We start from the raw sequence: 54988 nt of genomic DNA on the forward strand, positions 1-54988 counted from the left end.
CCGCTTTATGAATTCAAAACCCCTTTCAACAGTCATACCTGCTTTAAGCGCTCTTATATCTGCTAGTTGAACTGTAGGCCCGTCAGCAACAGGGTCGCTGAATGGGAAACCGATTTCAAGCGCATCAGCGCCGTTTTCTACAAAAACTTTTACAATTTCAAGGGATGTTTCAAAATCAGGGTCGCCTGCAACTACAAATGGAATAAATGCGCCTTCTTTTTTGGCCTTGGCCTGCTGGAATGCCTCGTCGTAACTTTTTATTTTCATAATTTTACCCCCATGTAGTCTGCGATTATATTAACATCTTTATCTCCCCTTCCTGAGAGGTTTATAACTATTGTTTTTCCTTGATTCTCTTTAGCGTACTTTTCAGCCATTGCAACAGCATGTGAACTTTCAAGGGCAGGAATGATACCTTCATATTTTGACAGCAGCTTAAATGCTCTAAATGCTTCTTCATCAGTAATAGGGCCGTACTGCGCACGTCCAGTGACTTTCAAATATGAATGTTCTGGCCCAACACCAGGATAATCCAGCCCTGCAGATATGGAGTGGGCTTCAGAGATCTGTCCATAGTCGTCCTGAAGGACAAAGGATAAAGACCCATGTAGAACTCCTTCAGTACCTGCACTGAGCGTTGCACCGTGTTTTCCTTCTAAACCGTCTCCCCCACCTTCAGCGCCTACAAGTTCTACCTCTTTATGGTCTATAAATTCTGAAAATATTCCCAGGGAGTTACTTCCACCACCAACACATGCTATTACAGCGTCTGGGAGTTCACCTTCTTTTTCAAGGATATCTCTTTTTGTTTCCTTTCCAATAACTGTCTGGAAGTGTTTTACCATTGTTGGGTATGGGTGAGGCCCTGCAGTGGAACCCAGCAGGTAATGGGTATTTTCAACATTTGTTATCCAGTCCCTCATAGCTTCGTTCATAGCATCCTTTAAAGTTTTAGCTCCACTTTCTACAGGGATAACTTTAGCCCCTGATATTTCCATTCTAAATACATTTAACTTCTGACGTGCCACATCTACGCTGCCCATATAGATATCTGCAGGCATCCCAAACAGGGCACCTACAGTTGCAGTTGCAATACCATGTTGTCCAGCTCCAGTTTCTGCTATTAACCTTTCTTTACCCATATATTTTGCAAGAAGTCCTTGTCCAAGGGTGTTATTTATTTTGTGGGCACCTGTATGGAGCAGATCTTCCCGCTTAAGGTAAATTTTACACCCAAGTTTTCCCGAAAGATTTTCTGCGTAGTAAAGGGGGGTGGGCCTGCCTGCAAATTCCCTTAAATAATATTCAAGTTCGGCGTTGAATTCTTTATCATCTTTGTACTTTAAAAATGCCTTCTCAAGCTCTTCAAGGGCAGGAATTAGAAGTTCTGGAACAAATATCCCGCCGTATTTACCGAATTTACCATCTGAGATCATTAAATCACCTTACAATTTTCAACAAATTCTGCTATTTTATCTCTATTTTTAATTCCAGGACTATCTTCAACGCCTGAATTAACATCTACATAATCAAAAATATCTTTAATTAAATTTCCTTTATTTTTCATCTTTTGTGCACTAATTCCACCTGCAAGAAACAGTTTTATATCTTTATTACTTTCTTTTGCAATTTTTGCTGCTTCAGCTGCAATTTCCAGTGGAATTTGCTTTCCAGTACCGCCACTTTTACCTTGAATCATAGAATCAAATATTAGATATTTGCAAACTTTTGCAAATGATTTTATCTCTTCTTTTTTAGATTCATCGATTTTCTCAGGAATTCCAATGGCTTTAATTACATTAATTTCTTTTAGTTTATCTATATCCTCTGCCTGTAATGAATGCAGCTGTATATTTTTAACGCCGCTTTTTTCTATAGAATCCATGGCTTCTTCAACAGTTTCAGGCTCAAGTACAAGCACTGCTTTTTCTTTATTTTTCATGGAGTCCACAAGTTCTCTTATTTTTTCTATATCCTGAAATCTTTTGGACCGCTTTATGTTTATAAACCCGATAAAAGCAGGGCCTTCATTTTCACACACTCTAATGTCTTCAAGTCTTGTAATCCCGCAAATTTTGAATTCCATTTAACTCACCTTTGCGTTTTTACCTGTTTTAACCAGTTCCTGTACTGTTTCAAGTATGTTGTTTGATTCCATGATGGTTGAACCTATTAAGACTGCATCTGCGCCGTAGCTTCCAAGAAGTTTAACATCTTTAGAATTTTTAACCCCGCTTTCTGATACAAGAACCTTATTTTCAGGTATGTATTTTGAAAGCTTTTCAGTCCGTTTAAAATCAATACTGAAGTCACTGAAATCCCGGTTGTTAATCCCGATTATTTCTGCACCTGCCTTTACGGCCATTTCTATTTCTTCCCTGTTTTTACATTCTACAAGGGCGTCCATTTCAAGGTAATGGCAGAGGTCAATTCCAAATCTAAGATCTTTATAAACGCCTGCTATTAAAAGCACGGCACTGGCCCCGCAGGACCTGGCTTCATAGATCTGGTATTCATCCATTACAAAGTCCTTTCTAAGAAGCGGCAGCTTGCTTACTTTAGATGCAATACGCAGATTTTTAATGCTGCTTTTAAAGAATGTCTGTTCTGTAAGTACTGAGATGGCACTTGCCCCTCCTTTATCATAGAAAGGAACAACATCTTCCACCAGACTGTTGGAAATGTCACCTTTAGATGGAGACGCTGGTTTGTATTCGCAGATTACAGAAACATCATCTTTATTAAGTAGTGCCTTTTTAAAATCGGCTCTTATTTTTGTCCCGCGGATATTTTCCTTTAATTCGCTTAAAGGCCGATATTTCATGTCTCTTTTAAGTACTTTTTCCCTTTCAGTTATTATCTGTGAGAAATTGATCATGTACAGTCCTCCAGAAACCTTGTTTTTGGGGTTCTGGAACTGCAGGTTCCTTCAACCTCCAGGAAGTTTTTAATTATCTTTACTCCGCTGGCTGTTCCTATAGATTCTGGATGGAACTGGAGGCCAAAAACAGGACAATCTAAATGTTTTATGGCCATTATAGTTCCGTCTTCTGTTTTTGCAATGATTTCTATACAATCTGGGGTGCTGTCTTCATCACAGATAAGTGAATGGTATCTTGTTGCAACGAGGGTGTTTTCAACGTCCTTAAAGATCCCTTCGTTACTATGGGAAATTTCACTTAATTTACCGTGTATAGGCTCTGCTCTTTTAATTTTTCCACCAAATGTTGCGAAAATACCCTGATGACCTAAACATACTCCTAAAATTGGAATTTCACCTTTAAACTCTTTAATGACATCGCTACAAACCCCAAAATCTTTTTTATTGGTTGGGTTTCCAGGTCCTGGAGAAATTATTATGCTGTCTGGCTGAAGCTCTCTTATTTCATCAATGGTTATTTTATCATTTCTTTTAACCACTATGTTTTTTTCAAGCTGTCCAACTAACTGATAGAGATTATATGTAAATGAATCATAATTATCCAGTATCAGTATCATTTCAGTTCCCCCTTCCGCTTGCAACTTCAAGAGCCTTTATAACTGCCTGTGCTTTGTTTTCGCATTCAAAATATTCATTTTCTGGGACGGAATCATGTACAATTCCGGCACCTGCCTGTATTTTAGCTTTATTTCCATTGCAGACCAGCGTCCTTATAACAATCGCAAAGTCTGCATTTCCATTTAATGAGAAGTAGCCTAAAGCACCGCCGTAAGGCCCCCTTGGAAGTCCTTCCAGTTCGTTTATTATTTCCATGGCTCTGATTTTTGGAGCCCCGCTTAATGTCCCTGCAGGGAAAATGGAGCTGAATGCTTCAACTGCTGTCATATCCTCTCTCAATTTTCCTGTTACATGGGAAACGATATGCTGTACATGTGAAAATTTCTTAACAGTCATGTATTCTGGAACTCGTACTGAATCGAACTTGCTTACTTTTCCCACATCATTCCTTGCAAGGTCCACAAGCATTAAATGTTCTGCAAGTTCTTTTTCGTCATTCATCAGTTCTATTTCCAGTTTTTCATCTTCAGCACCTGTTTTACCGCGTTCCCTGGTCCCTGCAATTGGATATGTTTCCACATCGCTTCCCTCAACTCTGGCGAGCATTTCAGGACTTGAACCAATTATCTCGCGGTTTCCAAGTTTTAAATGATACATATATGGCGAGGGATTCATTTCACGAAGTGCCTTATAAATTGAAAGCTTATCGCCAGTGATTTCATATTCACGGGCATTTGATATAACACTCTGGAAGATTTCACCCGCTTTTATTTTTTCCTTAGCTTCTCTAACCATGCTTTCATATTTTTCCCTTGAAAAATAGTGCTTCTTAAACTTGAAATCAATACTGCCGATATCATGTGACTCCTTTGCAATCTGGTTTATTTCTTCGATTCTATTTTCACCAAGGGTCACATATTCACATTTGTTCTGCAACCGATCAAACGTAATAGTATCTAAGAATAAACCAAACTCAAAATCAGGATACTCTGAATCTTGAACATCAATATTTTCAAAATGTCGAACTGATTCATAGGATATATAACCTACGAGTCCCCCTCTAAATCCTTTTTTCCCATTACTTTTAGATGTTAATTTTTTAAGTTCTTCAAATGGGTTTTCAGTCTCAATTTCTTCTTGAACTCCATCTTTTTCTATCTGTAAAACATTTCCATAAGCTCGTAGAACTGCAGCCGGCTTGAAGCCTAAAACTGAGAGCCTTGCAAGTCCGCTGTCACTTTCCATGGATTCAAGTAGAAATGCACTGTCGTAGTTTCTATAAATATTTTTAAACAAGTCAAATGGGGAATCGAAATCAAGTTCGATACTAACTGGCTCATTTAATTTAAGATCGCCAAAAACATTCACTGCCTTTCATATTTAATCACCTATTAACGTATTTCTTACAGTATCCTATATACTATATAGTCCTATTTAAAGCTTTATAGTACATATGTGTACATTGATATTTAATATGCTTACTTTTAAAAAATAATTAAAAAAATAAACTCTTATTTTCACATAAATTCACAGATATATCCTTTTATCTGGCGAATCTCTCTAAAGAACCAATTAATTTCCGGAGTATTCCTGCAGCCGGTCCGAATTTACCTGCAAATCTGTACATAACTGCAATATCATCTTTTCTTAGCCCACCAACCACTGCAATGAATAATGCATAAAGTAAAGGCGCCAATATAATTGACATTAAGAACCCTTCTATGGTTTTAGGGAGCAGCATTAAGATAACTCCCATTAAAAAGGAAGCCATTGTTATTCTGGTAAAATCTGCCACAGGAATATTCACTTTGGAGAGTTTAAAGGTTCCATAAAGAGTTATTATCATTATAATAAATGCCGCTACTGTTGTACCTGTTGCAGCACCTTCTATTCCAATACTTGGAATCAACAGCACACTGAGAATCAATTCTACAGTTGTTCCTACAATAAGTGCAAGCATTGGAATAAATGGCCTTCCAAGGCCCTGACATATACTTGATGAGATATTATAAATTGTAAAGAATACCATCCCTGTTACAAATATTTGAAGTGCCCCTGCTCCAGGGGTATACGCATCACCAAAGAGTAAGGCAAGTATGGGGGCTGCAAAAATAATTGTAACTGTACACATGGGCACTACAAAGAATCCAACATATCTGTAGGATTGGGAAATATAGGTCTGAAGTAATGGGCCGTCTCTGAGACTAAGGGCTTCAGAAGTGGCGGGAAGTGCTGATGTAGCTACTGCTGTTGATATTATAAGTGGAAGCCTTGCAATTGCGCTGGCATTGGTGTAGTACCCTGCATACTGGCTTGCCAGGTATACTCCTATAAATATAGTACCGATGTCGTAAAGACACATTTCAGCGAGCCCGGTTATAACTACGGGTACTGAAAATTTAATGAGCATTTTGGCTATTCCCAGTTCTTCTCGAAGCGTGAATACTTTATCTCTATTTGGTTTAAGGCTGTGGGGGTCATGTCTGCGGTTTAACCTGCCCCATATCTGTTTTCTAAAGAGATATACTGAAACTACTGCAGAGGCCATGAAACCTATGGCAGTACCTACAACAGCCCCTGCAACGTACCAACCAATTATAACCAGGGCTATGGCAAATACGATTGTAAATACCTGTTCAAATGCACGGGTGATCAGGATATTGGTCATCTTATAGTATCCCTGGAAAACACCTCTAAAAACCCCTACAATAACGCTGAACGGTGCCATAACGGCCACGATCTGGAGAGGAAGGAGTGCTTCAGGTTTATGCCACCAGTCTATTGCAATAATTCCTGCAAGAATGTACATTAAAATAGCGCCGATGGTCCCGGTCACGGCCACGATCTTTAAGGCAGTAATTATAATCTGCCGCACCATATCATCCTGTTCCACGGCTGAATACTGTGCCACATACTTTGCAATAGCTGGAGGGAGCCCCCCGTTGGCAGTTATGGTAAGAAGATTCTGGAAAGGTAATGTAAGGCCTAAGATACCGTATCCTGCAGTATCCAGTAACCGGCTCATTATAAATCTATAGATGAATCCGCCTATACGAAATACGAATGACCCTATGAGGATTACAATACTTCCGCTTGCTATTTTTGATTTTTTTGAACTCATGGTATAGCCGTTATGGTGTGTGTAGCAGGATAAATTGATTGAATCTAATTATACTAAAAAACCATTAAAAAAAATCATTCCAAATACTGATTTTTGTTAAATGATCAATTACTTTTTCATTTAATTAATAGTTGCATAATTAATACTTCAAATGGCTCTTTTATTACAGAAAGCCTTTTTCCAACATCCAATTATTAATGTTTTAGATATTTAAACATGTAATTTTCAAATTGTGAACGTGTGTTTGGATGCATCTAATTTTAAGAATAGAATGATTTGTATGTAGATTCAGGTACAGATATGTACATTACACGTAAGATGGGGGATTTTTATAGGTATATTGAAATTTAAAAGATTAAGGACTGTATAATTGATTATTGGGCAAATTAAACGGTATAACTTATGTGTTTGAGTTTAAAATTGATGTTTAGTATATGAGCTTAGACATTACCATGAGTTAGGTATATCTGGATTTTTTTGGTCACAGTAGGTTTATCTATTATTTGTTTTTTTTTTTGAATTGTCGAAAAATTTTTATATTTTATTTAGAAATGAGTTATTATGGTAATCCCTGTTATATTTTATTTAATAATTTCTTTAATAATGGGCATTTTTTTATAATTGTAGGTTGTTCAGCTGTAAATGATTATATAAGGAATCTTGGAAAAAAGTGTCTTTTATATCTATTATATTTCCATTTATTTTAGGGATTATTGGTATTATGGGTGTTATCTATGGTTTCATTAGCTTTTTGTTATTAATAGCTTTTATAGTTTATATTATAGGTTATAGTTACTTCAAATATACTTCAAATAAACACCCTGAAATAAAGAAAAATCGAGAGGAATATCTGGAGAAATTGGAGAAACATCGTGAAATGTATAAAAAAGCATCCTTTTACAAGTTTATGAGAATTTCTAGCTATATAATGCTCGGTTGCATTGTCTTTTTAGGTGCATTTATCATAATAGTTGTAGTATTTGATATAACTTTTTAGCTTCGATAAACCTGTAAAAAATGAATTTGAACATAAATTCTGCCAAAATTGTTATTATTTTGAAAGTCGGAAAAATTTATATGCTTAATTTTATACACTAAAGATTGATTTTATACAAAAATGCACTAAACAAAGGCAATGTTATTTATCCCATTTCGTGGCTAATAACGGTATATTATCCAAATAATGTTTTTCAGTAAAAAAGGAAAAGTAAAGTCTGGCGGATCTTTATGTGGGAGAAAATAAAGCATAAATTCGAAAAATTCCCGGCACGTATGAGCGTTGCAAGGAAAATAGTTGAGCACGGTTTGCGTGTTGGAGAAAATGGTAGAATATACTGCGGCAATATTGAAATAAGTGATGTGGCACTTGCAAGGGCGGTAAATGTGGACAGGAGGAGTATCAAAACCACGGTAGATGTTATACTTTCCGATGAACAGCTTGCAAAGATATTCCAGAATATTACTCCTGCAGGTACGCTGGTTAAGGGCGTAGCAAAAGAATTGGGATTTGGGGTTGTAGAAATAGAGGCTGAAGCTCAAAATCCAGGGATAATTGCCAGAGCTACAGAACTGATATCACTTAAAGGTATAAGTATAAGGCAGGTGCATGCTGGAGACCCTGAAATTGAAGAGTACCCTCTGCTTACAATTATAACAGAAAAACCAATTGAGGGAAATTTAATCAATGATTTTTTAAAAATTGAAGGCGTAAAAAGGGTTTCTATTTATTAACAACAAACTTTATGTAAAAATAAGCTTGAATTACTATGTGATAGGTTGCATAAGATGGTTTTAAATTATTTTATGGTATAACTAATTGGTTGTAGTAGCCATATAACTTATATATAATTAAATAAGCTTGAATTACTATGTGATAGGTTGCATAAGATGGTTTTAAATTATTTTAGGGATATAACTAATTGGTTGTAGTAGCCATATAACTTATATATAATTAAAATAAGCTCGAATTACTATGTGGTAATTGCATAAAATGGTTTCAAATTATTATGGATATGATTAAATTTATATATTTTAGGTTGTATTAGTCATATAACTTTATATAATTAAAAATAACATGTAATATGTAACTATAATTTAAAATCAATAGTGTTTATAACTAATTATTAATTATTAAATAGTTATACACAAAGGTTATATTGGTTAAAATTTAATGTTTAAAAAGATAAAAAATTGGTAAGGTGTTAAATATGGATCAGGCAATTTTAGTTCTTTCAGTCATCATAGCAGGATTTATAGTTGTGTCTCTTGTTACTCATGTATTAAATTTAAATGCGGAATAATTTATCTATAAATCTTTTTACTATTTTTAGTTTTTTTATATTATTTTAGCAAATTCATTTTTTTAAATTAAGCGTAAATTTTGTTCCATTTTCTTTTTCGAGTTTTATTTCTCCGTTGAGCTGGTTTACAAGTGTATTTACCAGTTGTAGGCCTAATGATTCCGTGTTTTTAAAATTGACATTTTCTGGAAATCCTATTCCGTTATCTCCAACGATCAGTTTCAGCATGTCTTCCTTTTGCGAAAGTAAAATATTTATTTCGGATGTAATTCCTCCAGAAGGGGCAAATTGTATGTTTGATAAATTATTGATTTCAACTGCATGATCTGTAAATGTGAAATTTTTAGAATTTGGAATATTATGTGGAAATGCATGTTTCAAGCTGTTAGAAATCAATTCATTGAGAATTAAGCCCAATGGGATGGCAGTATCTATATCCAACAGGATATTATCCAGATTAATTTTTGTTTTAATTATATCTTTATCTATTCCGTAGGAACTGAAAAGCCCTGATATCAAATTGTGTACATATTCTTCAAAGTTAATTCTGGCCAAATTATCGCTTTTGTAGAGGCCTTCATGGATCATGGCCATAGATTTAACTCTATTTTGACCTTCCTTGAAAACTGCCAGGTAATTTTCATCTTTGATGTATCTGGACTGGAGGCTTAATAAACTGGAAATTATCTGCATATTGTTTTTTACCCTGTGGTGGATCTCTTTCAACAGTACTTCTTTTTCTTCAAGTGAGGTTTTAATTTGCTCCTCAGCGATTTTCCGATAATTTATATTTCTACTTCCGCATACAAACCCTTTAAAGTTATTTCCGTCAAATATGGGGGTGCCTGCTGTTTCAATCCAGATATAATCTCCAGAAGGTGTTTTATGGCGATATTCAACTTCATTAGGGGCATGAGTATATACTGCTTTTTGAGCTGATGATTTTAGCTTCTCTAGATCATCGGGATGCACTAAATCTAAAATATTGTTTTCCAGCATATTTTCGGGTGTATAACCTAAAACTTTAGGTGCAGATGGGCTAACATATCGATATTTTCCATTGGCATCGATTCTTGTTATTAAATCCATCATATTGTCAGTTATTAAACTTAAGTGCTTTTCCCGTTTTTCTAATATTTCCTGGTTTGTTTGCAGTAATTTCCGTGCCTCGTTACTTTCTTTTAAGTCCAAAATCTGACGGGCAAACACCATCGTTAGAATAATCACTGCTCCCCAAACAAGAATATTCAAATTAGCATCTGTTAACTGCGTATAAATCCAGTATAACAGCATGTATATAAAAGCAAGCCATAGTACAGGTAAATAAGAACTCCTGCTGACTTTCAGGAATGGAGTTTTATATTTTAAACTTTTAAATGATGATTGGGATTTATCAGTTATATAGGAAATACCGGCCAGTGCTGTTAGAAAATATGAGCTTAACCATCCTAGATCTAAAAAGTTACCGGGTATGTATACGCCGTATAAAAATTGACCGATGTAAATAGCATTGGTAACAACCAGAACTGTCACACTTAAGGCGAGTAACAATAAAGGCATCTTTTTTACCTGTCCAAACCAGTCAAATAACAGGTAGAGTAGTATAAACAGTATAAAAATGTCCATAAGCAGGTAGGATAAATATATGAACATGCTAAATACGTTTGAATTATGAACTTCAATTATTGGTATTAAAACTGCCCAGAACACCAGGCCTGCCGATAAAATCATAATTCCAGTATCTAAAAGAATTTGATACTTTTTTGTTTCCTGAATTCTAGCAACTGGTAAAAACAAAATACCCAGTATAAGTAAAGGGTAATAGGATAGATAAAGTATATCGGCTATTGATGGAAAAGGGGACTTATTAAGTTCTGCATACATAAGGGTCCATAACACATTGCCTAAAATGGTAACTAACTGTGATAATGCTATTAAAGTCCAGCTTACAAATGCTCTTCTACCATATTTAAATGATTTTTTTGCTACACAGAATAGGGTGGTTATAACAATCAGATTTAGTATAAAAAAGGCTAAATTTCCAAATGTATTATTAGTGGGATCAATATTTTCGTTAATTAAGATTATGGCTGTAATTATCAAGCTAGCAGCAAAGAAGATTGACATCCCTCGAAAAAGAGTGAACTTATTCTTATTTATTGTGAAATTCATGGGTTCATCAACCTGACTTTACGTTGGAATGATTAATATCTATAATATAACCTTTATATCATTAATAAATAAATGTGTTAATATAATAGGCGTTTAATTTATTAAAAGTAAGTTTAAACGTATATTAATAATTAATATGGCGCTAAAAGGGATTTAAATGGAAAATATAAAAATTTTAGTTGTAGAGGACGAAAATATAGTTGCTTTAGATATCGAAAATAGATTAAAAGGTTTAGGATTTACTGTACTTCCTGTAATTTCTTCTGGAGAGGAAGCAGTTGAAAAAGCATATGAATACAAACCAGATCTGGTTTTAATGGATATTCTGCTTAAGGGAAAAATAAATGGAATAGATGCAGCTAAAAAAATCGTTGGAAATCTAAAGATACCTATTATATACCTCACAGCCAGCACCAATCGGGAAGTGTTAGAGCGGGCCAGGAAGATAGGGCGTTGCAGTTACATAACCAAGCCCTAACTAAAATGTAACAGTTATATACCCATAAAACCCAATGATCAAACCATGCAAAGAGCAAACCTCAAACCCACCAAAGACAAAATACAAAAAGAAAAAGTAATACAAGACTGGCTCGACGGACTACGCCCAGCAACCATAGACAACTACCTCAAAGCCCTAGCCCTATTCACACAATTAACGGGCAAATCTCCCACAGAATTATTAGAGATAACCTGGAAAGAACAAGAAGAAAGAACACCCCCATGGCAACAATCAATAGAAAAATGGTACACACTACTAAAAGAATATGACCAAAAAACCAACGCCAGTAAAACCACATCAAACGTAAGAAAAGCAAACATATCAGCATTCTTCCATTTCTACCGTATAATGACCCCTAAAACATATTTAAAACGTAAAAAAGACAATCTAATAATTAAAAATGAACGTGAAGGATTAACCAAACAAGACATAAAAGACGCATTACACGGTGCAAATTCATTCAAAATAAAAGCATTAATCCTAACACAAGCAACATCAGGAATAGCAATACAAGATGTATTACAACTTAATATTGAACAATTCTATGATGGATTAATTGATTTAAAAGAAGGATACCAAATATGTAAAATTCATCATAAAAGAACTAAAAGCAGTCGTGAACATTACACATTCATATCATTTGAAGCTGTTGCATTAATTAAAAAGTATATAAAATTGGAACGTTTGGGGCATAGTAAAGGGCCTCTTTTCACCTCTAGAGACAATGTTGATACAAGATATAGCTACAGAACATATGCAATAATGATATATCGACTCAATAAAAAATTAGGATGGTATAAAGGTAATTACAGATATGGTAAATTAACAACTCATATGTTCCGTAAATTCTTTGAAACACAATTAACTAATGCAGGGATAATTAACGATCATTTAGTTCACCTTATGGGCTGGAAGCATAAAGACCCCCTAAAAGCTACATATTACCTTGCGAATCCAGATGAATTACAAAAGAGTTATATTAAGCATTTAGATTATTTGACTTTAGAGAATGTTGAAACTATAACACTTAACAGTCCCGAAGTTAAACAGTTGCAAGATCAGATAGACTCACAGCAAAAACTTATAGACCAAATATTACGTGAATCTAAGATAGAAGAAGAATATGATAAATTACGTAAAAAATAATTTTAATCACTATGATTAGTTATAAATTCGTCGAGGGCTTGTAACCACATAGTTTTATGACGCTCTTTCGGATCTTTAATATGCCCAAATTCTTCAATTTCTATTTTATTCAGTTTTGCAATGCGTTTAGGATCCATATGTTTCACAGCTACCCACATTTCTAATGCTTCCATTGCTGATAATTGCACGTACTTATTGCTAAATTCTATTTGTTCCTCAACAGATCGCCAAAACATTTGGTCTATTGCAGCTTTTTTGAAATCAATGTAAAGCGATACAGGTATTGATACGTTAAATCGGACTGTTTTTTCTTTTGCCATTATGGATCACAAATGCTAAACTGGTTGTATTACTTGGATTGGTTGAAATAACTTGTGCATCTATTATAAATCACGAGTATATAAATTTACGCTGTGCAATTGTGAAATTGGGTTCCGTGTCACTCTTTATATATTAGATTAATACATTATTATTTGAAAGGGGAATACTTACCATGCGCTCTCTCGCAATGAGTATTTAATTAGATTGAACATAACTACGATGTAGGTTTAATAGAAGAGTGAGGTATTCCAAACAGACTCAAAATGAGGTTAAATTTAAAAATAGAGGAGTATACGAAACATTTATATGTATCAAAAATCAATACGCTAATATGACAAGATACAATTGTTCTTGTCTGGAATAACTGGAAAAAATGACCTCAGGGTCATGTGAGAATAACCAGTAGATACGGTTCACTTGTTTTGCCGACAACCCCGTATCTACTGTGTACCAATGTGATACTAATGAGAATATGTCAAGACCAAGTATATAAAATTATGCCCAAATCTATTGGACACGAACTATTTTTTGTTTTAAATACACTTAGCCGGATTCAATTTAACACGTTATTTTCCAGGGGGTCACTCGTATGAACGCCGACCTGCTGAAACGGTATAATGATGAAGCTGAGTCCTGCTTATCTAAATTTAAAGAACTAGTTAATATTGATCCTGATAAAGCTGATAAATATTATTTAAAAGCAGGTGTTTGGATTGGTAAGGCTAAGCAGTTAATTAGATCCACGTGAGCGTGGTAAAATGAGTATTGTTTTTAATCAATATAATAGTGTTAGCGTATGCTATCATTGTGAAATGAGTATAAAAAGTAATTATAATTCATCAAGTACTTTTTTAATTAAATCATTACGTTCTCTCATCTTTTCAGTTAATTCAGGTTTTCTATCTGCAATAACACGGTCTATACCTTCAAGGACTAATGCACTGATTGATGTATCTTCTAATTTTTTAATTTCTTCAAGGACTTCATATTTGCTTTCAGGTACTCGGATGGATGTTTGGATGTTCCTTTCTTTTGCCATGTGTATCGTTTCCATAATTTCTGATTTTGCTTTCATTATTATCACTCCTTGTTTTATAACTTCAGATTTAAATATATTTCTTTTATTATTTAAAGTTTGTTGTGTTTGTATGATATTGTCAAGCAGTAAAGCAATAAAGCAAAGTTTATATATTAGAAGCAACAAAGCAAGATACAACGAAAGTATAGGGGGATAAAAAATGAGCGAAATTGAAAATGATTTTGAAAGAGATTTTGTGGATTCTCCACACTATGGAAAATATTTAAAAGCAATGGCAGAAGAACAAACCAGATTAGATCCGGATAATATGGAAACAAGAATAACAGAACTTGAAAAACTTGTTAAAACATTAACTAACCGTGTTGAAGAATTAGAAACTCCAGAAGAACCAGTACATGCAAGTGCGTTATGCGAAGCTGAAACATGCACTAATTGTGGGGCTTGTGATGATTACCTTCAAAATGGAGGACGAATTTAATTAAATTTTTTCAGGTGAGAAAATATGGTAAATGAAACTGGACTAACTAAAGAAGAAATAAACTACTGGCTTTTTGAATTAACCGAAGACCAGATGGCAGAAGACATTATTGGAGAAGCAAACAGCAATTATTACGCTGATTGTATAAAAAGGTGAGAAAATATGGAAGCAATAAACAAAATGGGACAGGCGGATGTTAAAATGCAGGACGTATGTTTGTACGATATTGATGGGGAAATTATTGAATACTGGACAAAGATGCATGATGAAATAGTAGGGACTGGCTGTTTACAGGCTTTAATGGGGATGGAAGAATGAGATGCAAACATGGTTTTTATGGATTTCCTTGTCAAAAAATAATGGAAAGATATGATTTAAAAGGGAATTGTATATTTGAAGATCCAAGAGCATGTCCTGATTATGAAGAATACAAGGAGGAATCTGAATGAAATGTCCTAGATGCGGTAAACATAACGCTACAGCATATGGATTTCACAAAAACAACCAGACTAACGCTTTTAAATATTGTAGTGATTGTGGATTTGTAGGGGAGGCAAAACAATGAATCCAATAACATTTTTAGTATTAAACCTGTTAGAATCTTTGCATAATCTAGTTGAAGATTTACACGACGGACTATTACGTAACGAACAGAATAGTAACCGCAGAATGTTAAAATAGGAATGATTTCAATGTCTAAAACGATAGACAGGATATGTGAAACATTAGGACAACCTAAACCAGTTGTAATTAAACAATACAAATCCAACTGCAAACAAGTTAAAAAAGGTTATGGTTACGATAATCACGATAAAATGATCGTACACCACCTAATTCCAAAATCAATTCATCCTTATGGATATTTAGACATTGAAAACATGCTACCTTTAACAATGGACATCGAAAAACCATTGCATAAATTTTATTCCAGATATGAATTAGCGATGGATCCACTCATGCCTATTATTAAAACAATTGAATTTGAGTTACTGGCTTCAAAATAAATTATCACATGTCTAGAACTGGGTTTAAATCCCATTCCAGACTTTTGTTTGAATTCGGCGGGCAGTCCGATAACTGCCATATAAAACTTTAAAAATGGTGTATAAAATGGATAAAGACATTAAAAAACTCTTAGAATTGAACGAAGAATTAACTGAAATAAATACAGAATGGTTAAACTTAAAACAAAACTCAAAAGAACTGGACATTGAATTAATGGAATTTGGAACTGAAAAATGGGAAGAATATTTAAACAGAAGCATAACAGGGATTACTACTGATGAAATTAACCGGTTGGTCTCTCAAGATTCTACTTTTATACACATCAAAAAAGCAAAACTCGAACGTGAAATATTAAAATTAGAATTTGAATCCAATACCAAATTTAGAGAACTTAGATCACAGGAAGCGATTGTTAATCGTAAAACAGCTTTGATTCAAAGTTAATTTATTTTTTAGTAGATATGGGGGTATCAAACTATGAAAGCAAAACAAAGTAACTTCTACGGAAGCATGGCAGACGACCTGAACAACATAAACAGTTTAAGCACACTCGGAAGGTCTGTAATGAAAGAAGTCAGTAGGATATGTCTTAAAAATAAATTTGATGACACACGATTAATTAAAGAATTGAAAATGTATGGAATTAACTTAGAAGTTATGCAAAGGTGATAAAATGGCATTATTTAGTACATTAGTAAAAGAAACACAAGAAATAGAAGGAAACAGACCGGATACAAGCGAATATGAAGAATTTAAACTAAATGATTTAGACGATGGAAGTTCATTTGTAGGAAATCCATTTCTGACTAAAATATATGAAAATGAATTTGATGAATACAACAAACAAGGCGAATTAACAGGTAACAAAGTTAAAAAATATAGTGCAAACCTATATATTACAAATAACGAAAATGAAGAGGTTTTAAAAGCTAAAGTAAACTTCAAAAGTGATAATGATTCAATTAAAGTCTTTAAAAACAGCGTAGCTTATGACATCATTGACAGTATAGAAGAACTTAACGATCCTGAAAAAGAAGAAGATAAAAATGTTTACTCAATGAGCTTTAAAGAGCTTCAAGATTACATTAATGACTTAGATTCGATTACTGTTGATATTATTGAACATGAAGGTAATTTCACATACAACACATTACGAATAACTCAAATTGGGGAATAAACATGGAAGATGGAAGTACTTCAATAGAGAATGTCGCTGTAACTCAAGACATTGTAGGGATAAATCTTGTAAAAGCATTATGCAAAGTACAAGAAGAAATTACAAACCCCATTGCAGAAGCTACCAATCCTTTTTTTAAAAGCAAATATGCAACTCTTTCAAGCATATTAAACCTCGTAAGACCATTACTTTCAAAAAATGGTTTATACCTATATCAGAATGCGGGAAATGATGAAAATTACGTATATATTGAAACTAAGTTGATACATACTAGCGGGGAATATTTACAGTCTTCTCGTTTGTATTTGAAACCAGATAAGAAAACACCACAAGGGATAGGTTCTACTATAACTTATGGTCGCCGTTACCAATTAGCAGCAGTATTGGGAATATGTGACCAAGACGATGACGATGGAAATGCAGCAGAATCTGGAGAATCTCAACAAAAACAAGCTCCAAAAAAACCTAAATCTACTCCTAAAACATCAGGAACCCCTAAATCATCTACTTTAAATAATGGCCAAATTTTAAATGATTCAGTAATTCAGAAACTTAAAAGTAAAAATAAATATTTAGATGAAGCAATAAGCACATTGTCATCTGGAGATAAGGCTATTACTAAAACTAATGTTCTTAAAGAACTTGTTGAAATGCGTGACGCTAATGAATTCAGTACTGAAAGTAAAGAAAATTTAGAACTGTTTACTACTGCTAAAAAAGATTTGGGGTTTAAATCTTAATTTTATTTTGTGGAGACCGATAACATGGAATATGAAACAAATATTGGAACTTACTTTTGGTCATACATCTTTGGGAATGCCTTATTATTTATTGTGATTGGGGTGTGTTTAGGGTATCTGATTTGGGGGCTTTAGAATGGAAGTAGATAAATTAAAAAAGAAAATTGAAATGAAAAACATTTTAGAAGACGAAATCGAAGAACAACTGAAAGAATTAGCTGAAAAAGCTAAATCAATACTGATTGAAAATGATGAAATTTTTAACAGTGGAACAATTGAACCTCAAATATTCAAGAAATCTATCAATTTTAAATTGTGTTGCGATGTTGATTTTAAAGTGTTAAATGAGTTGCAAAGTGAATTAAATCCAAATAAAATTATATTGAATGGTGGAGGATACCAGGGTGTGTTTTCAGGACAGGCTAATACCGGATATGTTGTTATTAGGTTAATGTTTGGTGATTAAAAATGCCATGTTCAATATGCAAACAAAAAATCGAACCAGCCGAAGACAACCTCAAATGGCTTGATAAAAGCCACGAATGGGTACATCGGGAATGTTTAGAAGGAGAATCTTAAATGCGTGAAATAAAATTCAGAGCATGGAATAAACATGAAAACAAGACGTATCCAGTTCACATCATAGAATTTGACCATAAAGAAATAATTGTAGATGTATGTGAAAGAAAGGATAATGGTTTAAATTGTTGGACTTATCCGGATCAAGTTGAATTAATGCAGTTCACAGGTTTAAAAGATAAGAATGGCGTTGAAATCTACGAAGGAGATATTGTTAAACATTCTCAAACAAGTTGTATTTTTAAAATAGAATATTCAGAAGGCCATGCAGGATTTAGGGTAAGTGGATGTTATTCTAATAAATATTTGGGAGAAGCTTGGACATTTGTAGAAAAATTAGAAATTATAGGTAATATTTATGAAAATCCCGACTTACTGGAGACAACACAATGAGTTATATGTATCGTTGTAATAATTGTAGAGACACCACAGAAGATGAATCAAAACCCTCTGAACTCAGCGAATCAGATAAGCTTTGCAGTAACTGTTACTGTGGCTACTATCAACTTGTGGGAACTGTGGGTAGAAGGAGTAAACTGTTAGGCAACACAGCAATATTACATATTATTTAATATTTTTATCATAACTTTTTAAGGCATAATAAAGGAGGTGACAACTTGAAAGAATTCATCGCAGAAATCATGGCAGGAACCTACCTAAGAATAGAACACGATCACGGAAAAAATACAGGATACGTACATATAAGTAAAGAGGGTAAATTAGGGGCATTTGTAGCCAAAAAGAAGATAACAAAAAGAATAGACTCACTCACATTCAACTCAGAAGACATACGATTCCTATACAACAAAGCACATTCCAGCGAATATGCACTTCAAATATACGATAAAAAAACAACCAAACCCAAATTTATTGAAGCAATTGAAAGCGTTCAAGACCAATATTACCAATTCATAGACGGACTTTCAGAATACAAAGAGCAGGAAAGACAGCAAGAAATAGAAGAACGTATGGAAGAATTAGAAGAAAAATCAAGCGAATTCAAAACCTTAATTGATACACTTAAAATGAGCTTAATGGAATACATATTTTACGCTGGAGAATGGCTCGTCGCTGATGAATCAACAAATATTGCAGCTGCATTCACCGCATTCATGGCAACAGTTTTAGGTTTAGATCCAATATGGGTAACTATTTTCGGAAGTCCTGGAAGTGGAAAAACCACAATCGAAGAGGCAGCATTAAGTTTGATTCCAGATTCAAATAAAGTTCCAGGTATAATGACTTATCCTGTTATGTTTGATTTAACAGCACAATTTGGTGAAGATTATTTCGATAGAAAAGTAGCAGTACTCGGCGATCTTGGAGGGCAAAAGGATTTTGAACGTAATGAAGAAGTTATCAATGTTTTCAAAGAATTAGGTACTGATGAAAAACCCGCACAACGTACAAAGAATGTTAAAGACCCAGTTACTGGAGAAATGACTCCAAGAACAATGTCAATACGTGGAAAGTCTGCTTTATCTCTTACTAGTGTGAAAGAGATGAGAGATGAGCAGATGATAAGTAGAAGCCTTATGCTTAACCCTCGAAGTACTGACGATATGTTCTTGAAGTTCATGGAAAAACTCACTGTTAAGAACAAACCTACCAAAAAAAGGTCGAACATTAAAGATAATGAATTGCCTTTGTTACGTGCATATCTTGAGCTATTTGCATATAACTTTGATGGTTCGTTAGAAGTGATTAATCCATATTACTTATGTCTCGTAGACTGGTTTAAAGGTAGTGAAAATTTAAGGCGTGTTGCCGGGCAAATCCCAAACTTGGTGAAAGTGGTTACATTGCTGCATGCTGATGAAAGACGGCAGATACGTACTGATGAGGAAACTTTTGTTATCAGTACTAAGTTTGATAATCAAATTGTCAGTGAAATGTTTAATTTGTATATTGGTTTGTCTCCAGGGGCTATTAATTTTTATAATCAACTGATTATGCCTAATAAATTGGAGCAGTTGAATGAAGATGAGCTTACTGAATTGTTAGATCATAAAGTTAGGCTTGATGAATGTAAATCCCTTTTTACAGTTTCTAGTATTAAACGTAAGTTTAGTAGTAAACCTGCTGGATTTCAGCGTGAATTGATTTCAAGTTATTGTCAGGCTTTGGAGGATAAAAATAAGCTTGTTAAGTATGATGAGTATCGTAGTAAATATAATTTATATAGTCTTGCTCCAGGTAAACCCAAAGTTATAAAATTAAGTAGTCTTACTTTTGATGATAAACTTATCACAAAATATGTTAAGGATAATGTGTATGGTGATGAGGGAGTATGTGGGGTGTCACCTGAGATTTTGGATCCGATCATTCAACATGACGATACGGGCGTAGAAGTGCTTATTGATAAAGTTAAGCTTCCTCCGTGGAGTTCGATGATTCACAAAGTGTGGCAGAGTGTGGCAGAAAGGGGTAAAAGTGTGGCGAAACAGGCCAAAAGTGTGGCAGGAAAAAATAGCAGCGTGGCAAGTGTGGCGAAAAGTGGTGAAAAACCTAATACTAAAAGTGTGGCGACTGTGGCGGAAACAAAAATAGATGAAAATAAAGCATTGGTGGATGATGCACTTAAAAACTGGGGGTTTGCAGATGATCATTCTTAAAAGTGACCGCACAACATCTAACATTTCCCCTGAATTTAGAGAAGAATTAGAACAATCATTATGGTACTGTTCTGAATGTGATGCTGAAATTAAAGGAACATCTAGTCTGCTTGTATATCTTGGTGAAGAAGATAGGATTTACCATCTTCATTTTAATTTACAGGGATTAGATGATATTCATATTGTTTTTAGAGATGTTCCACTATATGAACAACGTAAATTATGTGCAAATCGATATGAATATTTAATTGAATTTGAAAATGAAAAATTCAAATCAGATATAAATGGAATTCCTAAAGAACAGTTTATCAATTTACTAAAAAATGCCGAAATAAAATCAGACAATAACACTGCAAAAATTAGAGAGCGAGATAATAATCAATGTAAAATATGTGGTTTCAATGATGAACGAGCTTTACAAGTACACCATATCATTCCAAAAATAAATCCTTTTTTTCAAACTGAGTTAATTAGAGACCCAATTAATTGTATTACTCTTTGTGCTAATTGTCATCGAATTATTCATCATACTTATATCAATGGGACTGATTCTGAACGTGAAAAAATCGTTAAATCATTATTGGAGCTTAACGGTTTCAATGTTAAATGGATTGATGATTATATGTGGGATTCTCTTGAAACTTGCAGAAAATGGAGGATGTTTAAATGAATAAACACCCAACTGGCACAATCGATTATTATCGTAGTGTTTTCATGACAGAGGGACTGCGTGAGATGATAACTGAAATTACAGGTGTTATGAAGGAGGCAGGGAATCCAGTTACTCCTCAGAGGTTGGATAGTTTCATCAAAGCAATACTATATGGGGCTAATCCTGATGGCAGTGTACGGAACCGTCCACCACAACCTGATTTTACTGATATTAAAAATAATTACAGTCGATTTAAATTTCAGCAAAAAGTGCATGAAATGTGGATTCGTAAGAGGAACAGGAGCGTATGAATATGGTTAAACAAAAAGCTTGGACTCCTGAAGAGGATGCAATACTAATTAAATATGCAAAACAAGGCTATTTAGACAATGAAATATCTGTGAAAATAAATGAAGAAACTGATGCGGATTCACCCGTAAGGTCTAGAAATTCTGTTTATTCACGTCGTAAAGTGTTAGGATATGACAATAATAATCTGACTGGACCGAATGTGTTTAGGTTGATTCGTATTAGGCAAGATAATTTGAAAGGGAATGTGGGGGTTTAGAATGGTCGATAACATGAAATTAGAACCGGGGAGAGTAGTTGAAGCAGATGGTAAAACATATCTCCTTAAAAGTGTAAGAACTTTAGGTTTTACTGCAATTGATTTGGACGGGATTCCCATTAGTTGTAAATATTGTGGAGGCAATCTCCAAAAAATGGGAACTCGTAAAGGCCAATATAAATGTTTAGAGTGTAAACGGCCTAACTGGCTTGACAGTGAAGGGGAACACGAGGAGGCTTAAATTATGAAAAGATTGGATGAAGATTTTATTAAAAAATGTGTAAAAGGACAAAGCCAACTCAGAAGAGTTTGGAAACAAAAAGCAGGAGATCGAGTCTTAACACGAATGAACAATGATGAGAATAAATTAGAAATTGATTATTATTCTAAAGACTTTGCAAGTAAAGCAGGAAGTATGGCATTACGTAGAGTCACAGATGTATGGCTTCCTTATGATGAGCAGTTACAAGAAATTTTGGATGATAAGTTACATTTGGGAGTTGGAGATTTAGGTTGGGCTTATTATTGGTGGCTTGAAGGTGAGGGTTCTACTTTGGTTGATTGCTGGTTAGATTTTGTATTTTATAAACTGTTTAATATGACTTGGAATTTTGTTGATAGGGAATGGGTTGTTTTGGATGATTTGGAGGAATAAACATGTTATTCAAAGAAGAACACATAAAAGCGATTTTAAGGGAAGAAAAAACTCAAACTAGAAGGGCATGGAAAAAACCGATGGCAAAAGTTGGAGGAATTTACAAAATAAAAAGACAGATGTTAAGCAAAGATGACTTTGGAAAAATAAGATGTACAGGTCTAAGAAAAGAGAGATTAGGGGATATATCTGAAGAAGATGCAATGAAAGAAGGAGGATACACTGTTAAAGAATATATTAATGTTTTTGATAGAATAAATAAAAAGCATGGAGGATGGAATCCTGAATTAGTTGTTGATGTGATTGATTTTGAACTAATTAAATCTAATTTGAAACCCGGCGATATAGTAAAAATGATTGATTGCACTGAATCAGAGTTACCAAAATACAAAGACAAACAATTTAAAGTTAGGTCTGAGCCTTGGTTTGTGGGACATGGCAAGGAAGTTGTCTTAATTGAAGGTATAACTGGGGGATTTTTAGTAGATTGCTTAGAGAAGATTATTTAGATCGTTATAGCTGTATATACGGAAGTTCATTTTATTTCGTTATATAACCGAATGGAGAAGTAGAACTATTATTAATCAATAAAAAGGTGTTAAAATGACTTGTTATCAAGAATATGACAGATGGACAATAGAAGATAAGGAAGACCTGGAAAGGTTTGCACAAAAATTTAAAGTCCGAAAAGAACCTATTGTGGATGGTAGATTTAATTTAAATATTGATTCTGTAAGACAAATTTGTGCAAGAATAACAGAATGTGATTTGGTAGTGTTTGAAGAAAATGAAAACCTTGTTATAATGGAATTTGGGATTTAAGTGATTAAATGAAATGCCTTAACTGTAAAAAACCATTTCACGTACGTATTTATAATGATGGAACTATGATATGTGACCATTGCGAATATAAATATAATCCACTAGATAAATTAATTTATAAAGTTCAGAGATATAATTATGATAAAAATGGAGTAATTTAAATGCCATTACTAGATTATTACTTCAAAGGAATATATTTAGGAAACAAAATGGAACATTTTCATAAAGATATTAGAAAAGAATTAACTAACTGGAGTTATACAATGAATGGTATTTGGAGAGGTCACAAAGAAATGAAAAGGGCAATCGAGGATTACATGACAATGCAAATAAGAAGAACTAAACATTTTACAATAACGGGTGGAATTGGACATTAAAAGATTTAAATAGTATTTAAATGATTTCAGGTGAAAATATGAAAGTAAATTTAGATTATACTAAAATTAGGTCTTTATGGGAATTTCTAAATAAATTTAAAGCATTTGATATTTACAACCAGATTAATAAAAAACATGAAATAAATTCTTTTGAGGATTATAAAAAAATTCATTTAGACGATACACTGGCAGTACAAGGAGGATATATTGAAAATTTATTAACTTATCTTGAAGGCAAATATGCAATAGAATATAATTATGAAGGTAGAGGAATGCAGCCAAGAAGCATTACAATTATTGAAGTAATTGATTATTAAAAGAAGTGAAGGGGGATTAAAAGCATGAAATTTGTAGTATATAATGATGAAAATATTAAAAGAAACAATGAAATCATGGAACATAATGCTAAAGTTATAGCGAAAATAGTACAGCCAGTACTGGAAGAAATAGTTAAAAACACCAACGAATCATTGAAACAATTATATTTAATCAATTATACACAACGCTAATTTTATTCCATTTTTCTATTCTTATTTTGTATTGATTCATAGTTTTAAACCAAATCCGTAACATTTAAATATTATAAACCACTATTAAGATATATAAAACTGAATACTCATTTACGTGAGTAGGTGTCGGCAAACGAGATAACTTTATCTAAGTTTGGAGGCATCAAATGAGTAAAACCAAAAATAAAAAAAAATCTATTTTTAATAAAATTAAAATCTACATTGCAGATAAAACCTATCGAACTAAACCTTGTCGTTTTTGTATTCATTCTTCCGAGGTTCAGGGATGTTTGGGTAAAACATGGTGTTGTGATTTAATAGGAGAAATACATAACGCTGGTGGCTGTTGGTGTTTTAAAGATGAAGTGGGGGAGTATTAATGAACTCCAAATCCACATTCAAAAGTTTAACACTTGTCTTTAAAGAATCCCCTGACATAAAAACCCGAGTAGATGAACTGTTAGATGGTCATATGAGTTTGAGTCATATTGGTCATACTATTTTTGAAGAATATAACATAACATTCAGTCTGGATGATTTACGCCTCTATGCTACTTTTATTCATCGTAATCCATGTATTGTGGCTTTAGAAAGGAGTGGATAATATGAATGAAGCCAAACAAAGCCACTGGATTAATCCAAAATATGATAAAGAATCATATATCATTCGTACTGATATTTTAAACTCATTAAGCACAAATGAACACAAATTAAGCAAAATTAAATCCCATATAATTTTTCAAATCTTAACTTATCCATATATGAAAAAACTTCAAAAAGAACGTGTAACCCTCTTATCTAATCCGGATTTCCTTTGGATGTTACAGCAAAGAGAAGAAAAACAAGGATTTTGGAGAGGATGGTACGACTATTTGGGATTTCATACAAAATACAACTATTTCTTTATTTCAGAAGATCATTCACGTATGAGTATCGATGAACTTAACGGAGAATTTAGAACTGATTTACTCACTACATTTAGAAAAGATTTATCAAAATATGATCCGTTCCCCAAAATAAATTATCGTTTTATTTTATTACTTTTAGGGATTTATGCTAATGCATTTTTAATTACATTTGCATTATGCGTTATTTTTGGTAGATTAGTTTGGGGGGTTTAATTATGCCAATTCTCGTTGATTACCACGAAGATCCCCAAACCATCGAAGTAGGTAGAAAGTACCTCCCAAACCTCACAGTAGAACACTTACTGTATGGAGATATTCAATACATAAAAGACGGAGTTAATGCTTGTGTTTTTGAAATAAAGATAGGTGACGACCTACCACAGTCAATAAGGGATAAGCGACTGAGTACACAACCAAAGCACATGAAAGAAAATTTTCAATTTCCCTTCGTAATATTCGTTGGAACATTAGAACAATTCAAAAACAGTTATAAACAGCGATGGTTCACAAAAAAACATTATCGTGGCGAAATGGCTAGCGTAATGGTCGGACACGATGTTAAATGGATTCAGTGCAACGATTTAGAGGATATGTGGCAGACTGTCAAAACAATAATAATATATTATGATGAATGTGTTGCAGGGAAACACATTGAAATTACTGATAACAGCTTTAAAAGAATAAAGCGACTGTCTAATGATATGAATATGCTAATGGCAGGTGTTCGAGGGATTGGGGAGAAAAAGGCAGAAGCTATTTTAAATGAATACAGTTTACGTGAATTATGGGACGTATCTAAAAAGGACTTAATAAGTATACCTGGCATTGGAGATAAGTTTGCAGGTAAAATTAAAAAAGCGTTCCCAACGGAGGCGATATAATGTTTGAGTTTATTACAAATTATTTTAAAACATTTTCAGAAATAGAAACCTTAAAAAAAGAAAATTATAGCTTAAAAAGGGATAAGGATACTCTAAACTTTAAAATAAGCATGGAAGGATTAGTATATACTCAAACAAAATGTGCATTAAAAAAAGCCACGGAACTGCAAGAAAAATATTATGAAAATTGGCAAGAAGCAAAAGGACAAATTGAAAAAATAACCCCCTTACTTGACGATATCTACATGAATGCCAAATTAGAAAAGAATTGTGTTTTGATGACCGAAATACTTGAAATAAAGTTACAGTTAGGCGTTTTTGATGAAAATATCTGGGGGCATTCTGATGAATAGTTCCAACTTCCAAAATCTGGGCACATACAAATATGATTTTTATCAACAGAATTCAACGTCAATAAAAGCAGGAAAAGGATATGCAAACAGCAATACAAAACCATATAACGGAAAATCAGGGATAGATTTAGGAAAACCTATCGGCCACAAAAAACAGCCATGCCCTCAAAAAGATTGTAAGGGAACAATAATCGCAGTAATGATATGCACAGACGTTAAAGGCTTTGAAACCAGTACCGAACAAGTATGTGATACATGTGGACATGTGATTAATACAGCAATGCAAGTTTTAGGCAAAAAAGAAAAAATGTATCACACTTTTCCTTATTCCTCACATAACGATTGGATTGAACGTAATTGTAAAGATTTACAGTCAGGAATTCCACGAACCATAAATGAAGCTGGAGCATTCAGTAATGGAATGAAATATTTAACAAATTTACTTAAGAATTATAATAGTTCTAACCAAATTTTAGAATCTGGGATTGATTATAAATTGGAATATGATGTACATTGCTATGGGGTTAGACGGAATGATACTCGTAATGAACATAGGGATTTTGGCATTAAATCAACAAATGTTAATTCAAATTATGCTAATTTATTGAAGGCAAGTAAAGGGCGCATAAATAATGTTAATGGAAGTAAAAGAGTTCCAAAGGATAAACAACGTTTACATGAATTTTATGATTTTATAGATTATAACTTAACTGATTTATTAGAAGCCACTAAGATTCAAGTTGCAGATACTAAATGGATAGTACGTAACTATGGTTTAAAATATTTTTATACAGGTACAAAAAAGGCAACTCATGAACATGTTATCACTTGTATCTTATGGTGGAGAATGTTAAAAGATATGCACGATACTTCTGACAAAACAGTGTTAATTCAGAGAAGATGGTTAAAGGACAGAATTTTACGTATAAATTTAGATATTGATACATTATATAACCAGATAGAACCAAAACTAGATGGATTAAAGGAATTAAACTTTGAGCAACGTCCCTTAGTATTAATGAGTACAAATAAAAAAACAATCAAAGGGGAACAATTATGAATCAATCAAAGATTAAATGCAATCAATGTGGACACACATCTACAAAGCATTTAGACCAAAAAGAACATTTAAGACAATTACATTATCAATGCCCCAACTGTAAAGAGACATTAAATGATTACTTATCAGAGCATATTTCATCACGTTCAAAAAGTAAAGATTTGATTAACAGATCATGGTATAATGATATGTACGGGGATTTTGACGGCTATCAAATCCCATTTTAAAATATTCATTGTTATTTTAGCATAACTGGGTCTGACCATAACCTGCCTTTAAGGCTTGTCTTAGTACTTTAAAAATATGGGAAGAGCTATTGCTCGAAATATACCAAATAGGGGCTGTCTCTCTCCCACGAACTGAGATTGGTTTTATCATTTGTCCAATAACAAATGATTTTTATTCTTATTTTGTAATTAAATGGGATTTTTATCCCATTATTTTAATCTAATAAAATATTATTTATTTTGGAGGTTTTAAAAATGGATATACAAATATTAACAATATTAGCATATATTGTAATATTAATAGCAGTAATAGCAAGACTATTCAGAAGCGCAGGATGGAACCTAACACCAGCATATGTAAATGGAAAATTCCAGATAAACGTAATTCCTATAATAATAATGGGGTTCGTTGCATCAATACCTATAATGGATACCGTAAACTTAATTGGAGCTATAACATTACAGGCACAAATTGCATTACTATTCACAATATTTACTGGCGTTTATGGTACAACCGCATCACTTGATTATATAGGTGATTTATTAACAACTACCCCCCCATCAAATGAGGACAATGTAGCATAGACCCTATTTTATTTTTTTTAGGATTTGATTTCAATGGACGGCAAACAACCCATAAAAACAGAGGCAATCCCATACACAGGGAATAACCCAAATATAATCCCAATATGCCCCTTACATACACGAACAGAAAATAAATTAGATGCAATACTAGATGAAGTTAAAAAACTTCAAATAGACGATGCCAAAAAGGAAGGGAAAGAAGAAGCAGAAACAAAAATATCGGACAATAAAATGACATTCCGAAACCAAATCAAATTTATATTGATAGGTGCATTTCTAACTTTCATATTCATAATATTAAGTAAATTATTAGAATATTTCACACCATTATAGATAATAGCCTCCAAGCTGGACGGCAAAATCCAGATACTCAGAGGCCAAACATACAATTAATTTTCACAATATATAAACATTTTCATTTTTTTATAACAATTACAACTTTCACTATCTTTTCACTAAAATTTTAAAAAGTGATCACCAATGACGGACATTACACCATTAACTCAAGAACTTCAAGACACAATAAAGAAGGATATGATACAAGGATACCGTGACGAAGAAGGCCAAAAAGCATATCCAAAACTCACAGAAGCAGCAACATGGTATAAAGTAAGCTATGACAGTTTAAAACAAAAAGCTCGAAAATGGAACTGGAGACAAAAACGAGAAGAATACCAAAACAAAGTGAAACGAAAAGTAGCTGAGAAAAAGGAAATAGACAAGTTAAGTGAATCTGAAGCTGAAGCTATTGTAGTTGAAGATATTAAGTTTAATCGAACTGCTAATAAGTTAAGACGTGAAGCTGATAAACAATTAGACTTATTAGATAAAGGAGAGGTTATTATTAAAGTTCTTGAAGATGGAACTTTGATAAAAGGAAGGCCATCTAATACTCCTTATCAATTGATGAATTTAGGTAGGGCATTGGAATCTGCTCAAAAAGTTTCCAAACTAGCAGCAGGAGAACCTACAGAACATACTAAAGAAGAAATAAATGGCACCATTAAACAAGAACCTATTGATAAATTTAACAACATCATGGATAAAGCATTGGAAAAATTAGATGAGCCGGTACAACATGGCGAATAAAGGAGGGGCCTATCTTGGCAGAATTAAACCTAGGGCCCATTACTCAATATGATAAAGATATGCTCCAGCTTACATTAATAGACAATCCTTACATCCCTGAAGAAATCAAAAAAGGAGTTTTAGGTTATCCTCAACAATTAAAGAGTTTAATCTATCTTAACCGGCCTATAGTGAATGATTATCATAGTATACTTATAGGTGGAGAAGCTTACGGTGGAAAAACCTTATTTGGAGCAGTCTTATCTTTAAGATTTATTCATTTAAAAGGATTTAAAGGATTAAACACTCGTAAAAATTATGATGACTTAACAGAAGAAAGCGTTGATAGTATTTGGGGATACATTGGACTCTGGAATGAAGAATTAGAAAAAAAAGATAGACTTAAAATAAAATTAAACCCCCCACGAATAAAAAGCAAAGAAGGCGGATTATTAGCTTTTAGAGCTTTTGACAATATAAAGAAAAAAGAAAAAACAAGAAGTAAAAGCTATCAACAAATCTGCAATGATGAAGCCCCAGAAATAGATAAACGAATATTAACATTTCAAGGTAGAAGTCTACGACAACAAGCAGATTCAAGATTCCCTAAATCCATTATAAGTTTTGGAAACCCTCAATACGACCCTAAAACATATCGTTTAAATGAAAGCAGTCAACGATTCCTTAATGAATTTGTAGAAGGACCATATGTTTATGTGCCTATGGGCTGGAAAACAAACCCTTACATTAATCAGGAAGAATTCAAAGCCAGTATGAAGGATTTGGATGAAATTGATAAACAAAGTCAGATGGAAGGTAACTGGCATTATATTTACAGTAAAGGCCAATTAATAGATATAAACACTTTAAACGACTTCCTTAAACCAACATTTACCGGTAACTCTTTTTCAATATTAAGTATAGATTTAGCAGGTAGGGGTAAAGATAAATTTGTAGTCTCAACCCTTACATTGGATATAAATACAAATCGAATAATGATAGATAATATAAGCCAAACAGTAGGAACCTCAACAGAATACCTTATAGAAGGGCATGTACTGGAAGATAAGCAAAGAGGCATCCACCCATCATTATGTATTATTGAGATGGAACCCGGTAGTTGGGTTGATACTGAAAAATATTGGACTGAATTTTTTAATCAATTAAATATTGCAGTGCATCCTAAAAAACCAGTAGGTTCTAAGTTTAATAGGGCAAGGCCATTAATTAGAGAGATGAGTCAAGGCCACATATTAATTAATCAATTATTAGATGAGAAGGAATATACTGAATCAAGTTATAAAAAGACTTATTATAATTTGTTAAAAGAAGAAATCAGTAGTTTATCTCCACTTATGAAAGTATCCCCTAACATTATTGATAGTTTAAGTCAGGGGCGGAATTTCCTTAGGGATGAGTTACAGGTTCAGAATGGTACTAGTGGTATGAAAACAGCGAGAGTGTAAAACATGTTTATGATACAAGGACAAACAGTCAATAAAGAAGTAGAGATGATAAAATCCACCCTCGACAACACAGCTAACGCTAAATTGCAAATAGCAACAGGCTCTGATAAAAAAGATACCAGTACCAAACAGAAATACTTAACCCCTCCAATTAAACCATTACTCGCTTCATACTACTTTGATAAAAATTTAATGCTAGCTCGGAGTTGCAATATACTCGCTGAAGATTTAATATTAGGTAATGTAATCAATATTAATATTAAAGATGAATCAGATGAAAACGAAGAATCAACTGATATTGACATTTCAAATATTATTAATAGTATTGAAAAATCCCAACTAGAAATCAGCTACATGTGTGGAGACTATGAACTAACTGGAGCCGGTTGTTGTAAGATACTTAAATTTGAAGAACAAGATGAATTCAGGTTAATACAGTTACCAATGGAAAGTTTACAAGTAATTAAAGTTGTTGATGAGAAACTACAATCAACACCTATCTATTTAATCGAACAGAGTATGGGAATAACTGATAAAACTTACTACAAAATAGTGGGTGAAACCTACCCTGAAGAATATATTAGTTATGATGGAAAAGAACTAGGCTTAGCTTGGTGGATTGGTGGAGATAACTTTTACAAATTCTTCAAAAAACCAGTATGGCTACAGTCCATTGAATCAATGAATAGTCAAATTGCTTTAGAATCTCTTGATACAGAAAAGATTAACAGTGGAAATAACGTTAATGGGGTACTGTTCTTTAATAAACAGGGAGCATTACCAATATCCACCTTCCCTCAAACTACTGAAGGGGAAACAGAAGATACAGATCCAACCTATGCTCAACTAAAAGCAATAGCTGAAATGAGTGGAGCGCAAACAATCGCATCTGAGTTAAAATCAGCAGGTATAGGCACAGCCGTACTCTATGAAGAAACACGTGACGCCATGTCTATGAATTATGTTAAAATAAGTGATGACAATTACAGTTATTTACAAGATAAAGCTAAAGGAGCAGACCAAAAGATAATATCTAGCTTTGGAATACCTCGTGAACGGTATATGATTAATGATATTAAAGAATCTATGAATAGTCAGAAGACCGCTGCGTTTTGGGAGATTTACACTAAGTCTTTGAATGCTAAACAGTTAATTTATGAAGATGGCTTACTTGAAGTTATCAGTGAATGTTATCCTACTTTAGAACATGAGTTGGATATTGATATTGAAGTTCCAATGTTCAGCGAATTAGTTAATGCTAAGATTAGTGTTTTCACTGATTTGTTCATGAAAGGCTTAATAACACTTAAACAGACTATTATATTATTATCTAAGTATGTATCGGATTTAAATGTTGAGGATTACGATTTCAGCAACCCAATATACGATATGCGTTTCTTCCAAGGCAAACCACTCGATGACTATGGTTTAACTGGAGAATTAACACCTGAACAACAAGAAGAGTATGATAGTGCAACAGGATTAATGCCAGTTACTGAATCTACGGACGGGGGGAATCCAGTATTAAGTCCTCAATCAATCGATTAAAACGATTACAACTAATCAAAGCTAAACAACCCCTTTATAACAGATTACAGATCTATAACAATAATCTCATAGATAAAAAAGTAAACCTAGCATATGACAACCACGACGCAATTGACAACGCCAACTATGATAGTTTCAGCAAACAAACAGTATACACAACAATATACAACCTAAACCACCCCAACACAGTAAAAGACTTCCAAAGATTAATTAAAAGTCCATTAACCAATAACGATGCACTCTATAAAAATTTAACACGAATGTCCGCAGATAAAGTAACAAAAGTTATCAGTGAAAAGGAAACCGAACGAGTATTAAAGAATTTAGAATATGTTGAGAAGACTTTAAACCAAGCACAAGTCGATATAACAAAATTCAATTCTCAAGCCAGTAAATTAAGTAGTACAGTATCAAGACAATCTATTCTAGAAAGAAGTTTAAGCAATGGCAAAATGTATTCAGGACGTGAACTATCCTACAAAGAACTTAACAACCTTTCAAAAGACTTAGAAAAATACAAACAAACACATATCGAAGATCAACTCTGGCAAGATGCAAACAAAAACGCAATAGAAAACGGATTAGACCCAGTAATGACACATAAAGTATGGGTATGGTCACAGTTAGAGAAGACAAGACATTCAGGCATGGAAGGCGTGACTGTGGGTATTGATGAAATGTTCGATGTTGTAAATGATGTTACAGGCGATACAGACCAGTTAAGATTCCCTCGTGACGTTGAAAACGATAGTAATGGTTGTAGTAATGTTTGTAATTGTGGTTGTGATGTTGAGTATGTTAAACTAGATTAAATTAGGGGATTATATGAAATTAAACCAAATCAATTTAGTATTGGGCATTATTGCAGGGTTTATGTGGCTTCCAGCAATTATTGTATATGGGAATACTCCTTTAACCATGATTGATAAAATGGTTTTTGGTTCGACTATGATTTATTTTATTTTGGGATCGATATATGTTGGATCAGAGATATAATTTGAACAAACTCACAATTGAACTTACTTCATTTTGTAGTATTTTGAACCCGTGACAAATCGTAACGGTTTGAACATTGTTTATTTTTATACTATTTTTATATTGATTAATTGAACAGTTATACAATTTTAGCACATTTAAAAATGGATTTTACGTTCAAATAAAAACGTAGATCGTTATAGTGAAATTTAACGAAGTTTATTCTATTAATAAAAAAGATGGGGATGTGAATAATTATGCCAGTTATTGGAGGATACGACCCAACAGACAAAGATAACAACGGAAATGAAAAAACAAAATGGGTTACAGTCACCGAATTTGTAAGTGGGGTTATTAAACGTAAAGCGTTGGATACGGTTGTTAGGGATGGTGAGGGGCAAATAGCAGACCCATCAAAACCAACCCTACAAGCAGGTGAAAATCATATAGGTGAAGTTGGAGGGAATACTAAAATTTTAAGAATGAATCCAACCATACAAACCACATTATATACGTCTGGAACGGTTATAGGTGGCTTAATAACACTTACTGAAGCCATGCGAAAAAATGCAGGAACAGGATTAATATCTAACCTTGTTGGTAGGGTTGCATCAAATGTTATTACACCGGCACTTGAAATAACATTCTTTTCAGATAATCCATCATCATCTACTGTTGCGGATGGTCAAACTTATATTTTAAATTCTGAGGATATAGATAAATGTGTAGCTACTTTTAATCTTAATCCATCGGATTATGTTTTAACTGGGGGAACTTATAGGGCAAAAAGTTCAGATTCTTACCAGGGTGTTGAATCTATCTCAACTAGTCAAAATTTATATGCGGTGATTGTTGCTAAAGCAGACGTAACATTCCCTTCAACTAAAGCATTACATATTAAATTAGATGAATTGAGGGATTAACTTGGTATTGACTGATGGTAAGAAAGTCATACTGTCAAGTACCATATTAAAAAGTATCCCAATCACTTTTTTACGAAATAGTATAGCATATGACCAAAACTTTAACCTAGTTCAAGCAAATACGCCTCGTTTCTGGACGATTAACGGCAATATGGGTTTAATGATAGAATCCTCTACAACTAACATATTACCCGCCGGATTAAGTCAAACATTTAATCAGGCATGGACATCTGGAAATTTAAACGGAACTTATGTAATTTCTATAAAAGGAAGTTCAGGAAATTTAACTTTATCTGGCGGGGCAACAGGTACAGTTACAGCAGGAAATAGTCTTGTTTTCACAGTAACAAATAGTACAGTTACATTCACACCTTCAAATAATCCCACTTATTCTCAATTAGAAAATAAAAAATACCCTACGAGTTGGACTCTTGGAGGAACTACAAGAGCGGCAGAAACACTTACAGTATCTACAAATGGTTTAAATTTATCAGAAGGAACAGTAGAACTTGAATTTATAATAAATGATAGTTTTAAAGATGCTACAGCACCATCACACCGTATTTTTTACACAGGAATAGGTTCTAGCCAAGATATATTTTCATTACGAAACACTGCCGGTAATTTTGGAGCTGCAATAAGTAATCACAGTGGAGTAGCAGCAACCGTAACAGTAGCTTCATCAACTTTAGCAAATGTGATACACAAAGCTACAATGGGATGGAAATCAACAGTTTTAGACTTAACTATAGATGGTAACAGTGCAGGAACACCAAAAACAAATCCTTCATTACCAAGTTTAAAATCAGATAAAATATACATAGGTTCTGATGCATCGGCTGCGCAACAAGCAGACACAATAATAAAAACAATATGTTTATCAAACAAATATAGGACTATTCAGGAACGGAATGCAAGAGCTAACTTAAAAGCATATCCTCTGGATAGAAATGTGTTTGCATTTATTTCACTTGAATCCAATATACGGGGTGTTGCACCATGAGAATATCAGAAACAACTCCCTCAAATATAGAACTAACTTTTACAGAAGAAGAAGAACAAAATTCATTATTTCAAACAGCTTTAGAAAAAATAAGAAATTTATTTGATTCTGTTGGTGAGGATGGAACTGTAAATGTGGAATTGATAGATGCAAGAACACTTCAGATAGTAGGGATGAAAATAGACGCTATACGTCAAATACTGTGTGGCGATGTTGATCCAACTGCTGATTTAAGTGAATGTCCTAGGTTTGTTTTAGGTGATGTTGATCCAGTTCCTGATGAAGGAGAAGTAATTTAAACTTCTTAATTTTTTTGAGATTACTAATATACTAATTTTTTATTTCTAATTTTTTAAACTCCACAGAAAAGGGAGGTGATATTATTGTAACTTACGACACCAAAAAAGACGCACTATACATCGAATGCGTAGTCCTAGCAAACGGCGAAACAGACCCCGAACTATACAAAGACAGCCAAGGCGACACATGGGACCATAAAACAATAAAACAAGTATTCACAACAGAAGCAAACCAAAGCAGCCACGACCTATTTCATGAAAAACAGAAAGTTGAGGGCGTGACCACGATTAGTAATTACATCTCAACAGAAGATAAAACAATCGCTGGAAGAACTGTACCTGCTGGGTCTTGGATTAAAGAATTGATGATTACTGATGATGACATTATTGAAATGATTAAATCTAATCAATTGAATGGTGTGTCCCCTAATTTTAGATTACATGTAAATGCAACCTGCTTAAAAGAAGTACAGGATGTTAAAGGTAATTTATTTTACAACAAAGACATTGAGAACAAAGAATGCATGAAACCTGTCTTTTTATCGTTGGTTGATGAACCGGCTAATGAATATGGCTTAAATGTGTATTCTTATGATAAATATCTTGAAAAAAGTAGAAAATCCAAAAATGGAGGTAAACCCATGGTTAATAAATTTAAGGAAATGTTAAAAAGTTTCGGTGAATCTGTTGTCAATTATGCTGATGGAATGGATGACTCTGAAACTGTTGAAATGGAAAAAGCAGATGAAACCACAGAAACTGAATCTACAACAGAAAATACTGCAACTGAAACAACTACAGAATCAGTTGCAAATGAGAATGTACTCTCCGAAGAAAACTCATTTGAAGAAATAGAAAACAAAGTGAAGGCAGCAGTACAGGATAAATACTTCCCTGAAGACGAAAATGGAAATAAAACATATATTGGACTTGCATTAACTTTTAGTGATGCTGTAGTCATCCAAGAGTGGGATGAGGACAAATATTACAAAGTAGATTATAGCATTGATGGAGACACTGTAACATTAGGTGAATTACAGGAAGTTGAACTAAAATATGTGGTTAAAGGTTCAGAAGATGACACTACACAGACAGAATCTACAACTGAAACTACAACCGAAACAGCAGCTGAATCACAGAAAAGTAAACAGCCCAAAATAAAAATGCCTAAGATAAAAATAAACGAAACCAAATTAGACGATACAGAATTAGAAAAAGGAAAAGAAGAACGTGTTAATCACCTTGGATTCCCGATTAAAAGTACAAAAGAGTTAGCAAAAAACTCATTCAATTTCTAAAAAATATAATAAGGAGATGAAAATATGGCAGATTTAGCAAGTAAATTTGGAAGCTCAGAAGATATTAACGAATTATTAGGATTATTACAGAAGGAAATGCAAAAAACCGCATACCCTCAAGATACAACAACCACAGCAGACATAATCGAAATAGATTACGATACTGTAATTCAAAATAGGGAAATAGCAGAAGCTCCATTTTTAAGTTTTCTAGCAAACAAAGGACGAGTGCAAAGTAGTACAAGTGCAATCATAGGTTGGAGAGAAAAAGGGAATGGGAACAGCTCTAAATTCACAGATGAAAGGGGACTTATCTCTGGATCTCTCCCAGAATATGGGGGTAAAACATGGGAGAAAAAATTTGCAAACATGAAAGTAATTACATATCCAATTGAAGTGTCTTTACTGGCTCAAATGGGTAATTCAAATGTAGATCTTGTAGATGACGACAGACAAGATGGATATTTAGACATATCCGCACGAAGAGACAAAGCATTTTTACTTGGGGATCACACAGTAGATGCTAATAGTTATGATGGAATAAATAAACTCGCCGAAAACAAAGAAGATATTGATGGGGAACCAATTTCTACAGATTATGTTGATGATATGCTTGATAGGGTCATTGCAAAAGGCGGGACTCCTGATTGTATTGTTACAACTGCAAGAGTTGCAAGACAATTAACAAGAGAGCAACAGTTAAATGATATTACTGTTGGAAATCTTGAATTTGTTCCGGGGGGATGGATGGAATCTTACAAAGCCCCTACCGGATTAATACCCGTTATAACTAACAAAAATCTTGTTACATTAGATGAAGATGGCGAAGTAGATGCTACCAGTGAAGATATACTTGCAGTAGTAGATAGTAGTGCTGTTATTAACAAGAACTTATTGCCTGTTTCCGAGTTCCAATTAGGAATGACTAAACTTTCAAATGATTCATTACTCGCTACTTTCACAGCATTTGGTATTCCTGCCCCTTGGAAATTAGGAGTAGTCCAGGGTATTGGTAAAGGCAGCTAATATTATTTTAAAATAGTTTTTTGGAGGTAGTTTTAATTGTCAGAACCATCAAACACAAGTAAACCTCCATTTTCTTCTTCCATATCTGATAAAATTCTTATTGAATTAGACGGCTGGCAAATAATCACGCCTCCAACCACTGAACCAACTGAATTAGAACCATTTTTAGATACAACTGACGACACTGTTTTACAAAACCTTAACTCAAATCACACTGTTACTATAGAGGAAGTTGAACATTTCTATGATTCAGCATTCGACGAAGCATTATCTTACACTAACCGATTAGATATATCCGACTTAGACGAAATAACCCTTGAAATATTCATGAATGCAGTGTACAAACTAACAGCTTCTAACCTTTGGAATAAATACAATATCCAAATTAACAACGATGCAATGGAAGGCACATATGTCGTCTCACAGGGTGGGCGATTATATAAAAAGGCGTGTAATATCCTTGATAAATTCGTTAGAACTAATTTTATAGGGTTACATTCACTCATGAATCCTTAATTATCTTTTTTTTAGGTGTGACTCATGACAGATATAATACCCGAAACAGGCACACAAGTAACAGTAACAGCCGATTCACAAGGATTAGATGACATAATCAATGTTATACAAGGAGATAACATACTATCACAAGTCTTAGCTCCAGCAGTTGAACAGTTAAACAAAGATAAAGAAACATTAAAAGAATCAACAACAACACTAGCAAATGCAGTAGCAGAACGAATCAAAGCATATCAAGAACAATTCATCTCAATGAACCAATCTATCGTTACAAGTAACATGCATGACACTATCGAAGTAGACCCCACAGGAGACGGAACAGCTGAAGTTGGAGCTACAGCAACATCAGATGAAGGATTCCCATATCCAATCGTAATAGAACAAGGATCAAGACCCCATATCATTGAAGGAAATCCATTACTTGCTTTTAACTGGAATGGGGCATTTGTTATCACCCATTCAGTACAACATCCAGGGACAAGTCCTAAACCATTCGTAGCGCCTTCATTGGACTATATAAAACAGGATACGGATGAACTGTTTAACTCCGAAATAATGACAAAATTAGGAACATGATACAAATGATAGAACTTGGCGAAAATACATCATTAACAAGCGATGTAATGATTTACAACGCTTTAATCAAAGCACAAGACACAAATAAGTTATTGCAACAGTTTAAAATTGAATATCCTTTTGAAGGCGCATTGGCATCTAATTCTAATTCTATTTTTGTAGCAGATGTAACTAACGATCTTAAAAAGAAAACAATGAATAGTTCGCATTATACGGCACTTACTCAGATATTCGTTAAAACAAAGAATGCTGATTATAAGACGGTTTCACAGATAACCAGAACAGCATTAGAAGTGATAGAAGAAGTACTTGAAAATGATGAAAGTCTCGGAAGATTCCAACCCATATTCATGAAACATAGTAGTGATTATGGGAGTAAATTTGCATTAAAAGGCCGTAGTGTTATTGTACAAACAAAAGAACAGCGTATAAAAACTAATACTGATATTGAAGTTGATAATGTCTGTGAAATGATTGTAAAAATTAACGGGGAAGATGAATAAAATGGCAGATGAAGAAAAAGTGGAAGAAACAACCGAACCCACCCCACCAGAAGAAGAAGAGGTTATTGAAAACCCTTTTAACCTAAAAACGGAATTACAGAAAGAAAAGAAATATTTAAGAGCAGGATTTCTATTATACATAGCTAAAAATGGCTATGATGTTGACACTAAAAGAAAATTCACAATATATATGAACAAATACAAGGGGGCTTAATATTCATGGTTATATATGAACCAACAATCACAGTACAAGATGTAGAAAGCACCGTAACCCTAGGGGGGGGAATGGCTGGAGTAGTTGTAATAATCGGAGCCTTTCCATATGTAGACAGTACAATTAAAAGTTATACTAGTTCAAGAAAAGCATTAGAAGAACTCAAAGGTGGCGTAACAACAATTCCTGAAGGTGCATTAGGTTATCATGCACTTGAATATCTATTCAGACGTGACGGCAACAGCCTTGGAATAGAAGAATTATTAGTCGTGAACATAACATCAGAAGTAGAAGAAGTATTAAATTACACATTAACTGCTGATAAATTAGCAGATGCACTTGACTTAATTAAAGATGAACAATTCGACATACTATTTGTTGCAGATGTACTTGACGCAGCTCTACTCGCAAACATCAAAGAATTACGAGATGACATGTACGCCGCCCAATTACCTTGGGGATTAATCTCAGCGGTTACTGTAGAAACAGAAAGCGACGTAACTGCAATAAACACACTCTTCAAAACAGGAGGGGCATACAAACTTATAACCACACCAAAACAGTTAGAAGGAGATGCAGAACCACTTAACAGAGTTAATACTGCTGCATGGGATGTCGCCTATACTGCTGGACAGTTGGTTAATGCATCTGAAACAGGTAAAATCATACCTGGAGTCATTGGTCAGGGCACTAAAGAATCACTGCCAGATATATATGATACAATCTTAGAAAATGGTTTACATTCACAGAAAATAATCAACAGACGACTTGGACAAGTAATCACAAACAACATCATGACCCCTACTGGTCGAGATATGGCAATCGAAAGAGTTAAAGATTATATTGTCGGGGATCTTGCTTTAAGGGATATATTTGGAGATCCAAACATCAACGCAACATATGACTTCATTAGGAGCATGTTTGAAGTTAGAAAACAAAAATACACTGACTTAAGACTTATATCGGATATGAAATATGAAATCACAGCATGCGATACCAAATGCGTTAAAGCAGAATTAGAACTGTTCATACCAGATGTAATCACTGAAATACGTTTATTTGTTAAAGTTACACCTACAAGTGTTGAAGTAAGTTCACAGGAGGCTTAAGACAATGATAAGCTTAAAAGAAGGAGTCATATTTATAGGCGACCTTGCGCTTAAATATGCAGATAAAGCCACAATCAAAAAAGAGAAAAAAGTCAACACACGAAACACCCTCGGCGGAACAGTCAACACTGGAACATACACCACAGGCGGAACTATAGACGTAGAAACAGTATTATTACCCGATACTCTACAAGAAGTTACTCATTTCGAAGAAATATTAGATAAGGGACATTTAGATCAGGTTGTCGTTACAGGAACTGCATATCTAAGAGATGGAACCCCATATAAAAGAACAATTACTGGTTTAAGAGCTACTGTTTCAACAGACGACGAAGAATGGAACCCAGACGATGGTATTGTGCCTAAACTCAGTTTTAATGTGGATATAATCAAGAAAGAAAATAAAGCAATTTAATTATTCTTTTTTTTTTAATAGGGGTTGTTTACATGAGTAATGAAGTAGAAATGGAAGCAGAAGCAAGGTCAATCTCAATAGAAGAGTTAATCGCCGAAACAGAGCAAAAAATAACAAACGACAAATACGAAAAAGACACTTATATTGATTATCACGGTGCAAAACTAGAATTCAGAATGAAAGTAATATCACAGGCTGCATTTGAAAAAACAAGCAAATTAATTAAAAAAGCAGATGCATCAGCAAACCGTAAAATACTCGAAGAATACCTAATAAACAAAAAAACAAACAAACCATTCCCACCAGAACAGATATTTAAAATATTCACAGCAGGAATGGTAACACGAATTGCAAATAAAATCATGGAAGAATCTGATTTTGATATGGATGAACTTGAACAGAAAGCAAGGCGAAATTTTTAAAAAGAGTTCTCAACTATGAAAACGGAGAACTCGGACACATAACTCGTATGGTTGATTCAGGCATACTGAAATTAGATTTAAACGATTATAAAAATTTAAGTCGATACCAGATTATTGCTTTTGATGTGATTAGTCAAGAGATAATACGGTGGAGAAGTAAGAAAAAAGGAATATTAACAATTTAATGGGAGATGAAATATTATGGCATTAAAATATCCAGTAGCACAATTATTTAGACACGCAGGACGAGTTATCCCCTCAAAATTAGGAGAAGTTTTAACTGAATTAGATGAAAGAATAACTAATGCAGCAGCAGGAATTCTCGCAGCAGGTTCTGTAAGTAATACTGAACTAGCAGATAATGCTGTAGATTACAAAAAATTAGATGTAACAGGGCGAAAATATAAAATAAAATTCAATCGATCAACATTGGATACAGCTGGGACTGATTTTGAATTACCAATCGAAGGTATCGACTTTGCAGGGACGGTCAAATCAGTTAAAATATTAGCAGATGCGGCATTTGGACAAGCTACAAATTACAGTAGTTTAGATATACAAAACAAAACCCAAAGTAATGCTAGTATAGCCTCAATGTCATTTAACAGTACAAATACTGTATCTCAATGGGTTCCAAAAGCTTTAACGTTATCCGCTACCCCTGCTAATTTGAATGTTGCTGTTGGAGATGCTTTAACTTTAGTTAAAACCCATACAGGGGATGGTCAGGCGTTACCTACTAATTTTATTGTTGAACTGGTCATTGAGAGAACAGCTTAATTTTTTATATATTTTTTATTTTATCACTAATCTCACTGTCAATCAATGATTTATTAGGATTTCCTTCTATATCTTGCCAAGTTATCATATACCATTTACCATTCTTTTCAAAATATGTTTCACCATTCACATGATTCTCTTCAGTATCATTATACACATCATAATATACTTTTATTCCATTTATTGTTTTTGTACCGTACTTTAAATTGATATAACCAAATGATGCATCGTCTTTTTGTGGTGAAATTGCATATAATGCATGATCCTCATTAAAATCTGTTGCATTTGTCACAGTTAAATTATATTCTTTTTGATTAGACGTACATCCTGAGACACTTACAACTGCTAACAAGAGCAATGCAGTTATTAATATTATTTTTTTCATGTTACTCCCTCCTTTAATCTACTTTTATTTAATTTTATCTTTTTAATTAATTACTATTTAATTCTTACTATTTTATTACACTAAACAAATCTTAATGAGCGTGAACCATGTCAGACAACCAATATGTGATTGATGTATCCACTAATGCCGATACTGCAAGTGTAGAAGAACTCGCTGCAAAACTACAAGAAGTAGAAACAAATGCACAAAGTGCCGGTGAAGCGATTTCAAGCATGGATAATTCAGGACTTGATGAAGCGAGTACATCAGCAGATAACGCTGCTGAAAGTTTAGAAAATGCAGATGAAGCAGCAAATAACTTGTCTGGAGATCTTGAAAAGGTAGATGGAGCAGGTGTTGAAGAAGTATCTGATAGCGCAAGTAATGCGTCTGATGAAATGGATAACGCAAGTACTGCGGGGGAAGGATTAAGTGCTGTTGCAACAGGACTCGCAAGTGCAGGTATAGTATCTACAATGCTTTCATGGGCAGATACAAGTGGTAATGTAAGTAGCCAATGGTCAAGAATGGCCCTTGCAATGAAAAGCACAGGATTAACCGCTGCACAAGTACAACAAACATACAGCCCACTTGTAACTCAAATAGCAAAAGACACGGGGCGTTCTGGAGGGCAAATAAGAGAATTCTTCATACAAATGGCCAACAGTGGAGTTACCAATTCGGAAGTACTTAAAAGCTCATTCGAAGGAATAGCTGGAGCAGCATTTGTAACTGGTAGAGATGTGAACAATGTTGGCGAAATGTTCTCCAGATTTGTAAAATCTGGTAATATAGATGCTAGACGTTTAGCCAGTCAATTCGCGATGTCATTGCCAGAAGTAGGAAATGCAATGCGACAATTAGGCTTTGATGTAAGTGATAATGAAGAAGATATAAAAGAAGCTTTTAAAAATATGGATGAAACAACCCGTGCAAGAGTATTAGGTACTGCCTCTTCTATTAAGAGTGGATCTACAGCTAATGATGAATATAAAAAGTCATGGGACGGTATGAAACAGCAGATGGACAAAGCCCAAGCAGGATTATTTAAATTTGTAGGAGATTTAATATTACCTACATTGATCCCTGCATTAAAATTAGCAACTGACGGGCTTAACTCAGTTACTACTGCATTTAAAAGTGCTCCTGCTCCAGTACAACAAATATTTGGAGTTTTGGGATTATTAGGTGGAAGTTTCATAGCCTTGGTTTTAGCTATTAGTTCTATTCGTAGTGCATGGAACTTTTTACAGATAGGCAAAACTGTGGGGGACTTAAAAAGTTTGGGAAACGCAGCATTACACCCATCACAAACATTGCAAACTTTAAAAACGCGTATAAATGGAGTAGGCCCCGCTACAAGAGTGGAATCGGTTAAAAGATCATTCCAAGGTTTAAGCCAATCTATATCAAATGCAGGGAGTACGACTAAGAAATCTTTAACCAGTGCAGGATCGACAATAACTAGTTTTGCCTCAAATGCAGGTAGTAAAATAAAAGATGTTGGAACTGCCTTTATCAATTCAGGTAAAAGTGCTTTGACAGCAGGTGCAAACTATGTAAAAAGTGGAGTTATGGCTGCTGCAAGTGCTATAAAAACGGGAATATTGACATTGGCAACATGGGCGCAGACAGCAGCACAGGCGGCTTTAAATTTTGTTATGAGTTTAAATCCGATCACAATCGTTGTAATTGCAATTATCGCCTTGATAGCTGTATTAATTTATCTATGGACTACAAATGAAGGATTTAGAAATGCCCTTATCGGAGCATGGACAGCCATAGCTGGCTTTTTCGGCAATATCGGAGGGGTAATTTGGGGATATTTAGTAGGATTAGTAACTAAATTCCTTGCTTTCAGAGCTAGTATAATCAACACTATTATTTCCACATTCAGCAATGTAGTAAATACGGCTAGGAGTTATGTAAGTAGATTACCTGGAATTGTTTGGAATGAAATGATAAACATTGGAAATAAAATTGCAGGTGCCGCAGGTTACATATTTTCACAAGTCCAAGCCGTGTTTGGTAATATTGTTAAATGGGCTATGCAAGCATTAGGTATAGCCAGCCCGGGACATATCGCTCGTGCTATTGGTGGTGAAATGGGTTATGTTGTTGATGGAATAGTAAGCGCTCAAAGTAATGCTAATGCTGCTGCAAAAGGGTTAGGTGCATCTATCCTTTCAGGTTTTGGAAGCCCTAGTTTATCAGTAGCGACCCCTACAGGATATGGGTCTGCTAGTCTTGGTTTTGACGCTACAGAAATAAACAATAGTCTTACAGCTACTTCAAATGGGAATAACCAACGTCCTATTGTACAATACATAAATCAGGAAGGGATTATGAGCGAAGCAGAAGCAGCGGATCGTATTGTTAAAGCAGTTAAAGAACAATTATGGAAAGAGAATTTAATTGCAGGTAAAAGTGGATAAACATGACTATAGATACAGATTTGATTCAAAGGAGAGATGGACGAAAATATACTATTCTACTTCTAAATGGAATGGATATTAACGCTATTGATGAAAGTATTAAAGAAGTTAAGGATATGCAGCACTCTACAAATGTTCATATAGGAGTAACAGCTAGTGATACCACATTCATATCTGAAGCAGGGCGTAAATTAACCTTTAAATCAATAGTACATGCACTTGAAACAAGCAGTCATGGAAAAGAACACCGAATACAAGACTATCAAGCTATGGCAGATATAGTTAAAAAGACTCCCAAATTTTTAGTTAGTAATTCCTATGCAAAATACAATGGAAAATACATCATAACCAAGTTTGACAAAGAAGAAGATAGTGGAGGTAACTTTGAAATTGACTGGGAGTTACAAGAAGTTATCCCCGCTCCTGTTACTGCTAAAACTTTTAGGGTTTGGGGCAAAGCTCCATCTAACCAGCCAAGTACTACTACTCCATCTAAAGCCACATGCTCCGCTAACACTCAATACTTACTAACTAAATGCCCTACAATGAGCCGTAAGCAATATGAATCTAAAAAAGGTGTAGCATGTGTCAAACGATTACAAATATTCCTCCAAGCTGGAGGATACTATCTAAAGTATAAGCTTGATGGTTGGTTCAGTAAATACACAGAACAAGAGCTTAAAAAAGCACAACAAAAACGTAAATTACCACAAACCGGAGTATGGGATACAAAAACAATAGCATTCTACAAAAAATTATACGACATAAAATAAGAAAAGGGCGTGTTTTATTATGACTTCTGTTATTTACCATTCACATTCCACAACAAAAGGCACAGCTAACTTTAAAACCATCCCTTTTAATAATGCGAGCATTGAATTCAACAGCGCAAAAGCCAGCACAGCCAATTTTAACTCAATCCAAAAACTGAATGAAGGTGACAGAATTCGTATTATTGGAAATAATCACCGTCCATTTGGAGGGCAGATAATTAAACCCGGATCTAAACTTAAAGATGGGGCTTATTCTTATGAATGCGTTGATTATACTCGTCTTTTCTTCGGGAAATCATATACAACATGGTCCGGAGGAACAAGTGATGGAATTATTAAAGCAATACTTAACAGTTTAAATTATTCAACAGCCGGAATTGAAAAAACAAAAGCTGTACATGGACAATTAATTTGGAAAAATGTAGTTAGATGGGATATAATACAACAACTACGTTGGTTAGATTACAAAGCAGGGCAATTAATAGAATGCTATGTAAATGCAGATGGAATACTGATTTATAGGCCGTTACCTCAAACACAGGAAGGTTATATTTTCAAATCCGCATATGATTACAGTCAAGAATATGACGCAAGTAATATAATCACCGGCGCTACTGTTCTTACAAAAGAAGGGGATACAATTTCAAATGTTCAAAATGACAACCTCGTAGCAGTGTGGGGACAGATTTTTGATAGGGAAGAAGGTTGTTAAAACCATGTCCGTAATATACAAGGGATTTAAAGTTTTAGCAGGGGTTAAATGGGTTGTAACACAATCATCCATAACTATTACTTGTTATCCTAAAAAGTCAAGCGTTCCATATAAATTAACTACTAAATCATGGAAAAACTATTGCCCCACATGCAAAAGAAGCGGTACATTAACTGGATTCGGACAAGGAACACTCTCAAATGGACGAGGCAAATTTGGAGTCGAAGGAGGTATCGCCTGTTTAAAATGTGATGCTGATTTCTGCGGAGTAACAGGACGAGATACATATCCCGGATCCACACGTAAATTAACACCTGCGGGAACTATCAACAGTGCAACTTCTTCAGCTTCAAGTGTTGTTGCTGCTAAATGCGAATTAACGAAAGCAGAAGCAATAAGCAAAGCAAATAACTATTATAAAGCAAACAGTAAGTCAAAATATAAAGGTACATTAACACTCCAAATGCTCCCTAAATTGAAAGCAGAACAATACTGTCTTTTACAATTGGAAAAATTCAAAGATAATAGACAGTCTAGGTATTGGATTGACAGCGTTAAAGTTGATATTAGCAATCAAACTATGACCGCCGAGTTATTAGAATCTATGCCTATGCCCGATCAAGAGTATAAAAGCGACTCAAAAACAACAAGTACAAGTAGTAATATTGCAATTAAAGCCGGGACAGCGATTGAAAGAACATTAATGTTAAAAGGAAAAGAATTAGGCAGTATTGATGCTATTTATAAATGGCTCAAAGTGCATGGCAGTGGAGGATTCATTTATTCATTTTATTACGATCATTGGAAAGGGAAAGGCAGTTGTTACAATAAAGATACATCTGCAATGCAAACATGCTGGAATCAGAAGAAAGCTAATTGTACTGATTTCGCATGGATATTTTACACAATGTGTTTAGGTATAGGGGTTAAAGTTCGCATTATGCATGGAAAAGCACGATTTGGATTAAGCACATACGGTCATTTATGGAATACTTATAATGGTAAAATTTATGATTGTTCAAGTGACGGTGCAAGTAATTATAATGCTGATAGAACGGTGATATAAATGAATGAAGACATTTTTGGGATAGATTACAGTTCAAACGGAGAACTAACTTCAACAGGTGACTTAATGCTAGTATCAGGTTTAGATAATGCCAAACAAGCCATACACAATAGGTTACTTACAGATATTATTATTTATGATTATCTTGAAGACTATGGCTGTAACCTTGATGAATTGGCGGGGGAACCTACTAACCATAACAGTTTACAATTGCTTGATTTAATTATCAAAGATTCATTAAACCTTGAACCAAGAGTACGGGAAGTTTTAGAACTTGAATGTTCCTTTGAGGGCAAGGCTATTATTGCTGAAATGAGTTTGTTACTTGTTGATAAGAGCGTAATTGATTTAACAGTCACAAATGAGGGAGGACTAATAAATGTATGAAGATTTATATTTCACAAAACCAACAGGGGAAATAGTTAATTTATCCGACATAGTAAATGACCTTCTTGAAATACAACAACAAGCACAACTCGAAGGATTAAACAAAGTAACAGACTACACCCCTGGTTCACAGGCTTATCACGCACTATACCAACAGGCATTAATTATTTTCCAACAACTTGAAAGAATTAATGAATCAGAAATTAACACCCTCCCATTTAGCATGACAGGGGATTATCTCGACTATTGGGGAAATTCAATAGGGGTACCGCGTAATGGTGAAGTTTCAAGTAGTGGAGTTATTGTGATTGCACTTACCAGTCCCGCAACAGAAGATATTACTTTTACTGAAGGTTCGATCGCATCAACTCAAGACTCAGTAACTTTCGTATTAGACGAAGATGCAACTATTGTAAAAGACAGTTCAACCGTACAGGTAAAAGTTGTATGTACTATTTCAGGGACTGTAGGTAATGTCCTTGCTGGAGCTATCGACACAATGATAACAGATTATCCTTACGATTTAACTATTACAAATCCAAACGCATTTACCAATGGTGAAGATGAAGAAGACAATGAGTCATATCATGAAAGATTATTAGGCGCACCTGACAACTTCCCCCCCGGTAGCAAAGGATGGTATGAAGCAACAGCAAACAGTGTAGATAATATCCATGACAGTTACTTCATTAACCGTCCAGCAGATCAAACTGCTACCGTTGGACTTGTTTTTAACTGTAAAGATAAATCAATAGTTTCAACTACATTAGCAGCATTAACAAGCTTATTTAATACAGATAAATATAATGTAGGGGGAATCGACCTTATATTAACCCCTGCTACAGAAGTATCAGTATTCACATCAAATACTATTCAAGTACAGATTGGCAGTAATTATACTTGGAGTGCTATTAAAAACAAGATAATTACTGTTGTTGAATCATATTTTACAAGCCGTAATTTAGGGCAAAGTTGGAGTACTGACGACATTAAATTTTTAATAGCCAGTATCGAAGGGGTAACTAATGTAGTTATAAGTCCATCTGCTACCGCTGATTGTTCTGTGTACGAAGTATTTACAACAGACACATCCACATTGGATACTCGAATTACAGAGGTGACCTAATTGCCATATGACGATTCTAGCTTGAGAGGTGATGAGGTATGCCTTAATATGGATGAACAAAACAATTTCATGAATCCCCATTCACCTACTGGCTTTTTTTTCTATAATTTATATAAAGGTTTTGATTTAGTCGATGACCATATAGGGGAAAGCATCAATAATCGTGTTCTTTTAAGCGCAACAGGCTTATATCTTGATATTAATTGGGGTAAAAAATATAAAATTAAAAGGAATGGTTTAACTGATGATATTTATCGTAAAGTCTTAATCGCAGTTAGCTATGAATCAATAACTATATATGGAATCAAAAACACGTTATCTACTATTTTTGGATGTAACTATGGCGATATAATTATATCAGATGATGTAAGCAATGTTATAACTGCAACAGACAATATTACTGTTGAAGAGTATGATACAGTAGCAGATTATTCAACCGATCCCGAAACCATTGAAAAAACAGTAACTGATAGGCTACAAAAAAGCGTCGGTAGTTTAACCGTGAAATATCCTCATGGATTAAATACTCAGGTTGATGAAGATACAACGCTTGTAGATTTGATTAAACCATATATCGGTCTTGTTAATATTACTTATAAAGAGTATGTTATTTAGGGGATATGTATATGGTTGATATAGATACTGAACGATTAGAATTAGCTATTAAGGGTTGTATGGATGAAGTTTTCTGGGATAAAATTAATTTTTCAAAGCTAGTTAATAATTGTCAAATAGTAAACGATGAAACGGCAATACAAATAACTGGCTCAAATTTTGTTTTTATTTTCGATATAGACACTTACGAATTAATAGATGGGAAAGGTGACGATATACGTGTCACAGTTTAATTATAGGAGATGTAAAAAATGGTAGAAGATGTTAATGAATATTTCACAGCAGACGACCCCAATTATGCAGAAAGACTGAATAATCCAAACATTTTAACAGATATAATCACAATCAAACCAAAAATAACCCTTCCAGAAGCATTTAAAACAGGGGAATACCCAACTACTGAAAATAAAACCAAAGCACTATTTAGTATTGTACAGGTTATGAATAACACATGTACCAACACAGGTGATGGTTTTACAGCATCAGCTAATGATCAGAGCTTTACTTTACGTGTGTATCCTAATTTCAGCAGTTTTAAGTGGTGGAATAGTATAACTTTTGCTAAAACTGGAACTGTAACCTGTTCAATGAAAGATAGTGAAACAGGAACAGAATTAATAGCAAGTATTACAAGTGGAGCTAACTTAAATACGTATAATATTGAACATAAGCCAGTTGATATTATATTCACACTTCAAAATGGAGCTAGAGTAACTGATATAACTTTTGAATATCAGAACCAAGCTAAAATAAGCGGATCTGAATTTAGCATACCCAAAGACAATATAACTGGTTTAGTTTCTGAATTAGCTGCTAAAGCTAATCAATCAGATATAACTGCAATAAACAATGCTTTAGCAGGTAAAGCATCTTTATCGGATATAACTTCAATAAACAACGCACTTGCAACTAAATTAAATAGTAGTGTATATACTGCTTCGGATATAAAATCAAAACTTTTAACTGTCGATGGTGCGGGATCTGGAGTTGATACTGATTTTTTCAGAGGGATCGATCTAAATAAATTCATGTATGTAAATCCAACCGTTATTCCTTCTAGTGCCGATTTAAATACTTATATGAGTACAGGTATCTATCTTCAACCTTCAAATGCAAATGCTGCAAATGGTTCAAATTACCCTGTTCCTTACGCTGGAGTTTTAGAAGTATTTACATATAGTACATCAATGGTATGGCAGAGATATACATTATTTGAAGCTTATAAAACCACAGTTTACGTGAGGGGGTATTATAATGGAGGTTCCGGTGGAACCTGGAACTCATGGAATAAACAATGGGATTCAGAAAATGATGGATCTGGCTCTGGAATGGATTCAGATACAGTTGATAATAAACATGCTTCTGATTTTGTACTAGCAACAGAATACACAGCTGCAAATATTGCAAGCAAAGTATTCGATTTACTCTACCCTGTAGGTTCAATAGTAGAATTTGCAACAAATATCAACCCAAACAGCCTATCTGGATGGAAAGGAACATGGACACAGATAAAAGACAAATTCACCCTAGCAGCAGGGGACATATACACAGCAGGGCAAACCGGGGGAAGTGCAACGCACACATTAACAGAGGCACAAATGCCAGTACATAAACATGATGTATCTATCCCTTCATCAGGACAAACTACTACACCGGCAGGAGGTAACAGTGCGACAGGTTCATCTGGAGCGCATACGCATTCAATTAACTACAAATTACAATCTCCAACAAATGGTTCGGCTGTAAGGTGTACTGATGTCGGGGATGCTTCTAATTCAGATGTTATCAACTCTGGAGGCGCACATACACACAGCACACCCGCACATACACATACAGTACCTAACCATTCACACAGTGTAAATGAGTCAAATAAAGGGTCTGGAGTAGCACATAATAATATGCCTCCTTATTTGGTGGTTTCTAAGTGGAAAAGGACAGCATAATTAATTAGGTGATCACATGACAGGTTTATCTGATTTAATATGTACAACTACTCAAGACGTAAATAAAACAATAGGGAATGAATATGCCACTGTAACAAAAGTTAATGCTAATAAAACAGTTAATTTGCATTTAGATTCAGTTAATGAGGATTTAGGTGACTTAACTAACATTAAAGTTGTCACAAATTTAGATTTAACGAAAGACGATAAGGTTATTGTATCTTATTTGGATAATGATGCGAATAATCCAGTTGTAGTGGGTATGATAAACCCCACATCGCCAACTGGTGGCGAAAATGGACGTAGTATTGTAAGCATAGAAAAGGTTGAAACTGACGGATTAGTCGATGTTTACAAAATAACATATGATAAATCACCTATTTATTCTTATTTTAATGTGCCAAATACAGGTAAATTGGATTTGTTAATTGAATTATTGATACAAAAAGAAGTAATTACACAATCTGAATGGGATAATAAGGTTAATAATATCTAATTAATGTCTTTTTTTATTTAATTTTTTTATAGATTAGCGACAGCTCTATTCGAGGCGATTAAATTGAGTCATAAAACTCATAGAATCTTTATTTATTTAATATTACTTTGTGGAACAATTGGAATATTATGTAGACTTTTGTTTTTTTATTCATTTAATTTTTAACTTTTTTTTATTTAAATTTTTAGGGGTGAAATGCATGACTGAAAAAATAAAACGTGATAATTATCAAGATGTAATTGAAAGAACGTTACTATATGTTTTTAAAAATGGAAAACTACCAAGCTACGCATCAATTAATGGAAAAAAGATACTTAAAAAAGACATACAAGACGCACTCACAAGAAGCAATAATTATTTTAAAAAGAATGGCAAATGTGCCGGTAATGTTAATATGGTTTTACAAGACTCAACTCCAGTATCAACAAATCCAATTAAAACAGAATTACTAAAAACAATAGAAAAAGCAGTAAATGGCACATTCAAAACAGCAACACAATTCTACAACCTTGTAAAAGCTAATGAAAAATATGACCATTACAGCAATGACATATATCCGCAAGGAAAGGCATTAACACGTTTAATTAATAATCAAGGGCTTAACTGTGCAGATTTTGCACAAATAGGACATGCCTCTATATTTGAATTAAATAAAGTTTATAGAACTAAATATCAAGTTGATTATGTTCATGTAGCCTGTAAATCCAGTTCAGGACAATATAACATAGGACATATTGTTTTACGTGTTAAAGGTGAAGAGTTTAAAGATTGGACTGTTTTTGATGTTGCCGAAGCTGCGAGTGGAGGTTTGCCTATTGGACGTACAATGTGCAGTTTAGGATACAAAGTTTTAAGTTATAACGATCCTTGGCTTTTAAGCGACGACGGTAAAACATAATCAACATTATTTTTTTTACTGTTTAGCATGTTTTTAGTATACTACTTTACTTGAGTACACTATTTTTTTTACTTTACTTAAATACACAACTTTACCTTTTTTTTAAACTATTGAGGTGATTCTTTTTGACAGATGATCTATTTGAATTAGATATTCCAGACATGGAACCTACTGAAAAAATTGATAAAAAATTTAAAAAACCAATTAAAATCGCTTTAATTGGGGATATACATATAGGAAGCCCAAACTGGCTAAAACAGTTTACATATGATACTTTTGAAATGATAAAAAATAGTAAAAATATGTACTGGATTGGAATGGGGGACTATATGGAATTTGCAACTCCACACTCAGTAGGTTCTGGGTGGGTAGAACAGATATTAACTCCTGATGAACAAAAAATAACTACAAAATATCTGTTTAGAAAAGTTAAAAGTAAATGTTTGGGATTGCATCATGGAAACCATGATGACAGAAGCAAAAAACCAGTTGGAATCACCGAAACATTACATCTGGCAGACGATTTAAAAGTACCTTGGCTTGATGAAGTTTGTACTTTCAATTTACAATTACCAAATAAGGAATATTCTTTAACTACTACCCATGGAGTTTCGGCTTCAACATTACCCCATACGAAGCTTAGAGTAGTTTATGATATGGCTAAGACTTGGAATGATGATATTTTAGCACATGCACACATGCATACGCTCCAAACAAAAGCAGCAGATTATTACCATCGAGGAATTCAAAAAACAAGATTATTGGCTTTAAGCGGTAGCTTCATGAGATATGGAGGCTACGCTAAAAAGAAATTATATCCCCCAGAAACCGCGGGATTTCCAGTTTTACATCTATCTGATTCTAATATGCATTTTACAGAACACCGTTATAATTTTGAAAAATATTCTCAAGATAAAGAGTGATTTTTATGAAATGCAAACGCTGTAAAAGTCCTGTTTATTTGTATTATGAAACTGAACAGGATTATTTCTATCATTGTAATAACTGTTTACGCTTAACAGTAAAGGAGAAATTGATATGGACAATAAAACGTTTTGTGAAGAGGATAATGAAGAAATAAACACAGGATATGGTATGGGTAAATCAGAGGCACGGCACATACTAAAAATCAGTAAATCAAGGTATACCACATCAGAAGTATTGAATAGGCATGATGTCAGTACAGCAAGAAAAGTATTAGGTGAGTAAATGCAATTTCAGTTAGATATTCTTAAAAGAATATTAAATGATGAATTCGACGATTACACAATCACATTCATTAATAAACGATGTAAACTTCCAACAGCTTATATTTATCCTGCTAGAAACGAGATTGTAATTGTAGGAAATAAACCCAGTTTGATTAGATATGCTTTAGCTGATTTAATTTATCATGAGATTGCAGAATCTGAATTTTACGATGAACAGCCAGATTTTAAAGGAGATAGCCATAACCACCCTGATTTTATGTCTAAAGAATTTGAATTGAAAGGTAAAATTATAACTGTTATTGAAGAGGAGCATGATTAAAATGTCAGTTAAATGTCCTGAATGTAAATCTAGTAACGTTGAAGACGTTAGTTACGACAGTCATTATCTTGTAATGTATTTCCGGTGTAACGATTGTAAATATCAATTTCACGAACCAATAGATTTAGATTAATTTGTATTCTTTTTTAGATCATAAATTCTAGATATTCCTTTTTGGATTCTATTTTTTTTA

At 33.9% G+C, this 54988-nt stretch carries 81 protein-coding genes (1 of these 81 running past the window's edge); 70 read left to right on the forward strand and 11 right to left on the reverse strand.

Translation table 11 applies throughout. The features are described 5' to 3' along the window. The 7 genes from trpA to ASJ80_RS03570 form a co-directional block, all read right to left on the reverse strand. Nucleotides 1–267, reverse strand: partial view of a tryptophan synthase subunit alpha gene (trpA, locus tag ASJ80_RS03540; RefSeq protein ID WP_069583048.1) — the 5' end (the start) only. It extends 543 nt beyond the left edge of the window; 267 of the gene's 810 nt are visible here — the first part of the coding sequence; the start codon lies at nt 265–267; the stop codon falls past the left edge of the window. Next, nucleotides 264–1436, reverse strand: a complete 1173-nt coding sequence (gene trpB / locus ASJ80_RS03545; RefSeq protein WP_069583049.1) for a tryptophan synthase subunit beta — start codon at nt 1434–1436, stop codon at nt 264–266. Before trpB ends, trpA begins: the two co-directional genes overlap by 4 nt. Next, on the reverse strand, nt 1436–2086 hold the full coding sequence (locus ASJ80_RS03550) for a phosphoribosylanthranilate isomerase (protein ID WP_069583050.1): 651 nt from the start codon (nt 2084–2086) through the stop codon (nt 1436–1438). Before ASJ80_RS03550 ends, trpB begins: the two co-directional genes overlap by 1 nt. Next, nucleotides 2087–2878, reverse strand: a complete 792-nt coding sequence (gene trpC, locus ASJ80_RS03555) for an indole-3-glycerol phosphate synthase TrpC (protein WP_069583051.1) — start codon at nt 2876–2878, stop codon at nt 2087–2089. After that, nucleotides 2875–3498 (reverse strand): anthranilate synthase component II, encoded by a 624-nt coding sequence (locus ASJ80_RS03560; RefSeq protein ID WP_069583052.1) that lies wholly within the window; start codon nt 3496–3498, stop codon nt 2875–2877. Before ASJ80_RS03560 ends, trpC begins: the two co-directional genes overlap by 4 nt. A 1-nt stretch (nt 3499) precedes the next feature. After that, the gene (trpE, locus tag ASJ80_RS03565) at nt 3500–4867 is read right to left on the reverse strand and encodes an anthranilate synthase component I (protein WP_069583053.1); all 1368 of its coding nucleotides are present in this window, start codon (nt 4865–4867) and stop codon (nt 3500–3502) included. A 175-nt stretch (nt 4868–5042) separates the two neighbouring features. Then, on the reverse strand, nt 5043–6620 hold the full coding sequence (locus ASJ80_RS03570) for a flippase (RefSeq protein WP_069583054.1): 1578 nt from the start codon (nt 6618–6620) through the stop codon (nt 5043–5045). 670 nt (nt 6621–7290) lie between these two features. Between ASJ80_RS03570 and ASJ80_RS16840 the strand changes: the two genes are divergently transcribed. Beyond that, the gene (locus tag ASJ80_RS16840) at nt 7291–7617 is read left to right on the forward strand and encodes a hypothetical protein (protein ID WP_176720196.1); all 327 of its coding nucleotides are present in this window, start codon (nt 7291–7293) and stop codon (nt 7615–7617) included. 230 nt (nt 7618–7847) lie between these two features. Then, nucleotides 7848–8351, forward strand: a complete 504-nt coding sequence (locus ASJ80_RS03580) for an amino acid-binding protein (protein ID WP_069583056.1) — start codon at nt 7848–7850, stop codon at nt 8349–8351. Between the two features lie 623 nt (nt 8352–8974). Here the strand turns inward: ASJ80_RS03580 and ASJ80_RS03585 are convergent. Beyond that, complete coding sequence (locus tag ASJ80_RS03585; protein ID WP_069583057.1) at nt 8975–11047, reverse strand: sensor histidine kinase; 2073 nt, start codon at nt 11045–11047, stop codon at nt 8975–8977. Between the two features lie 202 nt (nt 11048–11249). Between ASJ80_RS03585 and ASJ80_RS03590 the strand changes: the two genes are divergently transcribed. Further along, complete coding sequence (locus tag ASJ80_RS03590; protein ID WP_069583058.1) at nt 11250–11570, forward strand: response regulator; 321 nt, start codon at nt 11250–11252, stop codon at nt 11568–11570. 45 nt (nt 11571–11615) lie between these two features. Beyond that, on the forward strand, nt 11616–12737 hold the full coding sequence (locus tag ASJ80_RS03595; protein WP_069583059.1) for a tyrosine-type recombinase/integrase: 1122 nt from the start codon (nt 11616–11618) through the stop codon (nt 12735–12737). A gap of 2 nt (nt 12738–12739) precedes the next feature. Here ASJ80_RS03595 and ASJ80_RS03600 read toward each other — a convergent pair whose 3' ends face one another. Then, nucleotides 12740–13057 (reverse strand): hypothetical protein, encoded by a 318-nt coding sequence (locus ASJ80_RS03600; RefSeq protein ID WP_069583060.1) that lies wholly within the window; start codon nt 13055–13057, stop codon nt 12740–12742. 590 nt (nt 13058–13647) lie between these two features. On the opposite strand from ASJ80_RS03600, the gene ASJ80_RS16845 reads away from it, so the two are divergent. Then, nucleotides 13648–13806 (forward strand): hypothetical protein, encoded by a 159-nt coding sequence (locus tag ASJ80_RS16845; protein ID WP_176720197.1) that lies wholly within the window; start codon nt 13648–13650, stop codon nt 13804–13806. 81 nt (nt 13807–13887) lie between these two features. On the opposite strand, the gene ASJ80_RS03605 is transcribed toward ASJ80_RS16845, so the two are convergent. After that, nucleotides 13888–14133, reverse strand: coding sequence for a hypothetical protein (locus tag ASJ80_RS03605; RefSeq protein ID WP_069583061.1), 246 nt, complete (start codon nt 14131–14133; stop codon nt 13888–13890). A gap of 163 nt (nt 14134–14296) precedes the next feature. Here ASJ80_RS03605 and ASJ80_RS03610 point away from each other — a divergent pair, with 163 nt between their 5' ends. From ASJ80_RS03610 to ASJ80_RS03830, 50 genes are all read left to right on the forward strand, one after another. Next, nucleotides 14297–14575 carry a hypothetical protein gene (locus tag ASJ80_RS03610; RefSeq protein WP_069583062.1) on the forward strand — a complete coding sequence of 93 codons (279 nt, stop codon included), beginning with the start codon at nt 14297–14299 and terminating at the stop codon, nt 14573–14575. Between the two features lie 24 nt (nt 14576–14599). Beyond that, a complete protein-coding gene (locus ASJ80_RS17620) occupies nt 14600–14731 on the forward strand; it encodes a hypothetical protein (RefSeq protein WP_255360674.1) in 132 nt (43 codons plus the stop codon). Between the two features lie 6 nt (nt 14732–14737). Beyond that, nucleotides 14738–14893 (forward strand): hypothetical protein, encoded by a 156-nt coding sequence (locus tag ASJ80_RS16850; RefSeq protein ID WP_176720198.1) that lies wholly within the window; start codon nt 14738–14740, stop codon nt 14891–14893. Then, nucleotides 14890–15024, forward strand: coding sequence for a hypothetical protein (locus ASJ80_RS17625; protein ID WP_255360675.1), 135 nt, complete (start codon nt 14890–14892; stop codon nt 15022–15024). The genes ASJ80_RS16850 and ASJ80_RS17625 overlap by 4 nt, the downstream gene beginning before the upstream one ends. A 243-nt stretch (nt 15025–15267) precedes the next feature. Further along, a complete protein-coding gene (locus tag ASJ80_RS03615; protein ID WP_141705157.1) occupies nt 15268–15579 on the forward strand; it encodes a hypothetical protein in 312 nt (103 codons plus the stop codon). A gap of 106 nt (nt 15580–15685) precedes the next feature. Continuing rightward, nucleotides 15686–16024, forward strand: coding sequence for a hypothetical protein (locus ASJ80_RS03620; RefSeq protein ID WP_069583064.1), 339 nt, complete (start codon nt 15686–15688; stop codon nt 16022–16024). A gap of 33 nt (nt 16025–16057) precedes the next feature. Further along, entirely contained in the window at nt 16058–16249 is a 192-nt protein-coding gene (locus ASJ80_RS03625) for a hypothetical protein (RefSeq protein WP_069583065.1), read from the forward strand. A 4-nt stretch (nt 16250–16253) separates the two neighbouring features. Then, the gene (locus tag ASJ80_RS03630; RefSeq protein ID WP_069583066.1) at nt 16254–16757 is read left to right on the forward strand and encodes a hypothetical protein; all 504 of its coding nucleotides are present in this window, start codon (nt 16254–16256) and stop codon (nt 16755–16757) included. A 2-nt stretch (nt 16758–16759) separates the two neighbouring features. After that, nucleotides 16760–17497, forward strand: a complete 738-nt coding sequence (locus ASJ80_RS03635) for an ERF family protein (protein ID WP_069583067.1) — start codon at nt 16760–16762, stop codon at nt 17495–17497. Between the two features lie 136 nt (nt 17498–17633). Then, nucleotides 17634–17963, forward strand: coding sequence for a hypothetical protein (locus tag ASJ80_RS03640; RefSeq protein WP_069583068.1), 330 nt, complete (start codon nt 17634–17636; stop codon nt 17961–17963). Between the two features lie 113 nt (nt 17964–18076). Beyond that, a complete protein-coding gene (locus ASJ80_RS03645; protein ID WP_069583069.1) occupies nt 18077–18469 on the forward strand; it encodes a YopX family protein in 393 nt (130 codons plus the stop codon). Then, entirely contained in the window at nt 18466–18648 is a 183-nt protein-coding gene (locus ASJ80_RS03650) for a hypothetical protein (protein ID WP_069583070.1), read from the forward strand. The genes ASJ80_RS03645 and ASJ80_RS03650 overlap by 4 nt, the downstream gene beginning before the upstream one ends. Nucleotides 18649–18717: 69 nt before the next feature. Continuing rightward, nucleotides 18718–20691, forward strand: a complete 1974-nt coding sequence (locus tag ASJ80_RS03655) for a hypothetical protein (RefSeq protein WP_141705158.1) — start codon at nt 18718–18720, stop codon at nt 20689–20691. Continuing rightward, nucleotides 20678–21361, forward strand: coding sequence for an HNH endonuclease signature motif containing protein (locus tag ASJ80_RS03660; RefSeq protein ID WP_069583072.1), 684 nt, complete (start codon nt 20678–20680; stop codon nt 21359–21361). Before ASJ80_RS03655 ends, ASJ80_RS03660 begins: the two co-directional genes overlap by 14 nt. Continuing rightward, the gene (locus ASJ80_RS03665) at nt 21358–21654 is read left to right on the forward strand and encodes a hypothetical protein (protein ID WP_069583073.1); all 297 of its coding nucleotides are present in this window, start codon (nt 21358–21360) and stop codon (nt 21652–21654) included. Before ASJ80_RS03660 ends, ASJ80_RS03665 begins: the two co-directional genes overlap by 4 nt. Before the next feature lie 2 nt (nt 21655–21656). Next, a complete protein-coding gene (locus ASJ80_RS03670; protein WP_141705159.1) occupies nt 21657–21911 on the forward strand; it encodes a hypothetical protein in 255 nt (84 codons plus the stop codon). Nucleotide 21912: 1 nt separating this feature from the next. Next, a complete protein-coding gene (locus tag ASJ80_RS03675; protein WP_069583075.1) occupies nt 21913–22152 on the forward strand; it encodes a hypothetical protein in 240 nt (79 codons plus the stop codon). Nucleotides 22153–22155: 3 nt separating this feature from the next. Continuing rightward, complete coding sequence (locus ASJ80_RS03680; RefSeq protein WP_069583076.1) at nt 22156–22566, forward strand: hypothetical protein; 411 nt, start codon at nt 22156–22158, stop codon at nt 22564–22566. Between the two features lie 2 nt (nt 22567–22568). Beyond that, the gene (locus tag ASJ80_RS03685) at nt 22569–23075 is read left to right on the forward strand and encodes an ASCH domain-containing protein (RefSeq protein ID WP_069583077.1); all 507 of its coding nucleotides are present in this window, start codon (nt 22569–22571) and stop codon (nt 23073–23075) included. 94 nt (nt 23076–23169) lie between these two features. Further along, nucleotides 23170–23388 (forward strand): hypothetical protein, encoded by a 219-nt coding sequence (locus ASJ80_RS03690; protein ID WP_069583078.1) that lies wholly within the window; start codon nt 23170–23172, stop codon nt 23386–23388. Between the two features lie 161 nt (nt 23389–23549). Then, complete coding sequence (locus ASJ80_RS03695; RefSeq protein WP_069583079.1) at nt 23550–23765, forward strand: hypothetical protein; 216 nt, start codon at nt 23550–23552, stop codon at nt 23763–23765. 38 nt (nt 23766–23803) lie between these two features. Next, nucleotides 23804–24082 (forward strand): hypothetical protein, encoded by a 279-nt coding sequence (locus tag ASJ80_RS03700; RefSeq protein ID WP_141705160.1) that lies wholly within the window; start codon nt 23804–23806, stop codon nt 24080–24082. Nucleotides 24083–24106: 24 nt separating this feature from the next. Further along, entirely contained in the window at nt 24107–24274 is a 168-nt protein-coding gene (locus tag ASJ80_RS16855) for a hypothetical protein (protein ID WP_176720200.1), read from the forward strand. 167 nt (nt 24275–24441) lie between these two features. Further along, nucleotides 24442–24654, forward strand: a complete 213-nt coding sequence (locus ASJ80_RS03705) for a hypothetical protein (RefSeq protein ID WP_095651971.1) — start codon at nt 24442–24444, stop codon at nt 24652–24654. Continuing rightward, complete coding sequence (locus ASJ80_RS03710) at nt 24654–24878, forward strand: hypothetical protein (protein WP_069583082.1); 225 nt, start codon at nt 24654–24656, stop codon at nt 24876–24878. The genes ASJ80_RS03705 and ASJ80_RS03710 overlap by 1 nt, the downstream gene beginning before the upstream one ends. Before the next feature lies 1 nt (nt 24879). Next, nucleotides 24880–25395: a hypothetical protein gene (locus ASJ80_RS03715; RefSeq protein WP_069583083.1), complete on the forward strand. Its 516-nt coding sequence runs from the start codon at nt 24880–24882 to the stop codon at nt 25393–25395. Nucleotides 25396–25397: 2 nt separating this feature from the next. Beyond that, the gene (locus ASJ80_RS03720) at nt 25398–26063 is read left to right on the forward strand and encodes an ERCC4 domain-containing protein (RefSeq protein ID WP_069583084.1); all 666 of its coding nucleotides are present in this window, start codon (nt 25398–25400) and stop codon (nt 26061–26063) included. Continuing rightward, nucleotides 26063–26416, forward strand: coding sequence for a hypothetical protein (locus tag ASJ80_RS03725; protein WP_069583085.1), 354 nt, complete (start codon nt 26063–26065; stop codon nt 26414–26416). Before ASJ80_RS03720 ends, ASJ80_RS03725 begins: the two co-directional genes overlap by 1 nt. Next, nucleotides 26409–27476, forward strand: a complete 1068-nt coding sequence (locus tag ASJ80_RS03730; protein WP_069583086.1) for a hypothetical protein — start codon at nt 26409–26411, stop codon at nt 27474–27476. Before ASJ80_RS03725 ends, ASJ80_RS03730 begins: the two co-directional genes overlap by 8 nt. Next, nucleotides 27473–27703: a hypothetical protein gene (locus ASJ80_RS03735; RefSeq protein ID WP_069583087.1), complete on the forward strand. Its 231-nt coding sequence runs from the start codon at nt 27473–27475 to the stop codon at nt 27701–27703. Before ASJ80_RS03730 ends, ASJ80_RS03735 begins: the two co-directional genes overlap by 4 nt. Before the next feature lie 255 nt (nt 27704–27958). Next, on the forward strand, nt 27959–28288 hold the full coding sequence (locus ASJ80_RS03740; protein ID WP_069583088.1) for a hypothetical protein: 330 nt from the start codon (nt 27959–27961) through the stop codon (nt 28286–28288). A 33-nt stretch (nt 28289–28321) separates the two neighbouring features. Then, the gene (locus tag ASJ80_RS03745) at nt 28322–28621 is read left to right on the forward strand and encodes a hypothetical protein (RefSeq protein WP_069583089.1); all 300 of its coding nucleotides are present in this window, start codon (nt 28322–28324) and stop codon (nt 28619–28621) included. Nucleotides 28622–28768: 147 nt separating this feature from the next. After that, a complete protein-coding gene (locus tag ASJ80_RS03750; RefSeq protein WP_069583090.1) occupies nt 28769–29377 on the forward strand; it encodes a hypothetical protein in 609 nt (202 codons plus the stop codon). Between the two features lie 14 nt (nt 29378–29391). Further along, nucleotides 29392–30822, forward strand: a complete 1431-nt coding sequence (locus tag ASJ80_RS03755; protein ID WP_069583091.1) for a hypothetical protein — start codon at nt 29392–29394, stop codon at nt 30820–30822. A 3-nt stretch (nt 30823–30825) separates the two neighbouring features. Continuing rightward, the gene (locus ASJ80_RS03760) at nt 30826–32370 is read left to right on the forward strand and encodes a hypothetical protein (protein ID WP_069583092.1); all 1545 of its coding nucleotides are present in this window, start codon (nt 30826–30828) and stop codon (nt 32368–32370) included. Nucleotides 32371–32822: 452 nt separating this feature from the next. After that, nucleotides 32823–33182 (forward strand): hypothetical protein, encoded by a 360-nt coding sequence (locus tag ASJ80_RS03765; protein ID WP_141705161.1) that lies wholly within the window; start codon nt 32823–32825, stop codon nt 33180–33182. 13 nt (nt 33183–33195) lie between these two features. Continuing rightward, nucleotides 33196–33366, forward strand: a complete 171-nt coding sequence (locus tag ASJ80_RS16860; protein ID WP_176720201.1) for a hypothetical protein — start codon at nt 33196–33198, stop codon at nt 33364–33366. A gap of 236 nt (nt 33367–33602) precedes the next feature. Further along, nucleotides 33603–34268, forward strand: coding sequence for a hypothetical protein (locus ASJ80_RS03770; protein ID WP_069583094.1), 666 nt, complete (start codon nt 33603–33605; stop codon nt 34266–34268). A gap of 1 nt (nt 34269) precedes the next feature. Further along, nucleotides 34270–35271 (forward strand): hypothetical protein, encoded by a 1002-nt coding sequence (locus ASJ80_RS03775; protein ID WP_069583095.1) that lies wholly within the window; start codon nt 34270–34272, stop codon nt 35269–35271. Continuing rightward, nucleotides 35268–35570, forward strand: coding sequence for a hypothetical protein (locus ASJ80_RS03780; RefSeq protein ID WP_069583096.1), 303 nt, complete (start codon nt 35268–35270; stop codon nt 35568–35570). Before ASJ80_RS03775 ends, ASJ80_RS03780 begins: the two co-directional genes overlap by 4 nt. A gap of 119 nt (nt 35571–35689) precedes the next feature. Continuing rightward, entirely contained in the window at nt 35690–36868 is a 1179-nt protein-coding gene (locus tag ASJ80_RS03785) for an XkdF-like putative serine protease domain-containing protein (protein ID WP_245837446.1), read from the forward strand. Between the two features lie 24 nt (nt 36869–36892). Continuing rightward, the gene (locus ASJ80_RS03790) at nt 36893–37894 is read left to right on the forward strand and encodes an SU10 major capsid protein (protein ID WP_069583098.1); all 1002 of its coding nucleotides are present in this window, start codon (nt 36893–36895) and stop codon (nt 37892–37894) included. Nucleotides 37895–37930: 36 nt separating this feature from the next. Beyond that, entirely contained in the window at nt 37931–38410 is a 480-nt protein-coding gene (locus ASJ80_RS03795) for a hypothetical protein (RefSeq protein WP_069583099.1), read from the forward strand. A gap of 24 nt (nt 38411–38434) precedes the next feature. Continuing rightward, the gene (locus tag ASJ80_RS03800; RefSeq protein ID WP_069583100.1) at nt 38435–38986 is read left to right on the forward strand and encodes a hypothetical protein; all 552 of its coding nucleotides are present in this window, start codon (nt 38435–38437) and stop codon (nt 38984–38986) included. After that, the gene (locus ASJ80_RS03805; protein WP_069583101.1) at nt 38983–39489 is read left to right on the forward strand and encodes a hypothetical protein; all 507 of its coding nucleotides are present in this window, start codon (nt 38983–38985) and stop codon (nt 39487–39489) included. Before ASJ80_RS03800 ends, ASJ80_RS03805 begins: the two co-directional genes overlap by 4 nt. A gap of 1 nt (nt 39490) precedes the next feature. Next, nucleotides 39491–39703 carry a hypothetical protein gene (locus ASJ80_RS03810; RefSeq protein ID WP_141705163.1) on the forward strand — a complete coding sequence of 71 codons (213 nt, stop codon included), beginning with the start codon at nt 39491–39493 and terminating at the stop codon, nt 39701–39703. A gap of 5 nt (nt 39704–39708) precedes the next feature. Next, complete coding sequence (locus tag ASJ80_RS03815) at nt 39709–40812, forward strand: hypothetical protein (RefSeq protein WP_069583103.1); 1104 nt, start codon at nt 39709–39711, stop codon at nt 40810–40812. Nucleotides 40813–40816: 4 nt separating this feature from the next. Further along, on the forward strand, nt 40817–41227 hold the full coding sequence (locus tag ASJ80_RS03820) for a hypothetical protein (RefSeq protein ID WP_069583104.1): 411 nt from the start codon (nt 40817–40819) through the stop codon (nt 41225–41227). Nucleotides 41228–41259: 32 nt separating this feature from the next. Beyond that, on the forward strand, nt 41260–41649 hold the full coding sequence (locus tag ASJ80_RS03825; protein ID WP_069583105.1) for a hypothetical protein: 390 nt from the start codon (nt 41260–41262) through the stop codon (nt 41647–41649). Between the two features lie 201 nt (nt 41650–41850). Next, nucleotides 41851–42429, forward strand: a complete 579-nt coding sequence (locus ASJ80_RS03830; protein ID WP_069583106.1) for a hypothetical protein — start codon at nt 41851–41853, stop codon at nt 42427–42429. Nucleotides 42430–42433: 4 nt separating this feature from the next. Here the strand turns inward: ASJ80_RS03830 and ASJ80_RS03835 are convergent, their stop codons facing one another. After that, on the reverse strand, nt 42434–42814 hold the full coding sequence (locus ASJ80_RS03835; RefSeq protein WP_069583107.1) for a hypothetical protein: 381 nt from the start codon (nt 42812–42814) through the stop codon (nt 42434–42436). Between the two features lie 107 nt (nt 42815–42921). Here ASJ80_RS03835 and ASJ80_RS03840 point away from each other — a divergent pair, with 107 nt between their 5' ends. From ASJ80_RS03840 to ASJ80_RS17630, 15 genes are all read left to right on the forward strand, one after another. Continuing rightward, the gene (locus ASJ80_RS03840; protein WP_069583108.1) at nt 42922–45249 is read left to right on the forward strand and encodes a phage tail protein; all 2328 of its coding nucleotides are present in this window, start codon (nt 42922–42924) and stop codon (nt 45247–45249) included. Between the two features lie 2 nt (nt 45250–45251). After that, nucleotides 45252–46022, forward strand: coding sequence for a peptidoglycan-binding domain-containing protein (locus ASJ80_RS03845; protein ID WP_069583109.1), 771 nt, complete (start codon nt 45252–45254; stop codon nt 46020–46022). A 19-nt stretch (nt 46023–46041) separates the two neighbouring features. Then, entirely contained in the window at nt 46042–46734 is a 693-nt protein-coding gene (locus ASJ80_RS03850; protein WP_069583110.1) for an XkdQ/YqbQ family protein, read from the forward strand. Beyond that, the gene (locus tag ASJ80_RS03855; RefSeq protein WP_069583111.1) at nt 46712–47800 is read left to right on the forward strand and encodes a transglutaminase domain-containing protein; all 1089 of its coding nucleotides are present in this window, start codon (nt 46712–46714) and stop codon (nt 47798–47800) included. The genes ASJ80_RS03850 and ASJ80_RS03855 overlap by 23 nt, the downstream gene beginning before the upstream one ends. Further along, entirely contained in the window at nt 47801–48187 is a 387-nt protein-coding gene (locus ASJ80_RS03860) for a GPW/gp25 family protein (RefSeq protein WP_069583112.1), read from the forward strand. It begins immediately after the preceding gene. Beyond that, complete coding sequence (locus tag ASJ80_RS03865) at nt 48180–49313, forward strand: baseplate J/gp47 family protein (protein WP_069583113.1); 1134 nt, start codon at nt 48180–48182, stop codon at nt 49311–49313. The genes ASJ80_RS03860 and ASJ80_RS03865 overlap by 8 nt, the downstream gene beginning before the upstream one ends. Next, nucleotides 49314–49928: a hypothetical protein gene (locus ASJ80_RS03870; protein ID WP_069583114.1), complete on the forward strand. Its 615-nt coding sequence runs from the start codon at nt 49314–49316 to the stop codon at nt 49926–49928. It begins immediately after the preceding gene. A gap of 11 nt (nt 49929–49939) precedes the next feature. Continuing rightward, nucleotides 49940–50161 carry a hypothetical protein gene (locus tag ASJ80_RS03875; protein WP_069583115.1) on the forward strand — a complete coding sequence of 74 codons (222 nt, stop codon included), beginning with the start codon at nt 49940–49942 and terminating at the stop codon, nt 50159–50161. 18 nt (nt 50162–50179) lie between these two features. Beyond that, nucleotides 50180–51871, forward strand: coding sequence for a phage baseplate protein (locus ASJ80_RS03880; protein ID WP_069583116.1), 1692 nt, complete (start codon nt 50180–50182; stop codon nt 51869–51871). Between the two features lie 16 nt (nt 51872–51887). After that, entirely contained in the window at nt 51888–52367 is a 480-nt protein-coding gene (locus ASJ80_RS03885; RefSeq protein WP_069583117.1) for a hypothetical protein, read from the forward strand. Nucleotides 52368–52566: 199 nt separating this feature from the next. Next, nucleotides 52567–53265 carry a hypothetical protein gene (locus ASJ80_RS03890; protein WP_069583118.1) on the forward strand — a complete coding sequence of 233 codons (699 nt, stop codon included), beginning with the start codon at nt 52567–52569 and terminating at the stop codon, nt 53263–53265. A gap of 125 nt (nt 53266–53390) precedes the next feature. After that, nucleotides 53391–54188: a metallophosphoesterase gene (locus ASJ80_RS03895; RefSeq protein ID WP_069583119.1), complete on the forward strand. Its 798-nt coding sequence runs from the start codon at nt 53391–53393 to the stop codon at nt 54186–54188. Nucleotides 54189–54303: 115 nt separating this feature from the next. Then, on the forward strand, nt 54304–54474 hold the full coding sequence (locus ASJ80_RS16865) for a hypothetical protein (RefSeq protein WP_176720202.1): 171 nt from the start codon (nt 54304–54306) through the stop codon (nt 54472–54474). After that, nucleotides 54475–54795, forward strand: a complete 321-nt coding sequence (locus ASJ80_RS03900; protein WP_069583120.1) for a hypothetical protein — start codon at nt 54475–54477, stop codon at nt 54793–54795. Between the two features lies 1 nt (nt 54796). Beyond that, nucleotides 54797–54928, forward strand: a complete 132-nt coding sequence (locus tag ASJ80_RS17630; RefSeq protein ID WP_255360676.1) for a hypothetical protein — start codon at nt 54797–54799, stop codon at nt 54926–54928. Nucleotides 54929–54988 lie beyond the last annotated feature (60 nt).

The sequence above is a fragment of the Methanobacterium bryantii genome (assembly GCF_002287175.1).
In the GTDB taxonomy this organism is placed as follows: Archaea; Methanobacteriota; Methanobacteria; order Methanobacteriales; family Methanobacteriaceae; genus Methanobacterium_D; species Methanobacterium_D bryantii.

What these genes read in the sequence shown, in the direction of transcription:
- ASJ80_RS03695 (WP_069583079.1), top strand. Translation starts at nt 23,550, where the DNA reads ATGCCATTACTAGATTATTACTTCAAAGGAATATATTTAGGAAACAAA.
- ASJ80_RS03725 (WP_069583085.1), top strand. Translation starts at nt 26,063, where the DNA reads ATGTTTGAGTTTATTACAAATTATTTTAAAACATTTTCAGAAATAGAA.
- ASJ80_RS03690 (WP_069583078.1), top strand. Translation starts at nt 23,170, where the DNA reads ATGACTTGTTATCAAGAATATGACAGATGGACAATAGAAGATAAGGAA.
- ASJ80_RS03610 (WP_069583062.1), top strand. Translation starts at nt 14,297, where the DNA reads ATGAGCGAAATTGAAAATGATTTTGAAAGAGATTTTGTGGATTCTCCA.
- ASJ80_RS03885 (WP_069583117.1), top strand. Translation starts at nt 51,888, where the DNA reads ATGACAGGTTTATCTGATTTAATATGTACAACTACTCAAGACGTAAAT.
- ASJ80_RS16865 (WP_176720202.1), top strand. Translation starts at nt 54,304, where the DNA reads ATGGACAATAAAACGTTTTGTGAAGAGGATAATGAAGAAATAAACACA.
- ASJ80_RS03820 (WP_069583104.1), top strand. Translation starts at nt 40,817, where the DNA reads ATGATAAGCTTAAAAGAAGGAGTCATATTTATAGGCGACCTTGCGCTT.
- ASJ80_RS03680 (WP_069583076.1), top strand. Translation starts at nt 22,156, where the DNA reads ATGAAAAGATTGGATGAAGATTTTATTAAAAAATGTGTAAAAGGACAA.
- ASJ80_RS03630 (WP_069583066.1), top strand. Translation starts at nt 16,254, where the DNA reads ATGGCATTATTTAGTACATTAGTAAAAGAAACACAAGAAATAGAAGGA.
- ASJ80_RS03625 (WP_069583065.1), top strand. Translation starts at nt 16,058, where the DNA reads ATGAAAGCAAAACAAAGTAACTTCTACGGAAGCATGGCAGACGACCTG.
- ASJ80_RS17625 (WP_255360675.1), top strand. Translation starts at nt 14,890, where the DNA reads ATGAGATGCAAACATGGTTTTTATGGATTTCCTTGTCAAAAAATAATG.
- ASJ80_RS03735 (WP_069583087.1), top strand. Translation starts at nt 27,473, where the DNA reads ATGAATCAATCAAAGATTAAATGCAATCAATGTGGACACACATCTACA.
- ASJ80_RS03865 (WP_069583113.1), top strand. Translation starts at nt 48,180, where the DNA reads ATGTATGAAGATTTATATTTCACAAAACCAACAGGGGAAATAGTTAAT.
- ASJ80_RS03605 (WP_069583061.1), bottom strand. Translation starts at nt 14,133, where the DNA reads ATGAAAGCAAAATCAGAAATTATGGAAACGATACACATGGCAAAAGAA.
- trpC (WP_069583051.1), bottom strand. Translation starts at nt 2,878, where the DNA reads ATGATCAATTTCTCACAGATAATAACTGAAAGGGAAAAAGTACTTAAA.
- ASJ80_RS03570 (WP_069583054.1), bottom strand. Translation starts at nt 6,620, where the DNA reads ATGAGTTCAAAAAAATCAAAAATAGCAAGCGGAAGTATTGTAATCCTC.
- ASJ80_RS03900 (WP_069583120.1), top strand. Translation starts at nt 54,475, where the DNA reads ATGCAATTTCAGTTAGATATTCTTAAAAGAATATTAAATGATGAATTC.
- ASJ80_RS03780 (WP_069583096.1), top strand. Translation starts at nt 35,268, where the DNA reads ATGAGAATATCAGAAACAACTCCCTCAAATATAGAACTAACTTTTACA.
- ASJ80_RS03860 (WP_069583112.1), top strand. Translation starts at nt 47,801, where the DNA reads ATGAATGAAGACATTTTTGGGATAGATTACAGTTCAAACGGAGAACTA.
- ASJ80_RS03790 (WP_069583098.1), top strand. Translation starts at nt 36,893, where the DNA reads ATGGCAGATTTAGCAAGTAAATTTGGAAGCTCAGAAGATATTAACGAA.
- ASJ80_RS03710 (WP_069583082.1), top strand. Translation starts at nt 24,654, where the DNA reads ATGAACTCCAAATCCACATTCAAAAGTTTAACACTTGTCTTTAAAGAA.
- ASJ80_RS03600 (WP_069583060.1), bottom strand. Translation starts at nt 13,057, where the DNA reads ATGGCAAAAGAAAAAACAGTCCGATTTAACGTATCAATACCTGTATCG.
- ASJ80_RS03670 (WP_141705159.1), top strand. Translation starts at nt 21,657, where the DNA reads ATGGTTAAACAAAAAGCTTGGACTCCTGAAGAGGATGCAATACTAATT.
- ASJ80_RS03665 (WP_069583073.1), top strand. Translation starts at nt 21,358, where the DNA reads ATGAATAAACACCCAACTGGCACAATCGATTATTATCGTAGTGTTTTC.
- ASJ80_RS03800 (WP_069583100.1), top strand. Translation starts at nt 38,435, where the DNA reads ATGACAGATATAATACCCGAAACAGGCACACAAGTAACAGTAACAGCC.
- ASJ80_RS03650 (WP_069583070.1), top strand. Translation starts at nt 18,466, where the DNA reads ATGAGTTATATGTATCGTTGTAATAATTGTAGAGACACCACAGAAGAT.
- ASJ80_RS16845 (WP_176720197.1), top strand. Translation starts at nt 13,648, where the DNA reads ATGAACGCCGACCTGCTGAAACGGTATAATGATGAAGCTGAGTCCTGC.
- ASJ80_RS03590 (WP_069583058.1), top strand. Translation starts at nt 11,250, where the DNA reads ATGGAAAATATAAAAATTTTAGTTGTAGAGGACGAAAATATAGTTGCT.
- ASJ80_RS03840 (WP_069583108.1), top strand. Translation starts at nt 42,922, where the DNA reads ATGTCAGACAACCAATATGTGATTGATGTATCCACTAATGCCGATACT.
- ASJ80_RS03880 (WP_069583116.1), top strand. Translation starts at nt 50,180, where the DNA reads ATGGTAGAAGATGTTAATGAATATTTCACAGCAGACGACCCCAATTAT.
- ASJ80_RS03730 (WP_069583086.1), top strand. Translation starts at nt 26,409, where the DNA reads ATGAATAGTTCCAACTTCCAAAATCTGGGCACATACAAATATGATTTT.
- ASJ80_RS03705 (WP_095651971.1), top strand. Translation starts at nt 24,442, where the DNA reads ATGAGTAAAACCAAAAATAAAAAAAAATCTATTTTTAATAAAATTAAA.
- ASJ80_RS03835 (WP_069583107.1), bottom strand. Translation starts at nt 42,814, where the DNA reads ATGAAAAAAATAATATTAATAACTGCATTGCTCTTGTTAGCAGTTGTA.
- ASJ80_RS03750 (WP_069583090.1), top strand. Translation starts at nt 28,769, where the DNA reads ATGACGGACATTACACCATTAACTCAAGAACTTCAAGACACAATAAAG.
- ASJ80_RS03875 (WP_069583115.1), top strand. Translation starts at nt 49,940, where the DNA reads ATGGTTGATATAGATACTGAACGATTAGAATTAGCTATTAAGGGTTGT.
- ASJ80_RS03745 (WP_069583089.1), top strand. Translation starts at nt 28,322, where the DNA reads ATGGACGGCAAACAACCCATAAAAACAGAGGCAATCCCATACACAGGG.
- ASJ80_RS03830 (WP_069583106.1), top strand. Translation starts at nt 41,851, where the DNA reads ATGGCATTAAAATATCCAGTAGCACAATTATTTAGACACGCAGGACGA.
- ASJ80_RS03615 (WP_141705157.1), top strand. Translation starts at nt 15,268, where the DNA reads ATGTCTAAAACGATAGACAGGATATGTGAAACATTAGGACAACCTAAA.
- ASJ80_RS03580 (WP_069583056.1), top strand. Translation starts at nt 7,848, where the DNA reads ATGTGGGAGAAAATAAAGCATAAATTCGAAAAATTCCCGGCACGTATG.
- ASJ80_RS03550 (WP_069583050.1), bottom strand. Translation starts at nt 2,086, where the DNA reads ATGGAATTCAAAATTTGCGGGATTACAAGACTTGAAGACATTAGAGTG.
- ASJ80_RS03635 (WP_069583067.1), top strand. Translation starts at nt 16,760, where the DNA reads ATGGAAGATGGAAGTACTTCAATAGAGAATGTCGCTGTAACTCAAGAC.
- ASJ80_RS03845 (WP_069583109.1), top strand. Translation starts at nt 45,252, where the DNA reads ATGACTATAGATACAGATTTGATTCAAAGGAGAGATGGACGAAAATAT.
- ASJ80_RS17620 (WP_255360674.1), top strand. Translation starts at nt 14,600, where the DNA reads ATGGTAAATGAAACTGGACTAACTAAAGAAGAAATAAACTACTGGCTT.
- ASJ80_RS03720 (WP_069583084.1), top strand. Translation starts at nt 25,398, where the DNA reads ATGCCAATTCTCGTTGATTACCACGAAGATCCCCAAACCATCGAAGTA.
- ASJ80_RS03810 (WP_141705163.1), top strand. Translation starts at nt 39,491, where the DNA reads ATGGCAGATGAAGAAAAAGTGGAAGAAACAACCGAACCCACCCCACCA.
- ASJ80_RS03620 (WP_069583064.1), top strand. Translation starts at nt 15,686, where the DNA reads ATGGATAAAGACATTAAAAAACTCTTAGAATTGAACGAAGAATTAACT.
- ASJ80_RS03825 (WP_069583105.1), top strand. Translation starts at nt 41,260, where the DNA reads ATGAGTAATGAAGTAGAAATGGAAGCAGAAGCAAGGTCAATCTCAATA.
- ASJ80_RS03560 (WP_069583052.1), bottom strand. Translation starts at nt 3,498, where the DNA reads ATGATACTGATACTGGATAATTATGATTCATTTACATATAATCTCTAT.
- ASJ80_RS03765 (WP_141705161.1), top strand. Translation starts at nt 32,823, where the DNA reads ATGTATTCAGGACGTGAACTATCCTACAAAGAACTTAACAACCTTTCA.
- ASJ80_RS03715 (WP_069583083.1), top strand. Translation starts at nt 24,880, where the DNA reads ATGAATGAAGCCAAACAAAGCCACTGGATTAATCCAAAATATGATAAA.
- ASJ80_RS03660 (WP_069583072.1), top strand. Translation starts at nt 20,678, where the DNA reads ATGATCATTCTTAAAAGTGACCGCACAACATCTAACATTTCCCCTGAA.
- ASJ80_RS16855 (WP_176720200.1), top strand. Translation starts at nt 24,107, where the DNA reads ATGAAATTTGTAGTATATAATGATGAAAATATTAAAAGAAACAATGAA.
- ASJ80_RS03685 (WP_069583077.1), top strand. Translation starts at nt 22,569, where the DNA reads ATGTTATTCAAAGAAGAACACATAAAAGCGATTTTAAGGGAAGAAAAA.
- ASJ80_RS03815 (WP_069583103.1), top strand. Translation starts at nt 39,709, where the DNA reads ATGGTTATATATGAACCAACAATCACAGTACAAGATGTAGAAAGCACC.
- ASJ80_RS03640 (WP_069583068.1), top strand. Translation starts at nt 17,634, where the DNA reads ATGGAAGTAGATAAATTAAAAAAGAAAATTGAAATGAAAAACATTTTA.
- ASJ80_RS03645 (WP_069583069.1), top strand. Translation starts at nt 18,077, where the DNA reads ATGCGTGAAATAAAATTCAGAGCATGGAATAAACATGAAAACAAGACG.
- trpB (WP_069583049.1), bottom strand. Translation starts at nt 1,436, where the DNA reads ATGATCTCAGATGGTAAATTCGGTAAATACGGCGGGATATTTGTTCCA.
- ASJ80_RS03585 (WP_069583057.1), bottom strand. Translation starts at nt 11,047, where the DNA reads ATGTCAATCTTCTTTGCTGCTAGCTTGATAATTACAGCCATAATCTTA.
- ASJ80_RS03890 (WP_069583118.1), top strand. Translation starts at nt 52,567, where the DNA reads ATGACTGAAAAAATAAAACGTGATAATTATCAAGATGTAATTGAAAGA.
- ASJ80_RS03675 (WP_069583075.1), top strand. Translation starts at nt 21,913, where the DNA reads ATGGTCGATAACATGAAATTAGAACCGGGGAGAGTAGTTGAAGCAGAT.
- ASJ80_RS03700 (WP_141705160.1), top strand. Translation starts at nt 23,804, where the DNA reads ATGAAAGTAAATTTAGATTATACTAAAATTAGGTCTTTATGGGAATTT.
- ASJ80_RS03595 (WP_069583059.1), top strand. Translation starts at nt 11,616, where the DNA reads ATGCAAAGAGCAAACCTCAAACCCACCAAAGACAAAATACAAAAAGAA.
- ASJ80_RS03740 (WP_069583088.1), top strand. Translation starts at nt 27,959, where the DNA reads ATGGATATACAAATATTAACAATATTAGCATATATTGTAATATTAATA.
- ASJ80_RS16860 (WP_176720201.1), top strand. Translation starts at nt 33,196, where the DNA reads ATGAAATTAAACCAAATCAATTTAGTATTGGGCATTATTGCAGGGTTT.
- ASJ80_RS03850 (WP_069583110.1), top strand. Translation starts at nt 46,042, where the DNA reads ATGACTTCTGTTATTTACCATTCACATTCCACAACAAAAGGCACAGCT.
- ASJ80_RS03805 (WP_069583101.1), top strand. Translation starts at nt 38,983, where the DNA reads ATGATACAAATGATAGAACTTGGCGAAAATACATCATTAACAAGCGAT.
- ASJ80_RS03770 (WP_069583094.1), top strand. Translation starts at nt 33,603, where the DNA reads ATGCCAGTTATTGGAGGATACGACCCAACAGACAAAGATAACAACGGA.
- ASJ80_RS17630 (WP_255360676.1), top strand. Translation starts at nt 54,797, where the DNA reads ATGTCAGTTAAATGTCCTGAATGTAAATCTAGTAACGTTGAAGACGTT.
- ASJ80_RS03655 (WP_141705158.1), top strand. Translation starts at nt 18,718, where the DNA reads ATGGCAGGAACCTACCTAAGAATAGAACACGATCACGGAAAAAATACA.
- ASJ80_RS03760 (WP_069583092.1), top strand. Translation starts at nt 30,826, where the DNA reads ATGTTTATGATACAAGGACAAACAGTCAATAAAGAAGTAGAGATGATA.
- ASJ80_RS16850 (WP_176720198.1), top strand. Translation starts at nt 14,738, where the DNA reads ATGGAAGCAATAAACAAAATGGGACAGGCGGATGTTAAAATGCAGGAC.